This window comes from Sphingobium lactosutens DS20 (assembly GCF_000445105.1).
In the GTDB taxonomy this organism is placed as follows: Bacteria; Pseudomonadota; Alphaproteobacteria; order Sphingomonadales; family Sphingomonadaceae; genus Sphingobium; species Sphingobium lactosutens.
Map to the genome: position 1 here is coordinate 108,694 of NZ_ATDP01000110.1, position 41,963 is coordinate 150,656.

Consider the following 41,963-nt stretch of genomic DNA (forward strand, 5'->3'; position numbering starts at 1 on the left):
TCAACCCCCATGCGGGCGAGAATGGCGCGCTGGGTCGCGAAGAGATCGAGGTCATTCGTCCCGCCATTGAGCAATTGCGCGCCGATGGTCTGGATATTGTCGGGCCGCTGGCCGCCGACGGCATGTTCCACGCGCGCGCGCGCGAAACCTATGATGCCGCGCTGTGCATGTATCACGACCAGGCGCTGATCCCGATAAAAACGCTGAATTTTGACGAAGGCGTCAATATCACGCTGGGCCTGCCGATCGTTCGCACGTCGCCCGACCATGGCACGGCCTTTGGCATTGCCGGCACGGACAGCGCCAATCCCGGCGCGATGATGGCGGCGCTCAAAATGGCGGCCGAAGCGGCGCGCGCACGCATCCTGCATGGCTGACGAACGACCGGCGCTGCCGCCGTTGCGGGATGTCATTGTGCGACACGGGCTGGCCGCCAGCAAGGCGCTGGGGCAGAATTTCCTGCTGGACGAACAGTTGCTCGATCGTATCGCAGCCATCCCCGGCCCGCTCAAAGACAAACCGGCTTTCGAAGTAGGCCCCGGCCCCGGCGGCCTGACGCGCGCCATCCTGCGCGCAGGCGCGCGGTTGGTAGCGGTGGAGCGCGACGATCGCTGCCTGCCTGCGCTCGCTGAACTGGCCGATGCCTTTCCCGGTCAGTTGACGGTGATCGCGGGCGACGCCATGCAGGTCGATGCCCAGGCAGAAGCGGGCGATGGCGCGCATATCATCGCGAATCTGCCCTATAATGTAGGCACGCCATTGCTGGTGGGATGGCTTTCAGCGACCTGGACGCCGCTCCCCTGGTGGTCGAGCCTGACCCTGATGTTCCAGATGGAGGTCGCGGAACGCATCGTCGCGAAGCCCGGCACGGATCATTATGGGCGCCTGGCCGTCCTGTCGCAGTGGCGCAGCGATGCGCGGATCGCGATGAAGGTGCATCGCAGCGCCTTCACGCCACCACCCAAGGTCATGTCCGCCGTCGTCCACATCACGCCCAAGCCTGCGCCCGAAGGCGTGCAGTTGAAGATGCTGGAGCGACTGACCGCGGCGGCCTTTGGTCAGCGGCGCAAGATGATTCGCCAGAGCCTGAAGGCATTGCCCGGCGCGCTGGAGGCGTTGGTGGCCGAAGGCATCGATCCCCAGCGCCGCGCCGAAACCGTCAGCGTCGAGGAGTTCGTTGCCGTTGCCCGGCGGTTGAGCCGAGACTGAGCCTCAATAGCCTTCGCCGTCCAGTTCGGCGATATTCTCATCAATGTCGCGCAGGGCCTCGGCGCGCGCCTGCGCCGGCAGGCCAGCCGCGGCGATTTGCGCCCGCGCCGCGATCAGGCCGCTGCGTGCCGCCACTTTACCCAGATGCTCGGCCTGGCGCGCCTGCGCTTCGATCGCCTTCTGACAGATCCGCACCCGAATGTGCCGCCGGCCATTGGCATCGACCGCTTCACGATGACTGGTGAGCCCCCTGCCCTCGCACCCGTCCCGTACGTCGACGATAGGCACCATGCGGGCGATCTCCTCCTCCGTCGGGACGCGATGCGTCTCGACGCGGCCATCGGCGTGGGTGACAATGATACGCCCCTTTTCGCTGCGCACCGTGACGGGTGGCGTCGGCGGAACAGGCGGACTGGGCGGCGTCATGTCAGCAGCCGGGGGGACTGGTGCGATCGGCGCCACGGGTGCAGGCGCGGCGACAGCGTCCCTATGAGGCGCGGCTGGCGCATCAGGGCTCGACGGCTTGGCTGGGGCGTCCATCACGGCAGGGGTGATGGACGCCTGAGCGGGTTGCGCGACGAGGTCGGTCAATCGCGCTAGGTCGACCTGTTCCACCTTTTGCGTGATGGCCGCCATCTGCTTTGCGGCCCGGCTGCCCGACGCCGTTAGCGCCAGGCCGGCTACGGTGGCCAACCCAACCGTCGCCATGCCCCAACTGATGCGGCGCAATGATGCTTCATGACTGGATAACATTTTCAGCCTCCCTTTCAGCGTGGCGAGACGGGTCAGATGGCAGGCAGCAGCATAATGGCGGCCGCCAGCGGCCTTGAGAATGGCGCGACCATAGGCATGGGCCTGATCATTGCCGTAGAGCGAGAGGACGCGCGCGTCGCAGGCGGTTTCCTGGTCAGCGCGATAGGCCCGATAGGCAATCCATGCGATAGGATTGCACCAGTGAAATGCCAGCAGCAGCAGGGCGATCATATTCGCCAGAAGATCGCCGCTATGATGGTGCGCGCGTTCGTGGGCGATCGCCATGTCCTGTTCCTGTGCGTCATAGCGCAGGGCGAAATCGGGCGGCAGTACGATATGCGGGTGCAGCACGCCAAAGGCGAGCGGGCCAGACGCCTGTGGACTGGTGATAATCCGAATGCGGCCTTCCTGCCCCACCGGCGTCGCATCCTTCACGATGAGCCGACGGAACCGCACATAGCCAATGATCTGGACAGCCATGAAGATGGCCGTCCCGGTCAGCCACAAGGCGATCGCCAGTTCCAGCCAGGGCAAGGCCGGGCTGGCCACCGTGGTTTGCGCGGCAGTGGGCATGGCCAGCATGGCGGGCAAGCCGGACTGATCCATCGCCTGATGCAAAGGCGAAGGATCCGCCACCCGATCGGGAAGCGCAGGCAGGACCATGCGCGCAAACGGGAGGACCCAAAGCATATAGGCGGCGCTCGCCCCCAGCCACCGCGCCACAGGTCGCCTTATCATCATGACAAGCGCCATCAGCAGGCTGGAGGCGACCATCGTTTCGACCAGCCAGATGATCATGGCTTGAGCCCTTTCAGAATATCCTCCAGCTCGGCGATATCCTCCGCGCTCAGCTGATCCTGGCTCGCAAGCTGAGCTACGAGCGGCGAGACGCGGCCACCAAATAGGCGGTTGACCAGGCGGCCTGATTCACTTGCGACATAGTCGTCACGCTGGATGAGGGGGCGATAAAGGAAACGACGGCCGTCCTGATCAGCAGCGATTACATCCTTCGCCATCAGCCGGGACAGCAAGGTTTTGACCGTTTGAAGGCTCCAGTCGCGGGAGGCCGTAACCTGTTCAGCGACATCATTGGCGGTGCGGGGCGAGGTTTCCCATAGCGCCTCCATCACGACCAATTCGGCTTCGCTGATTTTCTCGCTCACGATCCGCCTCGACTCGATGACTGCAACTACATTTGTAATCGCATCGTTTACATCTGTAGTCAACAGCCATCCGTCGTCACCGAGGGGAGAAGCGGATCATCCTGATATCAGCCAGTGACCCGCAATCCGAACATGGCACGGCGATCGGCCGGACGAGCGGTCGGGCCACGAGGCGCGCCACGCGCCTGCCCGGGATAATCCGATGTCAGCGCCGAGGCATAAACGGGTCTGTCCGGCGCCTTTTCCGGCCCGGTCGCCTTCATCACGTCCTCAACGTTGATCGGCTTGTCGAAGGCGACGCCGAACTGGGCGCCACCGCACCAAACGACGCGCGCTGGGATCGTGAAGCGCCCGCGCGTCAGGATAATTCGCGTGCCGACATCGAGCACCGGCCCCTGTACCCGGGCACCGCCTTCGGAAATATCGCGTATCCGCACTAGTTCGACGTCGGATGCATCATGTTGGGTCTTCATATTCGCGGCCATGAAGACATTGGAGCGTTTGGGGCGATCCATGATCTTTCTCGCAACGATGGACGGCGCGGATGAGACGCCCTTGGATCGCTTGCGCCGTCAGTCCCTGCGTGGCGGGACGATGCGACCCGGGTCGGCTGCTACACGGGTAACGATTGGATCAGGCCAAAAGGTTCCCGATCCGACTGCAATGTATAGAATGGACACCGGCCCGTAAAGGTCGAGGCCCGGTCCTGCTAGCGCAGGCCGGGCCTCTTTCCCTCTCCAAACAGGTTCAGCGATCAGCCGTCGTAATCACCACCGATATTCTGGTTGCGCGGAGGCGCCGCAGCCGTCAAGCGCAGAGCCTCCGCCGACTGGGCGATCGAGCCGATTTCATCTGGCGTATCGTCATCGTCGATCTGGACCTTTTGCAGCGATCCGATCAGGGAATCGTGCAAGTCATCGGGCAGCACGGTTTCTTCCGCGATCTCGCGCAGGGCAACGACGGGATTCTTGTCGCGGTCGCGATCAAGCGTCAGTTCGGCGCCACCGGAAATTTCACGGGCGCGCTGAGCGGCAAGAAGGACGAGGTCAAAACGGTTGGTAACCTTGTCGACGCAATCTTCGACGGTGACGCGGGCCAAACAGGGCCTCCTGAATACAACGAATGGAAAAGCGTGAACCGGGCAGCTAGCAGCCCCGCCAGCGAGAGTCAATGAAAAGGCCATAAGCCCATGGCCACAGCGACTGAGAACGGGCATGAAACCTGAATGGCGGCCATCACGTCCCTTTCCAGCGCAGGCGATGCGCCCGACATATCGATTGTGCTGGAGGGCAATCAGCTGCGGCTGATTACGCATGGTCCCGCGCTGCGATCCGCCCTCATCACCCTGATCGACGGGGCGCGCCACAGCCTGAAACTCTATTATTATATCTTTGCCGCAGACGTGAGCGGCGGGATGGTGCGCGACGCCTTGGCCCAGGCCGCGCGTCGCGGCGTATCGGTGACGCTGATGATCGACGCATTCGGGTCAGCCAAGACGCCCGACAGGTTTTTCGCGCCGCTGGTCGATGCAGGCGGGCAATTCGGGCGTTTTGGCGCACGACGCTCCACGCGCTATCTGATCCGCAATCATCAGAAGATGGCGATAGCCGACGACGAACGGTTGCTGATTGGCGGGTTCAATGTGGAAGATGGCTACTTTGGAGTTCCCCAAGAGGGCGGCTGGCGCGATCTGGGCCTGTGGATGGAGGGCGAACAGGTAGAGGCCATGACTCGATGGTATGGCGGGTTATGGCGGTGGGTGTCGACGAAAAAGCAGCGTTTCAGGACGCTGCGAGCGATGGTGCGGCAATGGCATCCTGCCCTGCATCATGATGGGGGGTCGGCATTCCGCTGGCTGATCGGCGGACCGACGCGGCGGCTCAGCCCATGGGCGCAGGTCGTCAAGCATGACTTGGAAAAAGCGCAGCGCGTGGACATGATCGCCGCTTATTTCTCCCCCGGACGCGGCATGTTGAAACGCATTGCGCGCGCGGCAAAGCTCAGCGGCGCGCGCATCATCCTGCCCGCTGTCTCGGATAACGGGGCGACAGTTGCAGCGGCAAGGCTGTTATACGGCCCCTTACTGAAGCGCGGCGTCGAAATCGCTGAATATCAGCCATGCCAGCTGCATACGAAATTGCTGGTGATCGACGACGCCGTGTTCGTCGGGTCCGCCAATTTCGATATGCGCAGCCTCTTCCTCAATCTTGAAGTGATGCTAAAGGTAGAGGATAAGACGTTTGCCGACCAGGTCAGAGCCTATATCGCTCGGGAAATGCAGGATAGCCAAGTCATAAGTCTGCGAAACCATCGTTCGGGCCGCAGCATGATGACACTGGTCAAGCAGGCGATCAGCTATCTGCTAGTCGGAATATTGGACTACACCGTCACTCGGCGCCTGAATTTCCGCAATCCCGACGCGGACTGAGGAGGAGGCGCGTAGCCCCCTCCCATTCACCTAATGCAGGCTCATCGACCGTTTTTGGCGAGGACCCGGACCTGGCCAATGGGATAGCCCTTTTCAGCCATTTCCTTGGCATAGTCGCCACGAGCATCGGCCAGCTCCGCGCGATACTCGTCCCAGGCGTCGCGATTATCCTCCGCATCGGAGGAGCGGCGCAAATCCTTGGTCAATTCCTTCCGGGCTTCCGCCAGGTCGGTTTGATAATTGAACCAATAATCATTTTCGACGCCGGCAATGGGCGCCTGATAGACCAGCTGGTCCTCAACCTGCGCCAGTTGCTCTTCATAGCTGACCGGACCTTCTGCTGTTTGCGCCAGTCCGGCAGTCGGGAGAGCGGCGGGAGCAAGGCCCAGAAGGGCGGCGGCAAGAAACGTAGAGCGTGTCATCGGTTCTTCTCCTCTTTGCTGATCTGAACCATGACTGACACAACGCTCGAACGAAGGGATTTTGAGCCTTAACGGATGTGCAGAATGGATGAAGCGAGCCTGGGCAACGATGGACCGCACGGGTGAAACTGGCGCAAATCTTGTATTTTTAATCGATATTACAGCGCCTTATGCATTATCGGACAAGCAAATAGAAGCTTACCGCCTCCTCTCCGTCATTTTCTATCACAATATGGTAGCGATCGGTGAAAAGCGGCATCCAGGCGCAGTCCGCCTGCGGCCCGCCGACAGGCTTTTCGCACAATGTTTCGCCTTTCGCGCCCTGCACCTTGAGCGACAAATGGCCATTGCTCTCCCCCGTTGGCGCGACCATGATCTGCGCGCGCTGACCGCCCAGGAAAAGCTGGCGCATAGTCATGCTGCCGCCCGGCAGGAGCGATCCGCGGCGATAGGCGGGACCCAGAGCGCGCCCGCGATAGGGCGGATCGTCAATAATCGCGCCGCTAGCCTGCGCCTTTTCGCGCCAGAGCGCCGCCAAATCCGCCTGGCCCGGCGCCGGAGCCGCCCCCAGCACCGACAGCATCCGCGCCTTGCGGCCGAGCGAGGCGGTGTCGCCCTGCGCCTGCGCCGCCTCCCCTTCGACCAGCGTGCGCAGGATGGGGTCGGAAGGATGATGGTCCGCTTGTGACGCCGCCGCCGCAAACAGCAAAGGCAATAACAGCGCAATCACGATTCATCCTCCGGCTGGACAACGAAGCGCGCGCCGGGCGCTGCATCTTCGACGTGGAGCGTCAGCCCATGGCGCTGCGCGATCGCCAGCGCAAGAGCCAGCCCAAGGCCATGGCCGCCGTCCGCCGCGCCGTCCAGACGGACATAGCGCTCGAAAATCCGCTCACGGTCCGCCGCAGGGATGCCATCGCCATCATCCTCCACAATGATGCGCGGCCCGGCGGACAGTTGGAGCGACACGCTGCCGCCGCTCGGCACATATTTGAAGCCATTGTCGAGCAGGTTCGACATCAGCCGCATCATCTGCATCGCATCGGCGCGCAAGCGTATGCCGGGGGCGATGCGAGCATGAAAGCCGATCCCCAATTCTTCTGCGCTCGCGCCATAGAGATCGGCCAGATTTTCCGCGATATCGCTCAGGCTGACTTCCGCAAGGCCGCGCATGTCGCCACGCATCGCCTGTGTGCCGGCAATGTCGAGCAGGGAATCGAGCAGGCGCACGACGCTGCGTATCTCGGCCCTCGACCGCTCCAGCGTTTGCAGCAGCATATCGTCGCGCGTCGCCTCCATCGCCCGCAGGATACGCGTATCCAGATGCATGAGCGGCGTGCGGATTTCGTGCGCCGTCTGATCGGATACAGCGCGCTGCGCTTCAATCAGGCGTTCGACCTGGTCGAGCATGTCGTTGGTATTGGTCGCCAGTTCCGTCAATTCGTCGCTATCGCCCGCGCCGGGCACGCGTGCTTCAATATGTCCAGCGCGGACGGCGGCGAAGGTCGCATTCACCGCCTCCACCCGATTGCGCAGGCGCCGAGCGGCGAAATGGCCCGCGACTAGGCTGAGCCCGGCGATCAACGCGCCCGCCGTCGCGAAAGCGACAGCCAGGCGGGCAAGCAGCGCCTGACCGCGATAGTCGCTGCGCCCGACCACCAGTCTCATGTTCGGCCCAAGTTGCGTCGCCCGGGCGAACATGCGTTCGCCATCGGCCAAAGTGACGAACCGCGCTTCCGATATGTTTGGCGCGATGCGCGGCCAGCGGGTCAGGTTGCCCGCAATCCGATCGCCATTGTCGCGCGCCAGCAGATACCAGACGCGTTCGCCATCCTGACGCTCCACCGCGAAGCGATCGGCGATCCGCGCCTTCAGATCTTCCCGGCCTGCGCTGACATATATGTCGGCAAGGCCGGCAAGGTCGGTATCAACCTCCCGCGCGAGCATGGCGCGCGCATCATTGTCGACGATCTGGCGCACGACCAGAAACAAGGCCAGGGTCGACAGCAGGCTGACCAGCAAGGCCGACATCGTGACCCGGCCGAAAATCGACCGGAACAGGCCAGGCCTAGCCACGAGCCGCGTCTGCGTGCGCGATCAGCCGATAGCCGGTCCCCCAGACGGTTTCCAGAACCGGCGTATCGAAACCATCCTCAAGCTTGCGGCGCAAGCGGCCAACATTCACGTCGACGACATTGGTCTGAGGATCAAAGCTCAGCTTCCAGACATGGCGCAACAGCATCTCGCGCGTCACCACTTCCCCGGCATGGTCCATGAGGTAGCGGAACAGTTCGAATTCCTTGGGCGACAAAGGAAGATGCCGTCCCTGTCGAAAGGCGGTTCGCGCCTTTACATGGCATTCCAGGTCGCCGAACAGCAGCACGGGTTCATGGCTGCGGCGGCTGGCGCGGCGCCAGAGCGCGCGCACACGGGCGACGAGCTCGTCGGGTTCGAAAGGCTTGGCGAGATAGTCATCCACGCCGCTTTCCAGCCCTTCGACCCGATGTTCGCTGCGGCCCAGGGCCGACAGCATCAGGACCGGCGCGCCGACGCCGGCTGAGCGCATCCGCGTGACGATATCTATGCCCGACAGATGCGGCAACATGCGGTCGAGGAGACGACGTCATGTCCCCCGCTTCCAGCCCGATGGAGGCCTGCCGGCCCATCGGCAGCCTGTTCCACCGTCATACCCGCAGCGTTCAGGATCGCCGCGATCGTCGCGCGCGCCGCCTCGTCATCCTCCACCAGCAAAACGGAAATCTGATCAGACTGCCCCATGATCCCCCCGGCTTAGCCTTAACGGCAAAGCCCGCCAGTGACAAAGCCTGTTAGAGGACGCGAAGCCGGGCATCGTTTCGGTTACGGCCTGCCCCTGCCGATGGGAACAGTGAAACCCCACTGTCTTACCTTTCTCCAACGAAAAACGGCCGCCATGTCCGGCAGCCGTTTCGTGTCACCCATGACCGCGCGGGATTTACATTTTCAAACCGTTGCGCAGCATCAGCATGCCGATGATGAGCAGATAGACGCCGAAAATCTTTTTCAAGGGTCCCGCCGGCAGGCTGTGCGCTGCCGCCACGCCGAGCGGCGCGGTCAGCATCGACATGGACGCAATCGCCAATGTTCCGGGGATGTTGATATAGCCCAGCGAACCCCAGGGCAGACCGGTTTCCTTCAGGCCAATGATGGCAAAGCCGATTGTCGTGGGGATGGCGATCAACGTGCCGATGCCCGATGCGGTCGCAATGGCCCGGTGGATGGTCCGCCCGCAAAGCGTCATCACCATGATCGCGATGGTACCGCCGCCAATGCCCAGCAGCGAGGAAAAGGTGCCCAGGCCGCCCGCGATACCGACCCGCACGATACCGGACGGCATGGTGTCGCTGACCACCTTCCCGCTGACCTTGGGCAGCAGGAAATTGAGCGACATTAGGACCACGCCACCGCCAAAGATCATCTTGAGCGTACGGCCGTCGACATGGCTGGCGAGCAAGACGCCCGCACCGCATCCCATGACGATCCATGGCGCCCAGGCTTTGAGCACTTCAAATTCCACCGCGCCGCGTTTGGCATGGGACAGGAGCGACCGGATCGACGTGACGATGATGGTGGCGGCGGACGTGCCGATCGCGACATGGGCGATGGCATCCTTCGTGCCGCCAAGCAGCGGCAGAACGACCAGCAATGCCGGCACGACAACGAAGCCGCCGCCAATCCCGAAAATACCAGCGGCAAAGCCGGCCAGCAACCCGGCCGCCAGCATGGCGACCAGCGGCACCAGCCATGTCGTGATTTCAGCAGACATCACAGCCCCCCTTTCCGCGCAGGTCCGCCCGCGCGCATGTTTATGCCATCGCCCTGCGGGATCAAGGCGGCGAAAATGGGGTAATCGTCCATGATGTCAGACCATGCCTCTCTTCGGCGGAACCAGGATGCGTGGGGGCATGCGGTGATGTTCCCCTGCCCCGCTCAACGAACAAGAAGGAAGAACCCGCAACGTCCGTCGCGCCGTTCGCGTTACAATCTGGAAACAATTGAAGACGGGACGTTGGAACGAGAAAAAAGAAAGGCGCCAACCCCGGTGACGAGGTTGGCGCCTGTTGATCGCGCGCTTCTCGGGCGTATCAATCGCCCGATAGGATTACGGTCGCATCCGGATCAGGCCACGGCCTGTTCCGCCGGCGTATAGGGCAGATTGAGATCGTCGGCCACCGCCTGATAGGTGACCTTGCCGTCCCATATATTCAGGCCCGCACGCAGATGGACATCGCGGCGAAGCGCCTCCTTCCACCCCAGTTCGGCAATGCGCAGCGCATGGGGCAGCGTGACGTTATTCAACGCATAAGTGCTGGTGCGCGCGACCGCGCCGGGCATGTTGGCGACGCAATAATGCACGACATCATCGACAATATAGGTCGGCTCCGCATGGGTCGTGGCATGGCTGGTTTCGAAACAGCCGCCCTGGTCGATCGCGACATCAACGAGGACCGCGCCCTTCTTCATGGTCTTGAGCATGTCGGCGGTCACGAGCTTGGGCGCGGCGGCCCCCGGAATAAGCACCGCGCCGATCACCAGGTCAGCGTCCGCGACGCAATCGGCGAGATTGGCCTTGTTCGAAAAGCGCGTCTTGGCCCGCGCTTCGAAATACATGCCCAGCTTCTCCAGAACCTCGGGGCTGCGGTCGAGGATGGTGACGTCCGCACCAAGCCCCGCGGCCATCTGCGCCGCGTTGAAGCCGACAACGCCACCGCCGATGACGGCGACCTTGGCGGGCAGCACGCCCGGCACGCCGCCCAGCAGCACGCCACGTCCGCCATGCGCCTTTTCCAGCGCCGTCGCACCAGCCTGAATAGCCATGCGCCCGGCGACCTGGCTCATCGGCTTGAGCAGCGGCAGGCCGCCGCTGGCGTCGGTCACGGTTTCATAGGCGATGCAGGTCGCGCCGCTGGCAATAAGGTCGCGGGTCTGGTCCGGATCAGGCGCCAGGTGCAGATAGGTGTAGAGAATCTGGCCGGGCCGCAGCATCGCGCGTTCCACGGCTTGCGGCTCCTTCACCTTCACGATCATGTCGGCCGTGGCGAAGATTTCGGCCGCCGTCGTGATGATGTCGGCGCCCGCCTTGACGTAGAGATCGTCGCTCGCGCCGATGCCGTTGCCCGCGCCGGTTTCCACCAGCACGCGATGCCCATGCGCAGTCAGTTCATGCACGCTCTCGGGCGTCAGGCCCACGCGATATTCGTGATTCTTGATTTCCTTGACGGTGCCGACGATCATCATGTCTCTCCAAAGCCGAGGGACGGCGCGCGATTGCACTTCCGTATGGCCTGCGTGATACCGCAAAGGCGACGGCGAATGGTCCTGAATTTGCAGGGTGGAAGCGAAGACCTGCGGATGATATGCCGCGATATTGCCAATCGGCGGGATGATTTCGCGTGGATCGCTTCGACATCGCCATATTGGAAGCGCTGCAAAAGGATTCCCGCCGGTCCATGGCGGACTTGGGAGAGCGGATCGGCCTGTCCGCTTCTGCCTGCCATCGCCGCATCAAGGCGATGGAGGAAGCAGGCCTGATCGCAGGTTATGCCGCACGGCTGGACCCCAAAGCGCTCGGGCTTGACCTCCAGGCCTTTGTCGAAATCTCTCTGACCAGCCAGAGCCGGGAAATCATGGATCGGTTCGAACGCGCGGTGGCCGACTTTCCGGAGATATTGGAATGTCATCTCATGGCGGGCCAGGCCGACTATCTGCTGCGCGTGGCCGCTGCGGATCTGATAGGGTTCGACGCCATCCACCGCGACTGCCTCGCCCGCTTGCCCGGCGTCTCCGCCATCCGCACCAGCTTTGCGATCCGTCGTATCCGCGATTGGCAGGGCTATCGCCTGCGCGGCCTCAAGGCCTAGGCCGGACTGGGACGGGCGCATTGCACAGATCCACACCGCCCGCAGGTCGCTCGTAGAAATCATCCTTCCGGTTGGCGCGCAGACGCAGATATTCACTGAAAATCGGTGACGTCGTATCCATTTGCTGGAAATGCGGCTGCTGCGCAGCGGGCAGGTCGCTCGCCAGGCGCACGGACACTATAGGCACCGGGCGCTCCGATCCTGTGTAGAAGCCGAGTTCCCCCGATCCGCGCGGCAGGCTGGACAAATGCGCCATGCCGTCGATCACGCGTCCGACAACCGCGATATTGCGGTCAAGCTGGCGCGGCGCCTGGCCGATCACGGCGTAAAGTTCCGCACCGGTGCCAGCGTCAGGCGACAGGTTGCGGCCGACCCCGACATAGCCATAGCAATGCGGCAGCCAGACGGCGTCCCCATCCATCGCCACCGGCCAACCCGCAACGAAACCCGTTTTGGGCGCATAAGCGTCAGGATAGGGCAAAGATGTGATGTGCAATCGCCGGTTGGCGAGCGGCACTGTGTAATCAGCCGCGCTGGTCTGGAGCAGACCGGCCGGCAACGGCTTTTTCTCCGTCGCGTCGCCCCATTGCGCGACATAATTGTCCTGAACTCGATTGATGCTGGTTCCATCCCACCAATGCGCCTGGGCGAGCATGCGGATATTGGCGACGTGGCGGGGCGCCATGGCCGGAGCGAACTGAACGATGATCTGCGCGCCCCCCTCAATCGTCATGACGATCAGATCCTCAGCCGGAATGTTTGTCCATGCGCTCGCCGGCGATGATGCGATGAGTGCGGCTGGCGTGGCCGGCGGCGCGCTGTCTGCCGGGATGGGAGCCAAGGCCAGGGCTGCTGCAAGAACAAAGGGGAGCGAATGAGTCATCGCGCCATCAAACAAGGGACGTCCGATAAAGTAAAGCGATGCCGTTGATGCCCCTTGCCACCCCGCCCGCCCCGCGATAGGGAGCCGCCTTCCAGTGCGATTGGATAAAAGAACCCGATTCACGCCGCTTCCAGCGACAACAGGGTTCCGTGCGGAGCGGTGGCCGAGTGGTCGAAGGCGCTCGCCTGGAAAGTGAGTATACGTCAAAAGCGTATCGAGGGTTCGAATCCCTCCCGCTCCGCCACCTACTCTTATGTATCATCGTACTGCCCCCGTCTTTGCCCAATGGGCGCGGAGTAGCGTGAACTGACGGCGATTACCTGCATAGAGAACCACGCGGCCCCTGCTGCTGCGAGAACCCACGCCGTCGTTCTCTACTCATCCAGTTCGTTCAGAAAGGCGAAGGCGGTTCCAAACCACCGAATGTTTAGCAAGGCTTTGATGTCTTGAACGCAATCATGCGAAAATAGACGCAGGCGAACCGCGCAATAAATCATGAAAAATGCGGGTTCTGCGCCAGTTTTAGCTGTCTTTTCAGACCGGGAGATTCCCGAGCGCCCGAACCGTGCTAAAGACCTGCCGAATGCAGTCGTAACACGGGATGCGCCTCCAGCAATCCGGCGTGGACAATCCGACATCGGAGAGAAGGAGAGAAGACGTGGATCATAGCAGACGATCTGGACACGGATTGCGCCGGAACAAGATCAGCTTTTGCGTTTGAATGACGTGGCATCGGCTTGGTCCCACCATTTGGCGAGCCGTGCGTCTCGCGCGCCGTCCAGCAACTCACCGGCCTCTACGAACGGATAGAGTTCGTCCATGGAGCGCATCTCGACGGCGCTGATCCGCTGCCGCAACCCATCGGGCGTAAACTCATCCGGAGAAGTCAGGCCACAGGCCACCACGATCTCGTGCAGGGCGTCGAGCGTGCTGCGCTGGAAACGCGCGACCCGCTCCGCTTTTTCCGGGATGACCAATGCGCGCTGACGGGCGGGGGACTGGGTCGCGACGCCAGTGGGACAGGTGTCGGCATGGCATCGCATCGACTGTACGCACCCCAAGGAGAACATGAAGGCGCGTGCCGCATTGCACCAGTCAGCGCCCAGTGCCGCATTCATCGCGATACCGGCGCCCGATGTGATCTTTCCAGAGGCGGCGAGCCGGATCCGGCCCTTGAGGTTCGTGCCGACCAGTGCGTTGCGGGCCAGCATCAAGCCTTCGCGCAATGGCATGCCGACGCGGTCGGACAATTCGGTAGGAGCAGCGCCGGTACCACCCTCCGCGCCGTCTATAACGATAAAGTCGACCAATATGCCGGTTTCCAGCATCGCCTTCATCACCGCGAACAATTCGTGAGGATAGCCGACGCACAATTTGAGCCCGACCGGCTTGCCGCCCGACAAGTCCCGCATCCGGGCGGCGAACTCGACCAGTTCGATAGGCGTCGAAAAGGCACTGTGGCCGGGCGGGGAGAGGCAATCCTGCCCCTGCGGCACGTCGCGGGTCTGCGCTATTTCCGCCGTCACCTTGGGGCCGGGCAGCAGGCCGCCATGGCCGGGCTTGGCGCCCTGGCTCAGCTTGATCTCGGTCATTTTCACGGCGTCGTGTGCGGCTCGGTCGGAGAAATGGGCTGGGTCGAAATGGCCGTCCTTGTCGCGGCACCCGAAATAGCCCGAGCCGACTTCCCAGACGATGTCGCCGCCATGCTTCAAATGATAGGGCGAGAGTCCACCCTCGCCAGTGTCGTGATAAAAGCCGCCTTGCTTCGCCCCGAGATTCAGCGCCTCTATCGCGTGGGCCCCCAGTGCGCCAAAACTCATGGCCGAGATATTGAGCCGCGCCGCGCTGTAAGGACGGCTGCATTGATCCGTGCCAACATGCACCCGCGTTTCTTTCGGCGCGTTGTGGGACGGAGCGATTGAATGGGCGAGCCATTCATATTCGTCGGAATAAACATCCAGTTCGGTGCCAAAGGGATGGGCATCGACCTCACCCTTGGCCCGTGCGTAGACCAGCGACCGCTCGTCATGACTGAAGGGGCGGCCATCGAGATCGCTCTCGACAATATAGGCGCGCAGGAACGGGCGCAGCCACTCGAAGAACCAGCGCGCGCGCGCGGAGACCGGATAATTGCGGCGCAGCGAATGACGTGTCTGGAACAGATCGATCAGCGCCACCAGCAATATCGGCCCGAACAGCAGCAACGCCCACAGGGCATGCGGATGCCGCCCACGGATGATGAGGGTCGCGATGGTCCCCGCCAGGGCGAGCAGCAGCAACAGGTTGCGCGACAAGGCGTGATCGCGCGTGAGCGCGGCGGTGATGCTCGACTGCGGCCTCATGACAGCAGATTCTGGATAATGCCCTTCACGTCGCCGCCACGTCCATTAAGTATCGCTTTCGCTGAGTAAAGTGCCATGCCGGCGACCTGGTCGACGGCAACCTTGGGGGGCATGACCAGTTCGAACCGGTCGGTCACGACGTCGAGCAGGGCCGGGCCGGGAGCAGCCAGCCAGTCCTGCACGTCCTGCTCCAGCCGCTCCGCCTGCTCCACGCGCCGGCCCCACAGGCCCATCGCTTCCGCCACGCGGGCGAAGTCGGGATTGAGCAGGTCAGTATAGGTATCGAGCAATCCCTCGACCTTCTGCTCGATCTCCACGAAATCGAGTGCGCCATTGTTGAAGATCGCGACCTTGATCGGCAGCTTTTCCTGCACGGCCGTCAGTAGATCGCCAAGCAGCATCGCGATGCCGCCGTCGCCGGACAGCGAGATGACGGTTCGATCGGGATAGGCTGCTTTGGCGCCCAGAGCCTGTGGCATGGCATTTGCCATTGTGCCGTGGCTCAGACTGATGACGGTGCGGTTCTGCCCGGTGGACGCGACATGGCGCAGGCACCAGACCATCGGCGATCCGCCGTCCGCCGTGTAGATCGTATCGGGCGGCGCGGCGCGGGAGATGACCTCCGTCAGATATTGGGGATGGATGGCGCCGCCCTTGCCGACCGTCGCATGGCGCCCTTCTTTCTCGACGCTGCGAGCACGGTGGTCCAGACACTCGGCGAGAAAATGGCGATCGTCGCGCGATGGCACGCGCGGCAGCAGGGCGTCGAGCGTCGCACCGACATCGCCGACCACGCCGAGGTCGACGGGATGCCGGCGCCCCAGATGCGATCCGTCCAGATCGACCTGAATGATCATCGCCTTGTCCGGATAGAATTGTCGCCACGCGAAGTCGCAGCCCAGCAGCAGCAGCGTGTCGCAGGTCATCAGCGCATGATAGCCTGCCTCTCCTCCGAAGATGCCGGTCATGCCTACATCGAAGGGGTTGTCATGTTCCAGAAAATCCTTGGCGCGAGAGGTATGGGCGACCGGGGCCTGAAGCATATTGGCGAGCGCGACCACCTGGTCATGCGCTCCCTCGCAACCCGACCCGCCATAGATGGCGATCTTCTTCCCTTGGGCGAGCGTCGCGGCGATCTGGTCCAGTTCCACGTCGCTAGGGCGAACCTGTGGCTGTGGACGATGGACCGAGAAAGGCGGCTCGTCCGGCGCCTTGGCACTGGAGATGTCGGCGGGCACGATCAGCACGGCGACCCCGCGTTTTGAGAGAGCCGCCTGCGCGGCCATCGCCGTCTTGCGCCGAGCCTGCGCAGGCGTCCGGATTTCTTCGCAAAAGACGCTGCACGACTGATAGACGGATTTGAAGTCGACCTCCTGCGGGAAATCGAAGCCAAGTTCGTCGCGCACGATCTGGCTGGCGATCAGGACGACCGGCGCGCGGTTGCGATGAGATTCGAACAAGCCGTTGATGAAATGCAGGCTGCCGGGGCCGCAGGATCCAGCGCAGAGCGCAAGCTCGCCCGTCAGCAGGGCGTCCGCACCCGCCGCAAATCCCCCGGCCTCCTCATGCCGCATATGGACCCACCGGATATCGCTCTGCCGAATGGCGTCCGTCACATGATTGAGCGTGTCGCCTGGAATGCCATAGCATCGGCTGGCACCCGCCGCCTGCAGGGTTTCCACGATCACCGTCGCCACTGTTTTCGCCATCGCATCCTCGCTCGCCTGTGAGACGCAAAGGAAAGCGACGACCGGCCCGCATGTTCCGTTGCAAGGGCGTTATGGTCGATCGCTGGCTATCATTTGGGCGCAATATGTCCCGCACAAATTTCGGTGGTTTCACGCAGGGTATTAAAAGGCTGAGTGTCCGCTTCTCGGATCGATGAGGCTGCGGTCGAGCGGCGACTACGGATCGATATTCTCAACTCGCGCCGCCGATAGCGCCTGGCGTGAGCGCCAGCGCCATGAGAAGGAGCGCAATGCTGATATAGCCCCATATTCCCATGCCGCGCCACGCTAGCTGCCAGCCATTTCCATGCCGTTGAGCGACCTTTGCCAGCCGGGTCGCGTAGATCATAGTGCCGGTAACTGCCATGGCAGTGAGCGCCGCGCCGAAGACGAACCAGATTATCTTCGTCCAGAGGCCACCAAATGTGCCGAAGTGCAGCGGGTCAGCCATCTCGGAAATGCGCTGATGGACACTGAGGTCGCGCCCGTCCAGTCGGGCAATCACCCTGTGCGTTGCCGGATCGATCGCGGTGCCATTGGCACGATCGCGCACGAGCCAGGCAGACGACTGCCCCAGGAGTATGACGCCATGGTCCGGCGTGAAACGGATTTCCCGAATGTCGAGCTTCGGGTCTGACCGTCGGGCGATCGCCACGAGGCGATCCAGCCGGGTGCCGACCGGCGGAGCGCCCGCAGCCACCTGCGGCATTTCCGGCACGGGCGCCTTCCCGCCCAATGTCTCCACCAGATACCAGATGCCCGTCAGCGCGATGACCGCAACGAACCAGAGGCTCCACAAGCCGATCAGGCGGTGCAGGTCGCCGGTCAGGCGCCGCGTGTCACCCCTGCGCGGTGCGCGGAAGAAGCCGCGCCACCATTTCTTGTAGGTGACTATTCCGGATATCAGCGACGCCGTCAGCAGCAGCGCTAGGGATGACACCAGCGGAATGCCGATCTTCGTCGGCAGCATAAGATGGCGATGCACCTGTCGCAGGAAGCGATGGACATTGGCCCACCCATGCCGGCCGGTCACTTCCGCCGTCCAGGGATCGACATAGATCCGCTCGGGTGCGCCCTGGCCATGGCTGACCCATGCTTCGGCGGCGAACCATGGGTCGATGGGCGCGTAGAGAGTCTGAAGCCGTGCGTCGGGCGATGTGCGCGTTACCGCTTCCGCCAAGGTGCCCCAGGAGGCGACCGGCTCCGCACGCGGCAAAACACGCATGGAGGGTGTCACCAGCCAGTCGATCTCATGCGCGAAGACCGCCAGCGTACCGGTCGCAAGGATGAAGGTCAGGAATATGGAGAGCTTGAGCCCGATCCAGCTGTGCACCACCCACCAGAGCGAGCGACCTTTCCTGGCGTTCGCCTTGCCCATGGTTCAGAAACCGAAGCGCAATTCGGCAAGGAAGGTTCGAGGCTCTCCCGGAAAATGCCCGCTCAGTGCGGAAAAGCCGGACGCCGCATAAACCTTGTCGAAAATGTTGTCGACGCGCAGCAGCAATTCGGCAAAGCCCAGCCCCTTGGTGATGGACGCATCGAAGATCGTATAAGGTTTCACGCTTTGCCCGGAAAGGCTGATGCGCCGTGACACATATTCGCCGCCCACGGCGAAGGCCGCGTCAATCGCCGGCACCTGATAGCGGGTCCAGAAGCCGAGCTTGTGCTTGGGCGCGTTGGCGAAGCGATTGCCGACGGCATTGGTGATTGCCTGCCCCGCAATCGTGTCGGTGATTTTCGTATCGTTATAGCCATAGTTGACCAGCGCCACCCAGTTCGCCGTGATGTCAGTCGAAAGGTCGACCTCGAACCCCTTGCTCGTGACCTCGCCGATCGGACGCAACTGGTCCTGTCCGTTGACGGGGGGCAGGCTGGTATCGGCCTGGAGGATGTTCTTGCGCACGATCCGATAAGCAGCGAAATTGGCCTGAAACCGGCCGTCGAAAAGGTCCGTCTTGACCCCGCCCTCGAACTGATCGCCCGTCACGGGGGCGAACGGGCCTCCCGCGTCGACCGTCTGGCTTGAGGCGGTCTGCGGCTCGAAACTCTGCGACCAGCTTACATAAACCGAAACGTCTCTACGCGGCTTGAAAATGGCGCCTGTGCGGAAGGTGACGTCATCGTCGGTGTAGAAGCGGTTGCCCACAACCCCGTCCTCGAATTTGTCATATCGGACGCCGCCCACCAGCATGACCCTGTCGGTCAGGCTGATCTGGTCCTGCAAATAGGCGCCCTTGCGCTTGGTGCGGGTATCGGTGACGGTGAAGGGCAGCAGCGCCGCCCGAGCCACATCGCGCGCGCTGTTGGTATAGACCGGGTTGCTGAGACTGAGGGGTGTCACACCCGCGCGCAGAATGCGGCTGTTGAGCACGCTGGTTTCGTCATACCAGTCCGCGCCAGTCTGGAATTTATGCTCCATACCGAGCAGGTCCACGCGCGCGGTAAGATTGGCGGAGAAGGAAAGTCCATCCACATCGCGGATTTGATCGCGAAACTCGCGTGCGACCAGATCAGTGCTTCCCGTCACGAAACCGCGCGGCTCGTGATATTGCTGCGTCTCTGTTGCCTTGAAATAGCGCACGCCAGCGTCGAAGGTGACGGCATCACCAATCGCCGTGGCGTAACGGGCCTGATAAGCCTGCGACTTCAGACGCAGGAAATCCGTAGGCTCGTTGGCGTTCCAGCGGATGTTGGTCAGGAAATTGCCGGCATTGTCGGTCAACACCCCACGTAGCCGGTTTGCTTGCAGATCATTGTCGTAGACCGTCGCCTGCAGCGTCAGCTTGCCGCCTTCGTTCGTCCGGATCGCAACGCCACCATCGCCGATCAGCGACACATTCTTTGTGTTCAGCCGATACGGGTTCATGGCTTCATAGAAGCCGCCAAGGCGATAGGTGACGATACCGTCGCTGTCGATTGGGCCTGTTGCTTCGGCCGATAAGCCGCGCCGGTCGTAATTGCCGGCGGTCGCCACAAGCCGCATGGCCGTTTTGGTATCCGGCACCTTCGACACATAGTTGATGATGCCGCCCGGCGAGCCCGGCCCGAAGAAGAGGCCCGCCGGACCTTTCAGCACCTCGACCCGCTCGATGTTGAAGAGCTGGGGCACCGAAAAGCCGATGAAAGGGTTGCCCCGCATGCCGTCGTAGAAGGACTGATCCTGCCGGAAGCCGCGGAAGGTAACGCCGGCATAGCTGAAGAAGCTAACGCCCGAGATGTTGCGATAAATATCCGTCGCATCGCGCGCGCCCTGATCGGCGAACAGGTCCTTGTTGATAACCTGCAGGGCCTGCGGAATGTCGAGCGGATCTTGCGCGCTCTTTCCTACCGTCGTGGTTTCGGTTCGGTACAGGCGTTGGGCGCGGCCGGTGACGATGATCTGGTCCCCTTCCCCGGCTGCAGTCGAAGGAGCAGGTATCTCCTCAGCATATGCCATGGTGGTGGAGAGCGAGGCGGACGCAAACAGCGCCACGCGAATGAAAGACAAATCAGCCCCCTGTCAAATGATTCGCTAATGCGATCCATTTGCAATAGAGAGGCCTGATCTTAGGCGCAAGGGTGATTAAATCCGAATGGCGCCACCCCAGGACAGCAGTTTGCCGCCCAAATCCGACGGACGAAATTCGAGCTCCCAATGACGAGGGATGTCGGAGCATGTTTAGCGTCGGGCCACCCCGATCAACGCGGTGGATGGGACAGGCAGGATGGGACGCCCCTCCGCAATTCGTCGAACTTCGGCGACGACATCTGCTTTTTCCTCGTCGCTAAGACTGGTCCAGTCGGGCGACATGCCGAACACTGTGTCGGGATCATCTAGGGCCGTGACCTCGAGAATATAGGCATGTGTGACGCGCTGGATGTCTGGATCGCGATAGCCGGCGGCGATCATCTCGCGAGCGAAGTCTTTTGGATCACTCAGAGCGCCCACCGCTTCGGGCATCGCAATGCTGTCGCGACCGGGAAAGAGGTCCCGACGAATGTTACCCAGCAGCAGAAAGGTTGCTGCTCCACGCTCCTGCCAAGTCGCGACAATGCCATGTCCGCCTGGACGCGTAACCCGTGCCATTTCGGCTTACCCCTTGCGCCAGTCGGGGAACATGATGACCCCGAAGATCGAAAAGACGGCGTCGAATGCCCCGCCCGGCAGCGCGAGCGACTGTCCGTCCATGACACGGGCTTCGACATTTGGTAGCTCCGCCGCCGCGATGCGGGCCACCATCCCCGGCGAAAAGTCGGTCGCCATCACCTGTGCGCCCGTTCGAGCAGCCGCCAGCGCCAGCGCCCCGGTGCCGGCCGCTACGTCCAGCACACGACTGCCAGGCCCCAACCTTATCCGGGCCAGCGCGGCCTTGGCATAGAGTTCGGTGAAGGGATGGGCCGTCTTTTCATAACGCTGCGCCGCCATGTCCCAATGGTCAGGGTTTTCAAACTCTCGCATTTCCTGCGCTCCACGAATCATGTAACTTCATATGTATCGTGAAATATGGGACTTGCCAATCGGGGCGGGCATGCAAAAGATCGGGTCGTGCGTAACGATAGTCGCCTCTCTCGCATGCTTCATGTGTTGCTCCATATGGCGCGGCATGAAGGTGCCATGACGTCCGAGACGATCGCGGGGATGCTGGGCACCAATCCGGTGGTCATTCGACGCACCATGGCAGGGCTGCGGGACGCGGGATATGTGCGCTCCGAAAAGGGGCATGGCGGCGGCTGGGTTATTGCGGCAGATCTGGAGACAGTCTCGCTCCTCGACGTGCATCGGGCGGTGGGCGGCCCCCGCATTTTTACCATCGGCAATGAGCATTCTCATCCCGAATGTGCAGTTGAGCAGGCCGTCAACGAAGCGTTGCAGGATGTGCTCGCGGATGCAGAGGCCCTACTGGTCGCTCGGTTAGGGGCGGTGAAACTTGCTGAACTGGCTCGAAACTTCGATGCGCGCTGCACAACAGAGAGGGACCGCCCACTCTTGAGTTGAGCGCCCCCCTTTTCACAAGCAGACGGTCTGGTCATCAGGATTCACAATTTGGCGCAGAATGACCGATTTGGCTCGACCTCGGAAAGACGAGGTATGGGACATTTCCGAGGCTCGTCTGAAAAAACCGTCCGAGTGGCACCTTCCGACCGTGGGCAATCGCGGGTTCGTGTCGAGTCATTGGTCGTGCCGCTATTGAAGTACTCGGCCCGGTGGCGAGCACTATCAGTGATTTCTGCCTTAGCTTGGCTGCCCTGACAGGGTCATTAAGCGCGCCGACCCCGAGCGAAATCACGCGCGAGAGTGATGGAGGCTTGACAAGCCGCAGACGAATTGCGGCGATTTGAGTAATAGAGGCACATCGGTGCGAGGGGGCCTCCAGTCTTATAGGATGTGCACCTTGGGGTGCATCGGTGGAATCCCGATCGGGCGCGGTGCCGAGCCGTCAGAGGTGGCCGACCTGATAGCCTATCTGGCATCGGACCGTGCCGCGGCCATCCACGGCTCGGAGTTCGTCATCGACGGCGGTACCGTCCCGACGGTCTGACCTAGAGACCCCGGCGTTTGTCATCATCCGCCGATCGCTGCAATTTCGAGGTGATCCATTTGCTACGCCTCTGCTGGAAGAAGTCTGAACCCTGTCGACCACGATCGCCGGCAACAATGAGCGGCACTCGAAGGGAGATTGAATGCGACATCGGCCCATCGACCTTGGCCTGGACGCAGAGTAGCAAGAAGGAACGTGTAACCTAGCCTCGTGCCGATGTTTCGAAGCTGGTGGGCAGGATCGTTGGGATGACGGAGCCAGATTGATCATGTCTGCCTTGGCGGGAGAGTGCTTGGTCAGCCAATGGATGACAAAATCTGTCAGGAGCTCGATGCTCCCTCGACACTGTTCGTCAGGTATAGATGATGCTGCACTGGCGTCCGGGGGAGAGGCACATGGCCAAATATGCGCACTCGCTGGAGGACGGACCGGAAGCGGATTGGGAACCGCTGGCGCATCATCTTTCCGCCGTTGGCGATCGGGCCGCAAAATTCGCCGCCCCATTCGGCGCATCGACATTGGCCTTGGCCATGGGCCTTCTACACGATATCGGCAAATGCTCAGCCGCCTATCAGACCTATATCCGCGAGGGCCGCATTCCGGGCGGGCCAAAGGGCCCCGACCATAGCAGCGCGGGCGCAAAACAATCCTGCGCCATATATGGCAAGGGGCTGGGTAGGCTAATGGCCTTTGGCATAGCCGGCCATCATAGCGGTTTGATGGACGGCGACGGCCATGGCGCAAGCGATCTCAATGGGCGGCTAAGCAAGGATCTGGAGCCCCATGACGACTGGCGCGACCATGTCGTAGGCTTGCCCGAAGCCACCACCTTGATCGCTGCCACGCCAAAACTGAACGTCAATGCGATCGACAGTGCCTTCTCCTACGCATTCCTGCCCCGGATGCTTTTTTCCGCACTGGTGGATGCTGACTTCCTGGAAACCGAAAGCTTCTACGCAGCGGTGGGGGACGGACCGCCCCCACGCGGCGGGACGCTGACACAGACCCATCGAGACAAGGTGCGTGCTTTCCTGGCACGCCATCGCAAGGCAGACACACCTGTCAACCAGCTACGTTCTACCATATTGGACCATGCCAATGGCAAGGCCGCGCTACCGCCCGGCCTGTTCACGCTGACAGTGCCGACGGGCGGCGGCAAGACGCTCATCTCGCTCAGCTTTGCGATGGAACATGCCCTGACGCACGGCTTGCGCCGGATCATTTACGTTATCCCCTTCACCTCGATCATCGAACAGACGGCCAAAATCTTCCGCGAAGATATCGCGCTGGGGGATGCTGTGCTGGAACATCATGCCAGCTTTGACTGGGACGAAAAGCGTCCCGCGACCGGCAATGATGCGGAAGAAGAAGGGGCTGCCGGCCTCGCAAAATTGCGTCGTGACGCCGAAAACTGGGATGCACCGATCGTCGTCACTACGGCCGTTCAGTTCTTTGAGAGCCTGTTCGCCGCCCGCACCAGTCAGGCGCGCAAGCTGCACAATCTGGCGGGCAGCGTCATCATCCTGGACGAAGCGCAATCGATACCCGTTTCCTTGCTGCGCCCCTGCATGGCGGTGATTGACGAACTGGCAAAAAATTACGGGGCCAGCGTCCTCCTCTGCACTGCGACCCAGCCCGCGCTGCGGCGGCAGGACGAAGCGTTGCCCCGGACGCCCAAAGGCGCGATCGAAGGGCTGGACATTGGCGACGATCGTGAACTCGCACCCGATCCGATGAACATTTATGCCCAACTGCGCCGCGTCGCGGTGGAATGGCTGCGCGATCCGGTGAGCGATGCGGACATTGCCGCCCGTTTTGCCGAGCAACCGCAAATGCTTTGTATCGTCAACAGCCGCGCCCATGCCCGCGCTTTGTTTGATGCAATCCGCGAGCAGGCAGGAGCCGTCCATCTGACGACCTTGATGTGCGCGAAGCACAGGCGGGCGGTGCTGGAGCAATTGCGCGGTGATCTGGCCGCAAAGCGCCCGGTGCGCCTTGTGGCCACAAGCTTGATTGAGGCGGGGGTCGATATCAGCTTTCCTGAAGTCTGGCGCGCGGCGGCGGGCCTGTCGAATATTGCGCAGGCGGCGGGACGCTGCAATCGGGAAGGATTGCTGGATGGGCTTGGGCGGACCGTTGTGTTCGAACCGGCCGACCATAAAATCCCGTCGATGATTTTGCCCTTCTACCAGGCCGCGCGCAATGTGTTGCGCCGCGAAGAGATCGACTTGCTCGGGCCGGACTCGGTGCGGGACTATTATCGCTGGCTTTATTGGGAACAGCAATATGCGGCGCTGGATGCCGCACCGCTCGACGGCGCCCCCTTCCCGATCATTCCTGCTATCCGCAAGACGGTGCAGGCGATCGCCTTTCCTTTCGCCCGCATCGCAAGAGCATTTCGTATGATCGACGATGTGATGGACCCGGTCATCATTCCATGGGACGACACCGCACGCGCCGCTATCGCAACCCTGCGCCATGCCGACCTGCCGCCCCGTGGGGTGCAGCGCACGCTCCAGCAATATGTCGTCCCCGTTCCAGCAAAGTTCCGCGCCAGCCTGATCGGCAAAGGGTTGGAGATCATCCGGCCCGACCAATATGGCGACCGATTCGTCGTGATGGTGGAAGAAAAGCCGGGGGAAGTGCCGCCACTCTATGATCGCGCAATAGGGATGACACTGGATGATCCGCTGATGCGGTCAAGCGATAGCCTGTGTTTCTGATCTATCCGAAACTGAGGCAATAAGGGATTGTTTTCGCAAACTAACCATGCGGAATAGGTGCGCGGGGGAGAAACATGATGGGTATCCGATTGCATGTCTGGGGCGAGCGTGCGTGCTTCACGCGCCCGGAAATGAAGGTCGAGCGGGTCAGCTATGACGTCATCACCCCGTCGGCAGCGCGGGGGATATTGGAGGCGATCCACTGGAAACCGGCAATCCGCTGGCATGTGGATCGCATCCATGTATTGAAGCCCATTCGCTTCCAGTCGATCCGCCGCAATGAAGTGGGGGCCAAGGCCAGCGCGGCCAATGCGGCGAGCGCGATGAAGCGCCGCACGACCGAGGGGCTGAGCATCGTCGTGGACGAAAACCGGCAGCAGCGGGCCGCATTGGTGCTGATCGATGTCGCCTATGTGATCGAGGCGCATTTCACCATGACCGGCAAGGCGGGACCGGAGGACAGCGCGGCCAAGCATGTCAGCATGTTCAACCGCCGCGCCGCGCAGGGCCAATGTTTCCACCGCCCCTGCCTTGGCACGCGGGAATTTGCGCTTGTGCCGGAAGGCGCGCCGCTGCCACCTTGCGAATTGCCCGCCGACAAACGCGACGCCGATTTTGGCTGGATGCTTCACGATATCGACTTCGCCAACGGTAACGAAAGCCGCTTTTTCCGCGCCGAGATGACGGGCGGGGTGATCGACGTGCCCCCCTTCGCGTCGGACGAGGTGGTGGGATGAGCATCCTCCAGGCGCTCGATTCCTATTATCACCGGCTTGAGGGCGTGGCGGAGCCGGGTTGGAGTCCAGAAAAGTTCGGCTTCTGCATTGTCCTTGGCCCGGACGGCAACGTCATCGACGTGGAAGACAAACGTGACTTGTCGGGTAAAAAACCGGCGATCAAAACCTATATCGTTCCCGCTTCTTTTCCTCGCCCCGGCGTCACCCCACGCGCGTTCTTTTTGTGGGACAAAACCGCTTTCGCCTTGGGTGTGACGAAATCAAAACAAGTCGACGGTTGGGAGAGGAGCGACAAGCAGCACGCGGCGTTTCTGGAGCTTCACACTGAGCGCCTGGCGGGTCAAACGGATGACGGGTTGATCGCCTTGCGCCTGTTTCTGGAACAATGGTATCCAGAACGTTTTGACGGAGCACCGTTCAGGCCGGACATGCTGGACGCCAACATCATGTTTCGGATCGACGGCGACAGGAATCTTTTGCACGAACGCCCCGCCGCCCGTTCGCTAGTGCAACGATATGCAGCGACGGAAGAAGCAGAAGAAGGCGAAGGCACTTTCTGCCTGATCTCGGGCGATCGCGGTCCAGTCGCGCGTCTGCATCCCACGATCAAGGGCGTCGAAGGCGCGCAGACTGCCGGCGCGGCGCTGGTGTCGTTCAATCTCGATGCCTTCACCTCGCTGGGCAAGACGCAGGGCGACAACGCCCCCACGGGCCAGTCCGCCGCTTTCCGCTATGGCGCGGCGCTCAATCACCTTCTCACCCGTGACGGATCCAACCGCATCCGCCGCCCGATCGGCGACGCGACGGTTGTGTTCTGGGCCGACGCTAGCGATGCCAAGGCGGCTGAGGCAGCGGACGCCTGGTTCGGCGCGGCGCTGGACCATGACATCAACGACGAGGCGGAAGCCGCCAAGGTCCGTATCGAACTTGAAGCCCTAGCCAAGGGCAAGAGGTTAAGCGACGTGCGCGAGACGATCGCGCCCGGCACGCGTTTCCACGTCCTTGGCCTGTCGCCCAATGCCGCGCGGCTGTCGGTGCGCTACTGGCTGACGGACTATCTGGATGAGTTCGCGCAGCGCGTCGCGCAACATCATGCGGACCTGAAAATCGAACCCGCGCCTTTTGGCTGGGGCGCGGCCCCGTCCGTCAACCGCCTGCTGGCGCGCGCCACCGCATTGCAGGAAAAGTTCGAAAATATTCCGCCCCTGCTGGCGGGCGAAGTCATGCGCGCCATCCTTTCAGGCGGACGCTATCCCCAAAGCCTGCTCGCCGCCGCGATCATCCGCCTTCGCGCGGGGGACGATCCCTTGAGCGGATGGCATGTCGCTGTCATTCGCGCGGTGCTCAGCCGCGACTATCGTTTCCATTTTCAGAAGGAGGACGTGCCTGTGAGCCTAGCGCCCGATGAACCCAACAAGGCCTATCAGCTGGGGCGCCTGTTCGCCGTGCTGGAAACCGCGCAACGCATGGCGCTTGGGCGGGTCAATGCCAGCATCCGGGACCGCTATTTCGGCGCGGCGTCGGCAACCCCCGCGAGCGTGTTTCCGCTGCTGCTGCGCGGCGCGCAAAACCACCTGGCCAAGCTGCGCAAGGCTGGAAAGGGCGGCTGGATCGAAAAGGAAATCGAGGACATTCTCGACAAGCTGACGCTCGACCTGCCGCGCGCCTTTCCCCTGGCAGAACAGGGCCGCTTTGCCGTGGGCTATTATCATCAACGCAAAGACCAGTTCAGGGTCCGGCCCGAAGCCGCCGCCGAACTGGATGCTGCCGACCAGACCGAAGAGGGGGAATAAGCATGTCCAATCCCGTCACCAATCGCTATGAATTCATCCTCTATTTCGACGTCGCCAACGGCAATCCCAATGGTGATCCCGATGCGGGCAACATGCCCCGGCTCGACCCGGAAACCAATTTGGGGCTGGTCAGCGACGTGGCGCTCAAGCGCAAGGTGCGCAACTATGTCGCGCTGGCGTCAGACAACCGCATTTACATGTCGGAAGGGTCAACCCTCAACCTGCTGCACAAGGAAGCCTGGGCCGCTGTGATGCCCGATGTGACCAAGGCGGACGAGTTCAAGAAGCTGCCCAAGGAAGAGGCCAAGGCGCGCGAGTTGACCGCGTGGATGTGCGCCAATTTCTGGGACGTGCGCACGTTCGGCGCGGTCATGTCCACCGGCGTCAATGCCGGCCAGGTGCGCGGCCCGGTGCAATTCGCCTTCGCCCGCTCTGTCGAACCGATCCTGCCGCTGGAAATCTCCATTACCCGTATGGCCGCCACGACCGAGAAGGACGCAGAGGAAAAGGGCGGACGCACCATGGGGCGCAAGCATATCGTCCCTTATGGCCTCTATCGCGTCCACGGCTATGTCTCCGCCCCGCTCGCGTCGCATGAGACGAAGGGCACCGGCTTTTCGGAGGATGATCTGGAACTACTGTGGCAGGCGCTGGGCAATATGTTCGATCATGACCGTTCCGCAGCGCGGGGCGAAATGGCCAGCCGCAAGCTCATCCTGTTCCGTCACGACAGCAAGCTGGGCAATGCGCAGGCCCAATCGCTGTTCGACCGGGTCAAAACCCAGCGCGTCTATCAGGGCGCGGCCCATGACATTGGCAGCGAAGGCTATTTCAAGAATACCGACAATTGGCCCCCTGCCCGCAAATGGGAAGATTACCGAGTCACGATCGACCGCGAGGGGCTGCCTGCCGGAGTCGAGATCATCGAACGGTGAAGATCGCATGATGCACCCGCCCCCGCCGGACCCTGCCGTAGAGGACGCGCTTGTGCCGGTGTCGGCGTTGCAGCATTATCTGTTTTGCCCGCGCCAGTGCGCCCTGATCCATGTCGAGCGGATCTGGGCCGAGGATGGCGCAACGGCGGAGGGCCGCATCCTGCACGAACGGCTCGATGGCGGGCGGCCCGACCGGCGCGGCGGAGTGCGCACCGTGCGCGGCCTCACGCTGCGCTCGCTGACCCATGGCCTGGCGGGCAAGGCCGACGCGGTCGAATTCGCCGGGCGGGGCGCGCCGCCTTACCCGGTCGAATATAAGCGCGGCCGTCCCAAGGCGCACCGCGCGGACGAAGTGCAGCTATGCGCCCAGGCGCTGTGCCTGGAGGAAATGTTCGGCCAGCCCGTACCGGAAGGCGCCCTCTTCTACGCCCAGACGAAGAAACGTCTCGTCGTCCCCTTCGACACCGACCTGCGCGCGCTGACGATCGGCTTGGCGCAGGACGTGGCCAAGATGCTGGCTGAAAATCGCACCCCGCCGCCGCGCGACATGCCCGGTTGCAAACGCTGCTCTCTGGCCGACCAATGCCGACCCAAAAGGCTGGAGCGTCCACCATCGATCCAGCGCTGGCTGGTACGCCAGTTGAGCGATACACCGGGAGAGGATTGAAGCCATGCGCCGCCATCTGAACACCATCTATGTCACCAGCGAAGATGCCTGGCTGCGCAAGGATGGCGCGAATATCGTGGTGGAGGCGGACGGGGTGGAAAAAGGCCGGGTGCCGCTCCACCTGATCGGCGGGGTCGTCAGCTTCGGGCGACCCGGCGCATCGCCCGCGCTGATGGCGGCCTGCGCCGAGGCCGGGATCACGCTGTCCTTCCTCACGCCCAACGGCAAATTCCTCGCCCGGATGGAGGGAGCACGCACCGGCAATGTCCTGCTGCGCCGCGCCCAATATCACATCGCCGACGATTCCGTACGCGCCGTGCCGATCGTGCGCGGCATCGTGGCGGCCAAAGCCGCCAACCAGCGCACCGTTCTGCGCCGGGCACTGCGCGATCATGGCGCGCGGATGGATCCTGCGGCCCGCACTACGCTGGAGGCCGCCGATCTGCGGCTTGGCCATGTCGCTCGCCGCGCGACCGGCGCCGACGACATTGCCATTTTGCGGGGCCATGAAGGCGAAGCGGCGCTTGCCTATTTCAGCGCGTTCGACGCGATGATCCAGGGCGATCGCGCCCATTTCGCCTTTCGCGGCCGGTCACGCCGTCCACCGCTCGACCGGGTCAACGCGTTGATGTCGTTTCTGTATGCCATGCTGGGCCATGATTGTCGTTCTGCGCTCGAAACTGTGGGCTTTGATCCGCAGGTCGGGTTTCTCCACAGCGATCGGCCGGGGCGGTCCAGCCTGGCGCTAGACATGATGGAGGAATTGCGACCGGTACTGGCGGATCGGCTCGCGCTGACGCTGATCAACCGGGGGCAGTTGAACGCGCGGGATTTCGTCATCGACGAAGGGGGCGCGGTGTCGCTGACCGATGACGGGCGCAAGACCGTGCTGGTCGCCTGGCAGGACCGCAAGAAGCGCGACCTGCGTCATCCCTTTCTGGGCGAAACCATGCCGATGGGGCTGGTTCCGCATATCCAGGCTCTCCTCCTGTCGCGCCATGTACGGGGCGATCTCGACGGCTATCCGCCCTTCATCTGGAAATGAACGATGCTTATGCTGATCACCTATGACGTGAACACGCAGGACCCCGCCGGGCGGAAACGGTTGCGACGCGTGGCCCGCGCCTGTCTGGACCTGGGCCAGCGGGTGCAGAACTCCGTATTCGAATGCGAAGTGGACCCCGCTCAATGGGCGCAATTGCGCGCGCGCTTGATGGGCGAGATCGACGCGACTAAAGATAGTCTACGCTTCTATCGCCCGGGTGCGGACGGCAAGCGGAGGATCGAACATGTCGGCGCCAAGGCCGTGATTGACCTGGACGCGCCTCTCCTGTTTTAAAGACACTGCGAACCTGTATCTGTTTGGGAAACTCCGGCAGATTCGCACGTGCCGCAAGCGTTTGTAACCAGGTTGATTTTTTCATAGCGCCAGATCAACCGTTCCCTCAGATCCTCCACCACCAACCGGTTCGCGCAAACAGGGGGATTTACCCTTCTTTCTCATCGTCATAAACACCCCGCAGTCGCCTCCCACACGGAGGCGTGGATCGAAACCACGTCTCTCCGCGCTTGCCGGAATAGACCACGCGTCGCCTCCCACACGGAGGCGTGGATCGAAACACCGAGACAGTCAAGCGCGATCGGATCATGTGGGTCGCCTCCCACACGGAGGCGTGGATCGAAACAATGCCGGCGCGCCGACCAGCGATAGATACGTCGTCGCCTCCCACACGGAGGCGTGGATCGAAACTGTCATTTTGAAGCCGCAGGTATAAGCGCCGTCGCGTCGCCTCCCACACGGAGGCGTGGATCGAAACCGGCATTTGATGTATTTGTTGCCGATCAGCGTAAGTCGCCTCCCACACGGAGGCGTGAATCGAAACGGGAACCTTTCCCGCCAAGATGCGAGCCGTGTCCTTCTTATGGACGAAAACATTCTCATCAGCGCCAGGCCACGATAACAGTTGTGCCTACGAGGGTATGATGACCTGCCGCCCCCCGGCGATAATCGCGGGATACGGGCATAGGTTTCAGAACGGGCCAAACAACCTCACCTCTGTCGATGCCGAACGACATCCACGCATCTACCAACGTCGGTTACGCACTTGTCAAAACATAATTGCTTCAAGCTGGATTTTGCCGCTCACCTTCGGGCAAACCGTTTGAGAGGCTGAACATCGAAGGAATTTAAATAACTGTTTTTTTTACGGAAAGTGCTTTTCATCTAGGCGGCGCTTAGTGGCCGAGGCGTCCTCGCCCATAGCGGAGAAAAGCAGCTTGACATTGCGATCCGAATAAATCAGTTTTGTTCTAGAACGGAATTAACGAAATTTTGGGGAGAGGTTTAATGAAGCCCGTTCGTCGTCGTTCGCGCTCTACACATAGTTTATATGCCAAGACCCTGCTGTGCGCGGCGGCGTCGCTGCCCGCTATCGCGCACGCCCAGGTCACGCAAAAGGATCAGGCGGCCGCAGAAACTTCGCAGGATGCAACAGATCCCGTCATTAACGACATCGTCGTCACCGGCTCTCGCGTCGTGCGCGATGGTTTCAATGCTCCTGCCCCGACAACGGTGCTCGGGTCGGCCACGCTTGAGCAGCGCGGGGCGATCAATATCAGTGAAGCGCTAAACGACATTCCTGCGTTCACGCCGACCACCAGCACGGGCACGGCCGGCGCGCGGCCTTTCGCGCCCGGCGCCAACTATGCCAATCTTCGTTCGCTTGGTCCCACGCGAACGCTGGTGCTGGTCAATGGTCGTCGGTTCACGCCCAGCGTGCCATCGTTCGGCACCGTCGGCGCCAACCAGGTCGACCTGAACCTCATCCCGCCGATCCTGCTGGAGCGCGCCGAGGTGGTGACGGGCGGCGCATCGGCGCAATATGGCTCGGACGCAGTCGCGGGCGTGGTGAACCTGCTGCTCAACACCAAGTTCGAAGGTGGCAAGATCGAAGCAGAAAAAGGCATCAGCCAGGAAGGCGACAATTCCGAGTTCCGCGCCTCGGGCATGTATGGCTTCAGCTTTGGCGGCGGGCGTGGCCATGTGGTCGTTGCCGGGGAATATTACCGCAATGACGGCGTCGGCGACATCTATACGCGCAAATGGGGTCGCCGCGACACGCAGATCGTCGCCAATCCCAGCGCCGCCACAAACGGTCTGCCCCGTTTCATCATTTCCGACAATGTGCGCCTGTCCGCAATGACGCCGGGTGGCCTCATTACCTCGGGCCCGTTGAAGGGGACGATGTTCGGGCCGGGCGGTTCGACGTCGCAATTCCCCTATGGCGATCTTGCCGGATCCTTGTTCATGATCGGCGGCGGAATTCCCAACTATGGCCTGGCGAGCGGCGTGCAGCTCGTTCCCGAAATGGAGCGTGGCGCCGGCTTCCTTCACGCTGAATATGAACTGGGTTCGGACGTGACGGCTTTTGTCGAAGGGTCCTATGGCGCCAATGATGCAACCTCCATCGGCATTCAACCGCGCAATTCCGGCAATCTGACCATTCAGGCGAGCAATCCGTTCCTGCCCGATGCGGTACAGGCCAGAGCGGCGGCGGCCGGCGTCACATCCTTCAGTTTCGGCCGCATCAGCGATGACATCGGTCAAATCCGGATCCGCGTGAAGAACGAGAATTTCCGTATCGCGACTGGTCTGAATGGCAATGTGGGCGATTGGAAATGGGATTTCTATTATCAATATGGCCAGAATGATTATCGCCAGCGCCAGGAAGGCGCGCTGATCAACGCCAATTACATCCAGGCGATCGACGCGGTTCGCAACGCCAACGGCGATATTGTGTGCAGAAACCCGGCGAACGGATGCGTCCCCATCAACATATTTGGTGAAGGCTCGCCATCCGCCGCTGCCATCGATTTTGTCACCGGCGATGCCGTCACCCGCACGGTCTATGATCAGCATGTCGCCGCCGCCAATATCAGCGGCGAACCCTTCTCCACCTGGGCAGGCCCGGTTTCCATTGCCGCCGGCGTGGAATATCGCCGGGAGGAGCAACATACCACGTCGGACGCGATCTCGCAGAGCGACGGGTTCAATCAGCAGAACCCCAAGCCGCTTGACGGCTCGTTCAGCGTCAAGGAAGGATATCTGGAAACGGTGATCCCGCTGGCCGCGGACACGGCCTGGGCCAGAAATCTCGATCTGAACGCCGCCATTCGTTACGCCGACTATAGCACGGTCGGCGGCGTGGTGACGTGGAAAGCGGGGGTCAGCTATTCGGTCAACGACTGGCTTCTCATCCGCGCGACGCGGTCACGCGATATCCGGGCACCCAATATCTTCGAACTCAAGGCAGCGCCCACGCCAACGCTGTCCAACATCAACGACCCCTTCACAAACAGCCAGGTTCAGGTGCGCCAGTTCCTGTCGGGTAACACTGATCTGAAGGAAGAGGTCGCCAATACGCTTTCGGCTGGCGTGGTCCTGAAGCCGTTCCGCGGTTTCCAGATGTCGGTCGACTATTATAAAATCGACCTGAAGGATGCGATCGCCTCCATCCAGGGGAATGGCACCGTCAGCATCTGCGCCGCGACGGGCGATCCCTTCTTCTGCGGCAATATCATCCGCAACGACGCCGGGGTCATCACCAGGATCAATGCGCCCTATGTGAATTTGGGCACCGTCACGACCGAAGGGTTGGACGTCGAGGCGCAGTATCGAACCTCTCTGGGCAGCGGGGACATCAGCTTCCGGGGCGTGGGGACCTATACGTTCGAGGCTTCGTCCAACTATGGTGCGGGTTCGATCGATCGCGTTGGCGAAGTGGGCACGAACAATTCGACGGTCAATCCCACGCCGCGGTTCCGCGGAACATTCACCACGACCTATGAACTTGATGGCTTCGCCGGCACGGTACAGCTCAATTATATCGCGAAGGGCAAATATGACGCGACCTATGTCGAGGGCGTCGACATAAATGACAACAGCATTCCGTCTCGCCTCTATACGATGCTGTCGCTGTCGCAGAAGGTGAACGCGGGAAGCAGCACATTCCAGTTGTTCGGTACGATCAACAATCTGTTCAACGTTTCCCCGCCACGCGTGCCGTCGACCACATTTTTCCTTCCCACCAATCCTGCCTATTATGACACGGTCGGCCGCAATTTCCGCGTCGGCGTGCGCATGTCCTTCTGATCGAGACTATCATGGCTGACAAACCCAAAAATGATTCATGGCTGGATCGACGGAGCCTTCTGGTCGCAACCGGCGGGGCCATGGCTTGGGGCGCGGCATCGGAAGGGGTTGCGCGTGCCGCCGCCCCTTCCCAGGCCCCGGTGCCTTCGCTTGTTCCAGTGTTCACCGCCTATGTTACGTTGTCGCCGCCGATCGAATATGGCGTGTCGAATGGCGTCAAGCGGCGCCTGATCCCCATCACCGGCGGCACCTTTGTCGGCGATCGGATCAAGGGCGCCATTCTGCCGGGCGGAGGTGACTGGCAGGATGTCGCCGCCGATGGAAGCGCCCAGATTTTTGCGCGTTATTCGTTGCGGGCAGACGATGGCACCATCATCGGCGTCAGCAATCCGGGCATCCGCAATGGCCCGCCCGAAGTCCTGCGCAAGCTGGCGGCAGGCGAAGTGGTAGACCCATCGCTTTATTATTTCCGGACCACTCCGACCTTCACGGTCGAAGACGGCCCCCATGATTGGCTGCGCAAAAGCCTTTTCATTTGTTCAGGCATACGCCGCGCAAATGATGTCGAAATCGTATATTATGTTGTCACATGAACGATTTCGGACAGAAGGGAGAATGGTGTTGAACGCGACAGCTCTATCGGATGCGGCTCCAAACAGCGTCGGAGAGGATGAGATGCAGCACAGCCTCTCGTCGCAGATTGGGCTGTTGTTACGGTTCGCCCAGGCCGCCGTCTGGGGCGATCTTCTCGACACGTTCAAACCCTTTGGTTTCCGCCCCCAACATTATGCCGCTCTCAAAATCGTCGACAGCAAGCCCGGGTGCAAGCAACAGGATCTGGGCGGCGCGTTGGGCATTTCCCGGTCAAATCTGGTGATGCTGATCGACGAGCTGGTGGAGCAGAAACTGATCGAGCGTCGGCAGAATCTGGAAGATCGCCGGTCAAACGCCCTTCACCTGTCCGCTCGTGGGCGGGCGTTATTGCCCGAACTGGATCGGGGCCAGCAGGCCCATGAAGGCCGGCTGGCAAGTCTGCTGGAAGAGGGCGAACAGGAAATACTGGTCGCGTTGCTTCGCAAGCTTGGAAAGCTGCGCAAGCTTGATGTCACATAATCTTATATGAAGGAAATTCCCATGCCGCCATTTGCCGGGCTCGATCGTCGCGGTGTTCTAAAGGCGTCTGCGGCTGCAACAGCAGCGTTGGCTGCATCGCTTGCCTCGGGCCGGCAAGCACGAGCCGCCGGCGGCACGAAGACGAAACGCCCCAACATCGTGTTCATCATGGCGGATGACATGGGCTTTGCCGATGTCTCCTTCAACGGCCAGCGGGATTTCACCACGCCCAATATTGATGCCATCGCCATCAACGGTGCGCGGTTTCCGAGCGCCTACGCCAATTCGGCCGTTTGCTCCGCAACGCGAACGGCGCTGATCACCGGCCGATATCAATATCGCCTTCCCCTCGGGCTGGAAGAGCCGCTCGCCGGCGTCTCTCCGCCTGGTATCGGCCTGCCCCCCGAAATGCCGACATTGCCGTCCTTGTTGCGTGACGCAGGCTATCATACGATGCTGGTCGGCAAATGGCACTTGGGTGAATTGCCCAAATTCGGTCCGCTCCAAAGCGGCTATGATCACTTTTTTGGATTTCGCGGTGGCGCGCTCGATTATTTCTCGCACCATACCCGCACCGGGAAACCCGATCTATGGGACCAGGACGTTCCGGTCGAAGAGGCTGGTTATCTGACCGATCTGATCGGGCAGCACAGCGTCGCGGCGATCAGCGAATTCAGTAAGACCGACAAGCCCTTCTTCATCAGCGTCCATTTCAACGCCCCCCACTGGCCTTGGGAAGGACCGGACGATGAGGCGGAATCCAATCGGATCAAGAAGACCAACCTGCTCCATCTCGATGGCGGATCGAAGAAAACCTATCAGGACATGATCCAGGCCATGGATCGCCAGGTTGGCGCGATTTTGGACGAACTGAAGGCGAAGGGCCTTTTCGATAACACCATCGTCATTTTCACCAGCGACAATGGCGGCGAGCGCTTCGCTGACGTCTGGCCTTTCAGCGGACAGAAGACCGAATTGCTGGAGGGTGGGCTTCGCGTCCCGACCGCCATGTCGTGGCCAGCCCATATCGCCAAAGGGCAGACATGCGAGCAGGCCATGATCACGATGGACTGGGTGCCAACGCTGCTCGCGGCAGCGGGCACGGCACCGGCCAAGGACTATCCGTCCGATGGCATGGACTTGCTGCCGGTGCTGACCGGCGCTGCGCACAACCTGTGCCGCGCAAACTATTCTGGCGCTACAAGGCCAATCATCAGCGGGCCATGCTGGACGGACATTATAAATATCTCAAGATCGCGGAAAACACCTATTTGTTCAACGTGGCGGACGATCCGCTCGAGCGCGCGAACCTCAAGGCGCGCCAGCCGGAACGCTTTGCGCAGATGGCTGCTGCCTGGGTCGCCTGGAACAAAACCATGCTGCCCGAAATCGATGCCAGCTTCACCGAAGGCGTGACCGCCGACAAGCAGGCCGACCATATTGGTTCGCACACCGTCATCAAAACGGCTGATCCCGGCGACTGAGGCCGCGATCCGCCGTCATTTTCCGCTTGCCATCCGCGCCTTAATAAGCCTAACCTATAACTGTTATTTAATAGAACAATGAAAACTGGAATGGACGTGGACGTGGCGGACGATCAGAGCAGCATGGAACGGAATGCAAACGGTTCTACCGTCAAGAGATTTGACCCGGTTTGCGGCGCGCTGGCGTCCGAAGTTCCGGCCTTCACTCCGACGATGGCGATTGCTGCCGTAGACGCTGCTGCAAAGGCGTTCCCGGCATGGTCGGCGCTTGGGCCCAATGCCCGCCGCTCCGCACTGATGAAAGCCGCTGACGCGCTGGAAGCTAAAACGGCCGATTTCATTGACGCGATGATGGGCGAGATCGGCGCGACAGAAGGCTGGGCGCGTTTCAACCTGACGCTCGCCGTATCAATGGTGCGTGAAGCCGCGGGACTTACCACCCAGATCGGCGGCGAAGTGATCCCGTCCGACAAGCCGGGCTGCATGGCGATGGCGATCCGCGAGGCGGCCGGCGTCGTTCTGTCGATGGCGCCTTGGAATGCGCCCATCATCCTTGCCACCCGCGCCATCGCGGTGCCGCTGGCCTGTGGCAACACGGTCGTGCTCAAGGCATCGGAGCAATGCCCGCGCACCCACGGCCTCATCATCGAGGCGTTTGTGGAATCCGGGCTTGGCGATGGTATCGTCAACCTTGTCACCAACGCACCGGAGGATGCCGGCGACGTCGTCGGCGCGATGATCGACCATCCTGCCGTGCGTCGCGTCAACTTCACCGGCTCGACCGCCGTAGGCCGGATCATCGCGCGGCGCTGCGCCGACAATCTCAAGCCGGCCTTGCTGGAACTGGGCGGCAAGGCGCCGCTCATCGTGCTGGATGACGCAGACATAGACGAAGCGGTGAAAGCCGCAGCCTTTGGCGCGTTCATGAACCAGGGCCAGATCTGCATGTCGACCGAACGGATCATCGTCGTCGATGCCATTGCCGACGCTTTTGCCGAAAAATTCGCGGCGAAGGTCGGCACGATGCCGGTCGGTGATCCGCGCGAAGGCAAGACTCCGCTCGGCGCGGTGGTCGATACCAAGACGGTCGCGCATGTCCGCGCCTTGATCGACGACGCGCTGGCCGCAGGTGCGGTTCAACTCAACGGCGGTGAAGCCGATGGCGTGCTGATGCCCGCCCATGTCATCGACAAGGTTACGCCAGCCATGAAGCTGTTCCGCGACGAAAGTTTCGGACCTGTCGTGGGCATCGTGCGCGCCAGAGACGAGGCTCATGCCATCGAACTGGCCAACGACACCGACTATGGCCTTTCCGCTTCGGTCTTCACGCGCGACACCGCACGCGGGCTGCGGGTGGCGCGCCAGATCCAATCGGGCATCTGCCATATCAACGGACCCACCGTCCATGACGAAGCGCAGATGCCCTTCGGGGGCGTCAAGGCGTCGGGCTACGGCAAGTTTGGCGGCAAGGCAGGCATCGACAGCTTCACCGAACTGCGCTGGATCACCATCGAGACGCAACCCGGCCACTATCCCATCTGATCTATCATTCGGAGTCATCGCATGACCAATTTTCTGCATGTCGAGGGGGTCGAACAGGCCGAACTCGAAACCGTCGCCTTCACTGTCGAAAACGGCGTCGCCTGGGTCAGCCTCAACCGTCCCGACAAACGCAATTGCATGTCCCCGCGCCTTAACCGCCAGATGATGCGCGTGCTCGACGAATTGGAATTTCGCGACGATGTGGGCGTCCTTGTCCTGACCGGCGAAGGCAGTGCCTGGTCGGCTGGCATGGACCTCAAGGAATATTTCCGTGAAACCGAAGCCCAGGGGTTGCGCGGCACGCGCGGCGCTCAGCGCGAAAGCTATGGCTGGTGGCGTCGCCTGCGCTGGTATCAGAAACCCACCATCGCCATGGTGAATGGCTGGTGCTTTGGCGGCGGTTACGGCCCTTTGTTCGCCTGCGATCTCGCCTTCGCCGCCGAAGAGGCACAGTTTGGCCTGTCGGAAATCAACTGGGGCATCCTGCCGGGCGGCGGCGCGGCGAAGGTGGCGACCGAACTGACATCCTTCCGCCGCGCCATGTATCATGCACTGATGGGCGAAAATATCGACGGCAAGACGGCGGTCGAATGGGGCTTCGTCAACGAAGCGCTACCGCTCGATCAACTCAAGACGCGGGTGAGCGATGTCGCCCAGAAGCTGCTGACCAAGAATCCCGTTGCGCTCAAGGCGACCAAGGACGCTATCCGCCGCGTGCGCGAAATGACCTACGATAATGCGGAGGATTATCTGATCCGCGCGCAGGAAGCGGCCAACAGCTTTGACAATGAAGGTCGCAAGGAAGGCATCAAGCAGTTCATCGACGACAAAAGCTACAAGCCGGGCTTGGGCGCCTACGACAAAAGCAAGCAGTCGGCCTGACCATCCGCCACTGACTATGCAAAGACCGGGTCGCCCCTCACGGTGACCCGGACTCTTCTTCAAGCTTGCCCGATAAACTGGAGAGACGGACCATGACGGTCGAAACATTGAACCCGCCCGCAAGCCTGACGACCGGCGTATCGCTCGACCGGCTGCTGCGGCCGCGATCGGTCGTCATTGTCGGGGCGTCCGACAAGCCTGGCGCTCTGGGTGCATCGGTCCTCTCCAACCTGGCGCGCAACGGCTTTTCCGGCGACATCCACCTCATCAATCCCAAACGGCCGGAGATTGGCGGAAGGCCTTGCCTCCCTTCGGTCGACGCCCTGCCCGACAGCGTCGATGTTGCCGTGCTCGCCTGATCTGCCCCCACCGAGTGGACCGATTGGTTTGTTAGTGCATTAAGCTCATCGCCGCCATATCCGGACGGAGGTGGAGCGAAGCGGAACCGGAGGCCGATATGGCGGTGTCGCCGTTTCTGGTGCCGGTGGCCGATAGCCAAGACTGCTGTGCGGGCGGACGGTGTTGTAATGCCGCCGCCAGGCTTCGATCAGCACCCTGGCCTCGGCGAGGCTGTAGAAGATTTCACCATTGAGCAGTTCGTCGCGCAGCGACCCATTGAAGCTTTCATTATAGCCATTCTCCCATGGCGATCCCGGCGCGATGTAGAGCGTCTTCACGCCGATCTGCCGCAGCCATTGCTGGACGGCATTGGCGATAAATTCGGCGCCATTATCTGACCGTATATGTGCAGGCGGGCCGCGCGAGATGAACAGGTCCGCCAAGGCCGCCAGCACATCCTCATGTTTGAGCTGTCGCGCAACGATAAGCGCCAGACATTCCCTGCTGGCCTCGTCGATGATCGTCAGGATGCGGAACTTGCGGCCGTCATGCGTGCGCCCCTCGACGAAGTCATAGGCCCACACATGCCCAGGATACTCAGGCCGCAGGCGGATGCATGATCCGTCGTTGAGCCATAGACGCCCGCGTTTGGGCTGGCGCTGCGGCACCTTGAGCCCTTCGCGCCGCCATATCCGCTCGACCCGTTTATGGTTCACCGTCCACCCCGCATGGCACAGCAACGCCGTGACCCGGCGGTAGCCGTAACGACCATATTGCTTTGCCAAGGCGATGATGTCCTCCGTCAGCGCCTGTTCGTCATCCGCCCCACGCGGCACTTTACGCTGTGTCGATCGATGCTGCCCTAGAACCCGGCATATCCGTCGCTCGGATAGCCGGACTGGCAGATCCCGTCGTATATGATCGATGCAGCGCCGTCGCCGCGCGGGGCTCAGAAGTTTCCCCGTGCAGCTTCCTGCAATATCAGCTTGTCCAGCGTCAGGTCCGAGATCGCCCGGCGCAGCCGTTGGTTTTCCTTCTCCAGATCCTTCATCCGCCGTGCCTGGTCGGTCTTCAGCCCGCCATATTCCTTGCGCCAGCGATAATAGGTCTGCTCACTGACCCCGATCCGACGGCAGGCTTCGGCGGTCGAAGCCCCCTGCGCCAGCACGATCTCAATTTCACGCAGCTTGCCGATGATCTCTTCCGGCTTGTGCTTCTTGCTCGGCATTCAATGTCCCTTTCGCGGTCCAGACTATCATAGTCTCTGGGCCACTCAGCGGGGGGCAGATCAATTGGGGCAAGCCAGCACACCGGATTCGATGAGGTGAGACCTCACCCACTTTGCATCGCTGCTTCGGCGGCGTTTAGCTTTTCTTCCAGTTCCACAATGATGTGGCCAAACGCCGCAAGCACTTCTCCGGGGTTCGCCAGAATTTCAGGTAGTGGGCGAGAAAGTCTCATGGTGTCGAATGGATCAACGGTGATGGGAAATATGCCGCGAAAAGCGCGCGTGAGATATTTCTCCGTCACTTCCGTCACGAAGGCGCCGCTGTAAACATCGGCGTCACCGAGGTCAGGCCGCAGACCCGTATCGATACGTATGCCCTTGGGTATGTCCCAGTATCTATTCCGGCACAATTCCGTGCGGTCGAAGAGGTCCCGGAGTCGGGCAGACGCAACCGCGTCCTTCGATTCAATCGAAAGTTCAGCAAGGGAACTCACTTGGACATTTGTAAGATTGGCGGCCTCAATGGCACCAGACTGGAATCCTACCTCGCACAAGATGATGCCTCGATCTGCTCCAAGGTCAGCCACAATCTCCCTGAGAGCCATGATATGAAGCTTGTTGACCGGATCTTTCCAGTGCTTGCATTCGACAATCCACTTCACCGAAAATCCGGCTACATCAATCGTTACAAGAACATCGACATCATGCGTGGTCCGCACCCCTTTGAGTGTCACATCTGTTGAGGCGGATAGGCCCAACGACCGAAAAAATTCGGCAGTCTCCTCCTGATAGCCTTTCCAGTCGGTTGCCACGAATGATGCTCCTCTCGCGCGCGCGATTTCCTGAATAACTTTCGCGATCCCGGCGCGCCAGTAGACTGAGGGGGACGTAACCGCCGTTGGAAAAAGGAACTGATGCCCCATTGGTGCCCCGCATGAAGGCCCTGGCTCAACCTCACATCTAAGTCACTGAAAAATGGTGGACGCACTAGGGCTCGAACCTAGGACCCGCTGATTAAGAGT

36 protein-coding genes, 1 tRNA gene, 3 pseudogenes and 1 CRISPR repeat array (1 of these 41 running past the window's edge) are annotated in these 41,963 nt (G+C 61.6%); of the genes and pseudogenes, 21 read left to right on the forward strand and 19 right to left on the reverse strand.

The genetic code is table 11. From position 1 onward, the window contains the following. Both pdxA and rsmA read left to right on the forward strand, forming a co-directional pair. Window positions 1–377 carry the 3' end of a 4-hydroxythreonine-4-phosphate dehydrogenase PdxA gene (pdxA, locus tag RLDS_RS54190; protein ID WP_031299310.1) on the forward strand. The gene continues 649 nt to the left of window position 1, outside the view, so 377 of the gene's 1,026 nt are visible here — the last part of the coding sequence; the start codon falls outside the window, past its left edge; the stop codon is at window positions 375–377. After that, window positions 370–1,209 (forward strand): 16S rRNA (adenine(1518)-N(6)/adenine(1519)-N(6))-dimethyltransferase RsmA, encoded by an 840-nt coding sequence (rsmA, locus tag RLDS_RS54195; protein WP_021228846.1) that lies wholly within the window; start codon window positions 370–372, stop codon window positions 1,207–1,209. Before pdxA ends, rsmA begins: the two co-directional genes overlap by 8 nt. A gap of 3 nt (window positions 1,210–1,212) precedes the next feature. Here rsmA and RLDS_RS54200 read toward each other — a convergent pair whose 3' ends face one another. The 4 genes from RLDS_RS54200 to rpoZ all read right to left on the reverse strand — a co-directional run bounded on the left by RLDS_RS54200 (window position 1,213) and on the right by rpoZ (window position 4,224). Next, window positions 1,213–2,760 carry a M56 family metallopeptidase gene (locus RLDS_RS54200; protein WP_021228847.1) on the reverse strand — a complete coding sequence of 516 codons (1,548 nt, stop codon included), beginning with the start codon at window positions 2,758–2,760 and terminating at the stop codon, window positions 1,213–1,215. Further along, a complete protein-coding gene (locus tag RLDS_RS54205) occupies window positions 2,757–3,125 on the reverse strand; it encodes a BlaI/MecI/CopY family transcriptional regulator (protein ID WP_021228848.1) in 369 nt (122 codons plus the stop codon). The genes RLDS_RS54200 and RLDS_RS54205 overlap by 4 nt, the downstream gene beginning before the upstream one ends. 107 nt (window positions 3,126–3,232) lie before the next feature. Next, on the reverse strand, window positions 3,233–3,598 hold the full coding sequence (locus RLDS_RS54210) for a PilZ domain-containing protein (protein WP_161626764.1): 366 nt from the start codon (window positions 3,596–3,598) through the stop codon (window positions 3,233–3,235). A gap of 281 nt (window positions 3,599–3,879) precedes the next feature. Then, window positions 3,880–4,224, reverse strand: a complete 345-nt coding sequence (rpoZ, locus tag RLDS_RS54215; RefSeq protein ID WP_021228850.1) for a DNA-directed RNA polymerase subunit omega — start codon at window positions 4,222–4,224, stop codon at window positions 3,880–3,882. A 126-nt stretch (window positions 4,225–4,350) separates the two neighbouring features. Between rpoZ and RLDS_RS54220 the strand changes: the two genes are divergently transcribed. Beyond that, window positions 4,351–5,553: a phospholipase D-like domain-containing protein gene (locus tag RLDS_RS54220; RefSeq protein WP_021228851.1), complete on the forward strand. Its 1,203-nt coding sequence runs from the start codon at window positions 4,351–4,353 to the stop codon at window positions 5,551–5,553. Window positions 5,554–5,594: 41 nt separating this feature from the next. On the opposite strand, the gene RLDS_RS54225 is transcribed toward RLDS_RS54220, so the two are convergent. From RLDS_RS54225 to ald, 6 genes and pseudogenes are all read right to left on the reverse strand, one after another. Next, window positions 5,595–5,975 (reverse strand): hypothetical protein, encoded by a 381-nt coding sequence (locus tag RLDS_RS54225; RefSeq protein ID WP_021228852.1) that lies wholly within the window; start codon window positions 5,973–5,975, stop codon window positions 5,595–5,597. A gap of 175 nt (window positions 5,976–6,150) precedes the next feature. Then, on the reverse strand, window positions 6,151–6,705 hold the full coding sequence (locus RLDS_RS54230; RefSeq protein ID WP_021228853.1) for a hypothetical protein: 555 nt from the start codon (window positions 6,703–6,705) through the stop codon (window positions 6,151–6,153). Then, entirely contained in the window at window positions 6,702–8,051 is a 1,350-nt protein-coding gene (locus tag RLDS_RS54235) for a sensor histidine kinase (RefSeq protein ID WP_021228854.1), read from the reverse strand. Before RLDS_RS54235 ends, RLDS_RS54230 begins: the two co-directional genes overlap by 4 nt. After that, window positions 8,044–8,753: pseudogene (locus tag RLDS_RS54240) on the reverse strand (response regulator transcription factor). The gene RLDS_RS54235 and the pseudogene RLDS_RS54240 overlap by 8 nt, the downstream one beginning before the upstream one ends. Before the next feature lie 196 nt (window positions 8,754–8,949). Next, window positions 8,950–9,780: a sulfite exporter TauE/SafE family protein gene (locus tag RLDS_RS54245; RefSeq protein ID WP_021228856.1), complete on the reverse strand. Its 831-nt coding sequence runs from the start codon at window positions 9,778–9,780 to the stop codon at window positions 8,950–8,952. 353 nt (window positions 9,781–10,133) lie between these two features. Further along, complete coding sequence (gene ald, locus RLDS_RS54250; RefSeq protein WP_021228858.1) at window positions 10,134–11,249, reverse strand: alanine dehydrogenase; 1,116 nt, start codon at window positions 11,247–11,249, stop codon at window positions 10,134–10,136. Window positions 11,250–11,407: 158 nt separating this feature from the next. Here ald and RLDS_RS54255 point away from each other — a divergent pair, with 158 nt between their 5' ends. Next, a complete protein-coding gene (locus RLDS_RS54255) occupies window positions 11,408–11,875 on the forward strand; it encodes an Lrp/AsnC family transcriptional regulator (protein ID WP_021228859.1) in 468 nt (155 codons plus the stop codon). Here RLDS_RS54255 and RLDS_RS54260 read toward each other — a convergent pair. Then, window positions 11,865–12,758: a peptidylprolyl isomerase gene (locus RLDS_RS54260; protein ID WP_021228860.1), complete on the reverse strand. Its 894-nt coding sequence runs from the start codon at window positions 12,756–12,758 to the stop codon at window positions 11,865–11,867. The genes RLDS_RS54255 and RLDS_RS54260 overlap by 11 nt on opposite strands. A gap of 153 nt (window positions 12,759–12,911) precedes the next feature. Here RLDS_RS54260 and RLDS_RS54265 point away from each other — a divergent pair. Further along, window positions 12,912–13,002: transfer RNA gene (locus RLDS_RS54265), tRNA-Ser, on the forward strand. A gap of 460 nt (window positions 13,003–13,462) precedes the next feature. Here the strand turns inward: RLDS_RS54265 and RLDS_RS54270 are convergent. The 6 genes from RLDS_RS54270 to RLDS_RS57140 form a co-directional block, all read right to left on the reverse strand. Next, window positions 13,463–15,100, reverse strand: a complete 1,638-nt coding sequence (locus RLDS_RS54270) for an FMN-binding glutamate synthase family protein (RefSeq protein WP_021228862.1) — start codon at window positions 15,098–15,100, stop codon at window positions 13,463–13,465. Further along, window positions 15,097–16,809 (reverse strand): thiamine pyrophosphate-dependent enzyme, encoded by a 1,713-nt coding sequence (locus RLDS_RS54275; RefSeq protein ID WP_021228863.1) that lies wholly within the window; start codon window positions 16,807–16,809, stop codon window positions 15,097–15,099. Before RLDS_RS54275 ends, RLDS_RS54270 begins: the two co-directional genes overlap by 4 nt. 211 nt (window positions 16,810–17,020) lie before the next feature. After that, the gene (locus RLDS_RS54280; RefSeq protein WP_021228864.1) at window positions 17,021–18,205 is read right to left on the reverse strand and encodes a PepSY-associated TM helix domain-containing protein; all 1,185 of its coding nucleotides are present in this window, start codon (window positions 18,203–18,205) and stop codon (window positions 17,021–17,023) included. Window positions 18,206–18,208: 3 nt separating this feature from the next. Further along, window positions 18,209–20,314, reverse strand: a complete 2,106-nt coding sequence (locus RLDS_RS54285) for a TonB-dependent siderophore receptor (RefSeq protein WP_021228865.1) — start codon at window positions 20,312–20,314, stop codon at window positions 18,209–18,211. 171 nt (window positions 20,315–20,485) lie between these two features. Further along, complete coding sequence (locus RLDS_RS57135) at window positions 20,486–20,893, reverse strand: hypothetical protein (RefSeq protein ID WP_021228866.1); 408 nt, start codon at window positions 20,891–20,893, stop codon at window positions 20,486–20,488. 6 nt (window positions 20,894–20,899) lie between these two features. Beyond that, window positions 20,900–21,265: a class I SAM-dependent methyltransferase gene (locus RLDS_RS57140; protein ID WP_236616951.1), complete on the reverse strand. Its 366-nt coding sequence runs from the start codon at window positions 21,263–21,265 to the stop codon at window positions 20,900–20,902. A gap of 87 nt (window positions 21,266–21,352) precedes the next feature. On the opposite strand from RLDS_RS57140, the gene RLDS_RS54295 reads away from it, so the two are divergent. The 16 genes and pseudogenes from RLDS_RS54295 to RLDS_RS54365 all read left to right on the forward strand — a co-directional run. Then, entirely contained in the window at window positions 21,353–21,802 is a 450-nt protein-coding gene (locus RLDS_RS54295) for an Rrf2 family transcriptional regulator (RefSeq protein ID WP_040604066.1), read from the forward strand. Window positions 21,803–22,190: 388 nt separating this feature from the next. Then, window positions 22,191–22,346, forward strand: a complete 156-nt coding sequence (locus RLDS_RS55690; RefSeq protein WP_236616952.1) for an SDR family oxidoreductase — start codon at window positions 22,191–22,193, stop codon at window positions 22,344–22,346. 395 nt (window positions 22,347–22,741) lie between these two features. Continuing rightward, entirely contained in the window at window positions 22,742–25,069 is a 2,328-nt protein-coding gene (locus tag RLDS_RS54300; protein ID WP_021228870.1) for a CRISPR-associated endonuclease Cas3'', read from the forward strand. A gap of 74 nt (window positions 25,070–25,143) precedes the next feature. Next, on the forward strand, window positions 25,144–25,806 hold the full coding sequence (gene cas5c, locus RLDS_RS54305) for a type I-C CRISPR-associated protein Cas5c (protein ID WP_021228871.1): 663 nt from the start codon (window positions 25,144–25,146) through the stop codon (window positions 25,804–25,806). Beyond that, a complete protein-coding gene (cas8c, locus tag RLDS_RS54310) occupies window positions 25,803–27,599 on the forward strand; it encodes a type I-C CRISPR-associated protein Cas8c/Csd1 (protein ID WP_021228872.1) in 1,797 nt (598 codons plus the stop codon). Before cas5c ends, cas8c begins: the two co-directional genes overlap by 4 nt. Window positions 27,600–27,601: 2 nt before the next feature. Further along, window positions 27,602–28,534, forward strand: coding sequence for a type I-C CRISPR-associated protein Cas7/Csd2 (gene cas7c / locus RLDS_RS54315; RefSeq protein ID WP_021228873.1), 933 nt, complete (start codon window positions 27,602–27,604; stop codon window positions 28,532–28,534). A gap of 7 nt (window positions 28,535–28,541) precedes the next feature. Then, complete coding sequence (cas4, locus tag RLDS_RS54320) at window positions 28,542–29,201, forward strand: CRISPR-associated protein Cas4 (RefSeq protein WP_021228874.1); 660 nt, start codon at window positions 28,542–28,544, stop codon at window positions 29,199–29,201. A gap of 4 nt (window positions 29,202–29,205) precedes the next feature. Continuing rightward, the gene (gene cas1c, locus RLDS_RS54325) at window positions 29,206–30,246 is read left to right on the forward strand and encodes a type I-C CRISPR-associated endonuclease Cas1c (RefSeq protein ID WP_021228875.1); all 1,041 of its coding nucleotides are present in this window, start codon (window positions 29,206–29,208) and stop codon (window positions 30,244–30,246) included. 3 nt (window positions 30,247–30,249) lie between these two features. Continuing rightward, entirely contained in the window at window positions 30,250–30,540 is a 291-nt protein-coding gene (gene cas2, locus RLDS_RS54330; protein WP_031299315.1) for a CRISPR-associated endonuclease Cas2, read from the forward strand. 183 nt (window positions 30,541–30,723) lie between these two features. After that, a CRISPR array of direct repeats spans window positions 30,724–31,084; the repeat unit is 32 nt; unit sequence GTCGCCTCCCACACGGAGGCGTGGATCGAAAC. 464 nt (window positions 31,085–31,548) lie between these two features. Further along, a complete protein-coding gene (locus tag RLDS_RS54335; protein ID WP_021228877.1) occupies window positions 31,549–34,353 on the forward strand; it encodes a TonB-dependent receptor domain-containing protein in 2,805 nt (934 codons plus the stop codon). Between the two features lie 11 nt (window positions 34,354–34,364). Continuing rightward, window positions 34,365–34,946, forward strand: a complete 582-nt coding sequence (locus RLDS_RS54340) for a DUF3237 domain-containing protein (protein WP_021228878.1) — start codon at window positions 34,365–34,367, stop codon at window positions 34,944–34,946. Window positions 34,947–34,974: 28 nt separating this feature from the next. After that, window positions 34,975–35,466 carry a MarR family winged helix-turn-helix transcriptional regulator gene (locus RLDS_RS54850; RefSeq protein ID WP_161626765.1) on the forward strand — a complete coding sequence of 164 codons (492 nt, stop codon included), beginning with the start codon at window positions 34,975–34,977 and terminating at the stop codon, window positions 35,464–35,466. A 21-nt stretch (window positions 35,467–35,487) separates the two neighbouring features. After that, window positions 35,488–36,882 (forward strand): sulfatase family protein, encoded by a 1,395-nt coding sequence (locus RLDS_RS54350; protein WP_236616953.1) that lies wholly within the window; start codon window positions 35,488–35,490, stop codon window positions 36,880–36,882. 191 nt (window positions 36,883–37,073) lie between these two features. Then, window positions 37,074–38,492 (forward strand): aldehyde dehydrogenase, encoded by a 1,419-nt coding sequence (locus RLDS_RS54355; protein ID WP_031299318.1) that lies wholly within the window; start codon window positions 37,074–37,076, stop codon window positions 38,490–38,492. A 21-nt stretch (window positions 38,493–38,513) separates the two neighbouring features. Continuing rightward, window positions 38,514–39,374 carry a p-hydroxycinnamoyl CoA hydratase/lyase gene (locus RLDS_RS54360; protein ID WP_021228882.1) on the forward strand — a complete coding sequence of 287 codons (861 nt, stop codon included), beginning with the start codon at window positions 38,514–38,516 and terminating at the stop codon, window positions 39,372–39,374. A gap of 92 nt (window positions 39,375–39,466) precedes the next feature. Beyond that, a pseudogene (locus RLDS_RS54365) lies at window positions 39,467–39,730 on the forward strand (CoA-binding protein); the annotation flags it as partial. Window positions 39,731–39,764: 34 nt separating this feature from the next. Here RLDS_RS54365 and RLDS_RS54370 read toward each other — a convergent pair. Next, window positions 39,765–40,941: pseudogene (locus RLDS_RS54370) on the reverse strand (IS3 family transposase). 104 nt (window positions 40,942–41,045) lie between these two features. Continuing rightward, window positions 41,046–41,753, reverse strand: coding sequence for a restriction endonuclease (locus tag RLDS_RS54380; protein WP_031299320.1), 708 nt, complete (start codon window positions 41,751–41,753; stop codon window positions 41,046–41,048). Window positions 41,754–41,963: the final 210 nt, after the last annotated feature.

Bases quoted from the DNA above. Each gene is read 5' to 3' on its own strand.
- rsmA (WP_021228846.1), top strand. From the start codon at position 370: ATGGCTGACGAACGACCGGCGCTGCCGCCGTTGCGGGATGTCATTGTG.
- RLDS_RS54200 (WP_021228847.1), bottom strand. From the start codon at position 2,760: ATGATCATCTGGCTGGTCGAAACGATGGTCGCCTCCAGCCTGCTGATG.
- RLDS_RS54210 (WP_161626764.1), bottom strand. From the start codon at position 3,598: ATGAAGACCCAACATGATGCATCCGACGTCGAACTAGTGCGGATACGC.
- RLDS_RS54220 (WP_021228851.1), top strand. From the start codon at position 4,351: ATGGCGGCCATCACGTCCCTTTCCAGCGCAGGCGATGCGCCCGACATA.
- RLDS_RS54225 (WP_021228852.1), bottom strand. From the start codon at position 5,975: ATGACACGCTCTACGTTTCTTGCCGCCGCCCTTCTGGGCCTTGCTCCC.
- RLDS_RS54245 (WP_021228856.1), bottom strand. From the start codon at position 9,780: ATGTCTGCTGAAATCACGACATGGCTGGTGCCGCTGGTCGCCATGCTG.
- ald (WP_021228858.1), bottom strand. From the start codon at position 11,249: ATGATCGTCGGCACCGTCAAGGAAATCAAGAATCACGAATATCGCGTG.
- RLDS_RS54260 (WP_021228860.1), bottom strand. From the start codon at position 12,758: ATGACTCATTCGCTCCCCTTTGTTCTTGCAGCAGCCCTGGCCTTGGCT.
- RLDS_RS54270 (WP_021228862.1), bottom strand. From the start codon at position 15,100: ATGAGGCCGCAGTCGAGCATCACCGCCGCGCTCACGCGCGATCACGCC.
- RLDS_RS54275 (WP_021228863.1), bottom strand. From the start codon at position 16,809: ATGGCGAAAACAGTGGCGACGGTGATCGTGGAAACCCTGCAGGCGGCG.
- RLDS_RS54280 (WP_021228864.1), bottom strand. From the start codon at position 18,205: ATGGGCAAGGCGAACGCCAGGAAAGGTCGCTCGCTCTGGTGGGTGGTG.
- RLDS_RS57135 (WP_021228866.1), bottom strand. From the start codon at position 20,893: ATGGCACGGGTTACGCGTCCAGGCGGACATGGCATTGTCGCGACTTGG.
- RLDS_RS57140 (WP_236616951.1), bottom strand. From the start codon at position 21,265: ATGCGAGAGTTTGAAAACCCTGACCATTGGGACATGGCGGCGCAGCGT.
- RLDS_RS55690 (WP_236616952.1), top strand. From the start codon at position 22,191: ATGTGCACCTTGGGGTGCATCGGTGGAATCCCGATCGGGCGCGGTGCC.
- RLDS_RS54300 (WP_021228870.1), top strand. From the start codon at position 22,742: ATGGCCAAATATGCGCACTCGCTGGAGGACGGACCGGAAGCGGATTGG.
- cas5c (WP_021228871.1), top strand. From the start codon at position 25,144: ATGATGGGTATCCGATTGCATGTCTGGGGCGAGCGTGCGTGCTTCACG.
- cas8c (WP_021228872.1), top strand. From the start codon at position 25,803: ATGAGCATCCTCCAGGCGCTCGATTCCTATTATCACCGGCTTGAGGGC.
- cas7c (WP_021228873.1), top strand. From the start codon at position 27,602: ATGTCCAATCCCGTCACCAATCGCTATGAATTCATCCTCTATTTCGAC.
- cas4 (WP_021228874.1), top strand. From the start codon at position 28,542: ATGATGCACCCGCCCCCGCCGGACCCTGCCGTAGAGGACGCGCTTGTG.
- cas1c (WP_021228875.1), top strand. From the start codon at position 29,206: ATGCGCCGCCATCTGAACACCATCTATGTCACCAGCGAAGATGCCTGG.
- cas2 (WP_031299315.1), top strand. From the start codon at position 30,250: ATGCTTATGCTGATCACCTATGACGTGAACACGCAGGACCCCGCCGGG.
- RLDS_RS54335 (WP_021228877.1), top strand. From the start codon at position 31,549: ATGAAGCCCGTTCGTCGTCGTTCGCGCTCTACACATAGTTTATATGCC.
- RLDS_RS54340 (WP_021228878.1), top strand. From the start codon at position 34,365: ATGGCTGACAAACCCAAAAATGATTCATGGCTGGATCGACGGAGCCTT.
- RLDS_RS54350 (WP_236616953.1), top strand. From the start codon at position 35,488: ATGCCGCCATTTGCCGGGCTCGATCGTCGCGGTGTTCTAAAGGCGTCT.
- RLDS_RS54355 (WP_031299318.1), top strand. From the start codon at position 37,074: ATGGAACGGAATGCAAACGGTTCTACCGTCAAGAGATTTGACCCGGTT.
- RLDS_RS54360 (WP_021228882.1), top strand. From the start codon at position 38,514: ATGACCAATTTTCTGCATGTCGAGGGGGTCGAACAGGCCGAACTCGAA.